The sequence below is a fragment of the Brevibacillus sp. NL20B1 genome (genome assembly GCF_018195675.1).
Classification (GTDB): domain Bacteria; phylum Bacillota; class Bacilli; order Brevibacillales; family Brevibacillaceae; genus Brevibacillus; species Brevibacillus aydinogluensis.
On sequence record NZ_JAGTPT010000026.1, the window covers coordinates 1 to 53,525 of the forward strand.

At 55.2% G+C, this 53,525-nt stretch carries 73 protein-coding genes (1 of these 73 running past the window's edge); 5 read left to right on the plus strand and 68 right to left on the minus strand.

What is annotated here, in order from left to right; genetic code table 11:
• Window positions 1–260: 260 nt before the first annotated feature.
• The 39 genes from KDN35_RS15880 to KDN35_RS16065 all read right to left on the minus strand — a co-directional run bounded on the left by KDN35_RS15880 (window position 261) and on the right by KDN35_RS16065 (window position 29,544).
• Window positions 261–893: a hypothetical protein gene (locus tag KDN35_RS15880; protein WP_171566694.1), complete on the minus strand. Its 633-nt coding sequence runs from the start codon at window positions 891–893 to the stop codon at window positions 261–263.
• Window positions 894–1,464: 571 nt separating this feature from the next.
• The gene (locus KDN35_RS15885) at window positions 1,465–3,597 is read right to left on the minus strand and encodes an ATP-binding protein (RefSeq protein ID WP_249179150.1); all 2,133 of its coding nucleotides are present in this window, start codon (window positions 3,595–3,597) and stop codon (window positions 1,465–1,467) included.
• 38 nt (window positions 3,598–3,635) lie between these two features.
• On the minus strand, window positions 3,636–4,094 hold the full coding sequence (locus tag KDN35_RS15890; protein ID WP_212133211.1) for a hypothetical protein: 459 nt from the start codon (window positions 4,092–4,094) through the stop codon (window positions 3,636–3,638).
• 226 nt (window positions 4,095–4,320) lie between these two features.
• Entirely contained in the window at window positions 4,321–4,548 is a 228-nt protein-coding gene (locus tag KDN35_RS15895) for a hypothetical protein (RefSeq protein ID WP_044899732.1), read from the minus strand.
• Between the two features lie 215 nt (window positions 4,549–4,763).
• On the minus strand, window positions 4,764–5,072 hold the full coding sequence (locus KDN35_RS15900) for a YolD-like family protein (protein ID WP_249179151.1): 309 nt from the start codon (window positions 5,070–5,072) through the stop codon (window positions 4,764–4,766).
• Window positions 5,073–5,225: 153 nt separating this feature from the next.
• Entirely contained in the window at window positions 5,226–5,426 is a 201-nt protein-coding gene (locus KDN35_RS15905; RefSeq protein ID WP_029100232.1) for a phage holin family protein, read from the minus strand.
• Window positions 5,423–6,208 carry an N-acetylmuramoyl-L-alanine amidase gene (locus KDN35_RS15910; protein WP_349290992.1) on the minus strand — a complete coding sequence of 262 codons (786 nt, stop codon included), beginning with the start codon at window positions 6,206–6,208 and terminating at the stop codon, window positions 5,423–5,425. Before KDN35_RS15910 ends, KDN35_RS15905 begins: the two co-directional genes overlap by 4 nt.
• A complete protein-coding gene (locus tag KDN35_RS15915) occupies window positions 6,186–6,479 on the minus strand; it encodes a hypothetical protein (RefSeq protein WP_212133213.1) in 294 nt (97 codons plus the stop codon). The genes KDN35_RS15910 and KDN35_RS15915 overlap by 23 nt, the downstream gene beginning before the upstream one ends.
• 4 nt (window positions 6,480–6,483) lie before the next feature.
• Window positions 6,484–6,750: a hemolysin XhlA family protein gene (locus KDN35_RS15920; RefSeq protein ID WP_238550995.1), complete on the minus strand. Its 267-nt coding sequence runs from the start codon at window positions 6,748–6,750 to the stop codon at window positions 6,484–6,486.
• Between the two features lie 5 nt (window positions 6,751–6,755).
• The gene (locus tag KDN35_RS15925; protein ID WP_212133214.1) at window positions 6,756–6,902 is read right to left on the minus strand and encodes a CD1375 family protein; all 147 of its coding nucleotides are present in this window, start codon (window positions 6,900–6,902) and stop codon (window positions 6,756–6,758) included.
• A 57-nt stretch (window positions 6,903–6,959) separates the two neighbouring features.
• On the minus strand, window positions 6,960–7,067 hold the full coding sequence (locus KDN35_RS20135; protein ID WP_349290993.1) for a CD1375 family protein: 108 nt from the start codon (window positions 7,065–7,067) through the stop codon (window positions 6,960–6,962).
• The gene (locus tag KDN35_RS15930; RefSeq protein WP_212133215.1) at window positions 7,067–7,255 is read right to left on the minus strand and encodes a hypothetical protein; all 189 of its coding nucleotides are present in this window, start codon (window positions 7,253–7,255) and stop codon (window positions 7,067–7,069) included. Before KDN35_RS15930 ends, KDN35_RS20135 begins: the two co-directional genes overlap by 1 nt.
• The gene (locus tag KDN35_RS15935) at window positions 7,255–8,919 is read right to left on the minus strand and encodes an Ig-like domain-containing protein (protein WP_212133216.1); all 1,665 of its coding nucleotides are present in this window, start codon (window positions 8,917–8,919) and stop codon (window positions 7,255–7,257) included. Before KDN35_RS15935 ends, KDN35_RS15930 begins: the two co-directional genes overlap by 1 nt.
• Window positions 8,920–8,987: 68 nt before the next feature.
• The gene (locus tag KDN35_RS15940) at window positions 8,988–9,548 is read right to left on the minus strand and encodes a hypothetical protein (protein ID WP_212133217.1); all 561 of its coding nucleotides are present in this window, start codon (window positions 9,546–9,548) and stop codon (window positions 8,988–8,990) included.
• On the minus strand, window positions 9,545–11,083 hold the full coding sequence (locus KDN35_RS15945) for a phage tail tape measure protein (RefSeq protein WP_212133218.1): 1,539 nt from the start codon (window positions 11,081–11,083) through the stop codon (window positions 9,545–9,547). The genes KDN35_RS15940 and KDN35_RS15945 overlap by 4 nt, the downstream gene beginning before the upstream one ends.
• A 173-nt stretch (window positions 11,084–11,256) precedes the next feature.
• Window positions 11,257–11,619: a phage tail assembly chaperone gene (locus KDN35_RS15950; RefSeq protein WP_212133219.1), complete on the minus strand. Its 363-nt coding sequence runs from the start codon at window positions 11,617–11,619 to the stop codon at window positions 11,257–11,259.
• 63 nt (window positions 11,620–11,682) lie between these two features.
• Window positions 11,683–12,123 carry a phage tail tube protein gene (locus KDN35_RS15955; protein ID WP_065068384.1) on the minus strand — a complete coding sequence of 147 codons (441 nt, stop codon included), beginning with the start codon at window positions 12,121–12,123 and terminating at the stop codon, window positions 11,683–11,685.
• A 17-nt stretch (window positions 12,124–12,140) separates the two neighbouring features.
• On the minus strand, window positions 12,141–13,187 hold the full coding sequence (locus tag KDN35_RS15960) for a phage tail sheath subtilisin-like domain-containing protein (RefSeq protein WP_212133220.1): 1,047 nt from the start codon (window positions 13,185–13,187) through the stop codon (window positions 12,141–12,143).
• Between the two features lie 35 nt (window positions 13,188–13,222).
• Complete coding sequence (locus KDN35_RS15965) at window positions 13,223–13,681, minus strand: hypothetical protein (RefSeq protein WP_212133221.1); 459 nt, start codon at window positions 13,679–13,681, stop codon at window positions 13,223–13,225.
• A 16-nt stretch (window positions 13,682–13,697) separates the two neighbouring features.
• Entirely contained in the window at window positions 13,698–14,117 is a 420-nt protein-coding gene (locus KDN35_RS15970) for an HK97 gp10 family phage protein (protein WP_212133222.1), read from the minus strand.
• Window positions 14,117–14,485, minus strand: a complete 369-nt coding sequence (locus KDN35_RS15975; protein ID WP_212133223.1) for a hypothetical protein — start codon at window positions 14,483–14,485, stop codon at window positions 14,117–14,119. Before KDN35_RS15975 ends, KDN35_RS15970 begins: the two co-directional genes overlap by 1 nt.
• Before the next feature lie 16 nt (window positions 14,486–14,501).
• Window positions 14,502–14,891 carry a hypothetical protein gene (locus tag KDN35_RS15980; RefSeq protein WP_212133224.1) on the minus strand — a complete coding sequence of 130 codons (390 nt, stop codon included), beginning with the start codon at window positions 14,889–14,891 and terminating at the stop codon, window positions 14,502–14,504.
• Between the two features lie 22 nt (window positions 14,892–14,913).
• Window positions 14,914–15,120, minus strand: coding sequence for a hypothetical protein (locus KDN35_RS15985; protein ID WP_212133225.1), 207 nt, complete (start codon window positions 15,118–15,120; stop codon window positions 14,914–14,916).
• The gene (locus KDN35_RS15990; protein ID WP_212133226.1) at window positions 15,120–16,211 is read right to left on the minus strand and encodes an SU10 major capsid protein; all 1,092 of its coding nucleotides are present in this window, start codon (window positions 16,209–16,211) and stop codon (window positions 15,120–15,122) included. Before KDN35_RS15990 ends, KDN35_RS15985 begins: the two co-directional genes overlap by 1 nt.
• Before the next feature lie 62 nt (window positions 16,212–16,273).
• Entirely contained in the window at window positions 16,274–16,978 is a 705-nt protein-coding gene (locus tag KDN35_RS15995; RefSeq protein WP_212133227.1) for a phage scaffolding protein, read from the minus strand.
• Window positions 16,979–17,061: 83 nt separating this feature from the next.
• Window positions 17,062–17,907 carry a phage minor capsid protein gene (locus tag KDN35_RS16000; RefSeq protein WP_212133228.1) on the minus strand — a complete coding sequence of 282 codons (846 nt, stop codon included), beginning with the start codon at window positions 17,905–17,907 and terminating at the stop codon, window positions 17,062–17,064.
• Window positions 17,907–18,881: a hypothetical protein gene (locus KDN35_RS16005; protein WP_212133229.1), complete on the minus strand. Its 975-nt coding sequence runs from the start codon at window positions 18,879–18,881 to the stop codon at window positions 17,907–17,909. Before KDN35_RS16005 ends, KDN35_RS16000 begins: the two co-directional genes overlap by 1 nt.
• Before the next feature lie 56 nt (window positions 18,882–18,937).
• A complete protein-coding gene (locus KDN35_RS16010) occupies window positions 18,938–20,233 on the minus strand; it encodes a phage portal protein (RefSeq protein WP_481752779.1) in 1,296 nt (431 codons plus the stop codon).
• Between the two features lie 241 nt (window positions 20,234–20,474).
• Entirely contained in the window at window positions 20,475–21,914 is a 1,440-nt protein-coding gene (gene terL / locus KDN35_RS16015; protein ID WP_212133283.1) for a phage terminase large subunit, read from the minus strand.
• Between the two features lie 280 nt (window positions 21,915–22,194).
• Window positions 22,195–22,899, minus strand: coding sequence for an HNH endonuclease (locus tag KDN35_RS16020; RefSeq protein ID WP_212133230.1), 705 nt, complete (start codon window positions 22,897–22,899; stop codon window positions 22,195–22,197).
• Between the two features lie 297 nt (window positions 22,900–23,196).
• Entirely contained in the window at window positions 23,197–23,748 is a 552-nt protein-coding gene (locus KDN35_RS16025) for a recombinase family protein (protein WP_212133231.1), read from the minus strand.
• Between the two features lie 222 nt (window positions 23,749–23,970).
• Window positions 23,971–24,348: a phBC6A51 family helix-turn-helix protein gene (locus KDN35_RS16030; RefSeq protein ID WP_212133232.1), complete on the minus strand. Its 378-nt coding sequence runs from the start codon at window positions 24,346–24,348 to the stop codon at window positions 23,971–23,973.
• 316 nt (window positions 24,349–24,664) lie between these two features.
• Window positions 24,665–25,114 (minus strand): hypothetical protein, encoded by a 450-nt coding sequence (locus KDN35_RS16035; protein WP_212133233.1) that lies wholly within the window; start codon window positions 25,112–25,114, stop codon window positions 24,665–24,667.
• 48 nt (window positions 25,115–25,162) lie between these two features.
• Window positions 25,163–25,384 carry a hypothetical protein gene (locus KDN35_RS16040; protein ID WP_212133234.1) on the minus strand — a complete coding sequence of 74 codons (222 nt, stop codon included), beginning with the start codon at window positions 25,382–25,384 and terminating at the stop codon, window positions 25,163–25,165.
• A gap of 524 nt (window positions 25,385–25,908) precedes the next feature.
• Window positions 25,909–26,718 carry a hypothetical protein gene (locus KDN35_RS16045; RefSeq protein WP_212133235.1) on the minus strand — a complete coding sequence of 270 codons (810 nt, stop codon included), beginning with the start codon at window positions 26,716–26,718 and terminating at the stop codon, window positions 25,909–25,911.
• Window positions 26,719–27,276: 558 nt separating this feature from the next.
• Window positions 27,277–27,906: a hypothetical protein gene (locus KDN35_RS16050; RefSeq protein WP_212133236.1), complete on the minus strand. Its 630-nt coding sequence runs from the start codon at window positions 27,904–27,906 to the stop codon at window positions 27,277–27,279.
• Window positions 27,903–28,694: a hypothetical protein gene (locus KDN35_RS16055; RefSeq protein WP_212133237.1), complete on the minus strand. Its 792-nt coding sequence runs from the start codon at window positions 28,692–28,694 to the stop codon at window positions 27,903–27,905. The genes KDN35_RS16050 and KDN35_RS16055 overlap by 4 nt, the downstream gene beginning before the upstream one ends.
• Window positions 28,691–29,122 carry a sigma factor-like helix-turn-helix DNA-binding protein gene (locus tag KDN35_RS16060; RefSeq protein WP_212133238.1) on the minus strand — a complete coding sequence of 144 codons (432 nt, stop codon included), beginning with the start codon at window positions 29,120–29,122 and terminating at the stop codon, window positions 28,691–28,693. Before KDN35_RS16060 ends, KDN35_RS16055 begins: the two co-directional genes overlap by 4 nt.
• Window positions 29,122–29,544 (minus strand): DNA N-6-adenine-methyltransferase, encoded by a 423-nt coding sequence (locus KDN35_RS16065; protein ID WP_212133284.1) that lies wholly within the window; start codon window positions 29,542–29,544, stop codon window positions 29,122–29,124. The genes KDN35_RS16060 and KDN35_RS16065 overlap by 1 nt, the downstream gene beginning before the upstream one ends.
• A 188-nt stretch (window positions 29,545–29,732) precedes the next feature.
• Here KDN35_RS16065 and KDN35_RS16070 point away from each other — a divergent pair, with 188 nt between their 5' ends.
• Window positions 29,733–30,086, plus strand: a complete 354-nt coding sequence (locus tag KDN35_RS16070; RefSeq protein WP_212133239.1) for a hypothetical protein — start codon at window positions 29,733–29,735, stop codon at window positions 30,084–30,086.
• Window positions 30,087–30,200: 114 nt separating this feature from the next.
• Here the strand turns inward: KDN35_RS16070 and KDN35_RS16075 are convergent, their stop codons facing one another.
• The 13 genes from KDN35_RS16075 to KDN35_RS16135 all read right to left on the minus strand — a co-directional run bounded on the left by KDN35_RS16075 (window position 30,201) and on the right by KDN35_RS16135 (window position 40,595).
• Window positions 30,201–30,425, minus strand: a complete 225-nt coding sequence (locus KDN35_RS16075; protein ID WP_044899767.1) for a hypothetical protein — start codon at window positions 30,423–30,425, stop codon at window positions 30,201–30,203.
• Window positions 30,425–30,991: an AAA family ATPase gene (locus KDN35_RS16080; RefSeq protein ID WP_212133240.1), complete on the minus strand. Its 567-nt coding sequence runs from the start codon at window positions 30,989–30,991 to the stop codon at window positions 30,425–30,427. Before KDN35_RS16080 ends, KDN35_RS16075 begins: the two co-directional genes overlap by 1 nt.
• Entirely contained in the window at window positions 30,991–32,301 is a 1,311-nt protein-coding gene (locus KDN35_RS16085; RefSeq protein ID WP_212133241.1) for a hypothetical protein, read from the minus strand. Before KDN35_RS16085 ends, KDN35_RS16080 begins: the two co-directional genes overlap by 1 nt.
• 40 nt (window positions 32,302–32,341) lie before the next feature.
• A complete protein-coding gene (locus KDN35_RS20255; RefSeq protein ID WP_212133242.1) occupies window positions 32,342–32,692 on the minus strand; it encodes a 3D domain-containing protein in 351 nt (116 codons plus the stop codon).
• 45 nt (window positions 32,693–32,737) lie between these two features.
• Window positions 32,738–33,478, minus strand: coding sequence for an FAD-dependent thymidylate synthase (gene thyX, locus KDN35_RS16095; protein ID WP_212133243.1), 741 nt, complete (start codon window positions 33,476–33,478; stop codon window positions 32,738–32,740).
• A gap of 517 nt (window positions 33,479–33,995) precedes the next feature.
• The gene (locus KDN35_RS16100) at window positions 33,996–34,565 is read right to left on the minus strand and encodes an HNH endonuclease signature motif containing protein (RefSeq protein WP_212133244.1); all 570 of its coding nucleotides are present in this window, start codon (window positions 34,563–34,565) and stop codon (window positions 33,996–33,998) included.
• Window positions 34,566–34,683: 118 nt separating this feature from the next.
• Complete coding sequence (locus tag KDN35_RS16105) at window positions 34,684–35,157, minus strand: dUTPase (protein WP_212133245.1); 474 nt, start codon at window positions 35,155–35,157, stop codon at window positions 34,684–34,686.
• 313 nt (window positions 35,158–35,470) lie between these two features.
• Entirely contained in the window at window positions 35,471–37,705 is a 2,235-nt protein-coding gene (gene nrdJ, locus KDN35_RS16110; protein WP_249179156.1) for a ribonucleoside-triphosphate reductase, adenosylcobalamin-dependent, read from the minus strand.
• A gap of 255 nt (window positions 37,706–37,960) precedes the next feature.
• Window positions 37,961–38,185, minus strand: a complete 225-nt coding sequence (locus tag KDN35_RS16115; RefSeq protein ID WP_212133247.1) for a hypothetical protein — start codon at window positions 38,183–38,185, stop codon at window positions 37,961–37,963.
• Window positions 38,186–38,322: 137 nt separating this feature from the next.
• Window positions 38,323–38,952: a beta clamp domain-containing protein gene (locus tag KDN35_RS16120; protein WP_212133248.1), complete on the minus strand. Its 630-nt coding sequence runs from the start codon at window positions 38,950–38,952 to the stop codon at window positions 38,323–38,325.
• Between the two features lies 1 nt (window position 38,953).
• Window positions 38,954–39,661, minus strand: a complete 708-nt coding sequence (locus tag KDN35_RS16125; RefSeq protein ID WP_212133249.1) for a crossover junction endodeoxyribonuclease RuvC — start codon at window positions 39,659–39,661, stop codon at window positions 38,954–38,956.
• Between the two features lie 12 nt (window positions 39,662–39,673).
• Window positions 39,674–39,892, minus strand: a complete 219-nt coding sequence (locus KDN35_RS16130) for a hypothetical protein (protein WP_212133250.1) — start codon at window positions 39,890–39,892, stop codon at window positions 39,674–39,676.
• A complete protein-coding gene (locus KDN35_RS16135; protein WP_249179152.1) occupies window positions 39,885–40,595 on the minus strand; it encodes a hypothetical protein in 711 nt (236 codons plus the stop codon). The genes KDN35_RS16130 and KDN35_RS16135 overlap by 8 nt, the downstream gene beginning before the upstream one ends.
• On the opposite strand from KDN35_RS16135, the gene KDN35_RS19980 reads away from it, so the two are divergent.
• Window positions 40,596–40,844 (plus strand): hypothetical protein, encoded by a 249-nt coding sequence (locus tag KDN35_RS19980; RefSeq protein ID WP_249179153.1) that lies wholly within the window; start codon window positions 40,596–40,598, stop codon window positions 40,842–40,844.
• A 68-nt stretch (window positions 40,845–40,912) separates the two neighbouring features.
• On the opposite strand, the gene KDN35_RS16140 is transcribed toward KDN35_RS19980, so the two are convergent.
• The 12 genes from KDN35_RS16140 to KDN35_RS16195 all read right to left on the minus strand — a co-directional run bounded on the left by KDN35_RS16140 (window position 40,913) and on the right by KDN35_RS16195 (window position 48,829).
• On the minus strand, window positions 40,913–41,131 hold the full coding sequence (locus tag KDN35_RS16140) for a hypothetical protein (RefSeq protein ID WP_212133251.1): 219 nt from the start codon (window positions 41,129–41,131) through the stop codon (window positions 40,913–40,915).
• The gene (locus tag KDN35_RS16145) at window positions 41,131–43,941 is read right to left on the minus strand and encodes a DNA polymerase (RefSeq protein WP_212133252.1); all 2,811 of its coding nucleotides are present in this window, start codon (window positions 43,939–43,941) and stop codon (window positions 41,131–41,133) included. Before KDN35_RS16145 ends, KDN35_RS16140 begins: the two co-directional genes overlap by 1 nt.
• Window positions 43,938–44,990, minus strand: a complete 1,053-nt coding sequence (locus KDN35_RS16150; protein WP_212133253.1) for a hypothetical protein — start codon at window positions 44,988–44,990, stop codon at window positions 43,938–43,940. The genes KDN35_RS16145 and KDN35_RS16150 overlap by 4 nt, the downstream gene beginning before the upstream one ends.
• Before the next feature lies 1 nt (window position 44,991).
• Entirely contained in the window at window positions 44,992–45,390 is a 399-nt protein-coding gene (locus tag KDN35_RS16155; protein WP_212133254.1) for a group I intron-associated PD-(D/E)XK endonuclease, read from the minus strand.
• Complete coding sequence (locus tag KDN35_RS16160; RefSeq protein ID WP_212133255.1) at window positions 45,374–45,640, minus strand: hypothetical protein; 267 nt, start codon at window positions 45,638–45,640, stop codon at window positions 45,374–45,376. Before KDN35_RS16160 ends, KDN35_RS16155 begins: the two co-directional genes overlap by 17 nt.
• A gap of 12 nt (window positions 45,641–45,652) precedes the next feature.
• Entirely contained in the window at window positions 45,653–45,808 is a 156-nt protein-coding gene (locus KDN35_RS16165; RefSeq protein ID WP_212133256.1) for a hypothetical protein, read from the minus strand.
• 18 nt (window positions 45,809–45,826) lie between these two features.
• Window positions 45,827–46,555, minus strand: coding sequence for a single-stranded DNA-binding protein (locus KDN35_RS16170; protein ID WP_212133257.1), 729 nt, complete (start codon window positions 46,553–46,555; stop codon window positions 45,827–45,829).
• Window positions 46,556–46,602: 47 nt separating this feature from the next.
• Complete coding sequence (locus KDN35_RS16175) at window positions 46,603–46,740, minus strand: hypothetical protein (protein WP_212133258.1); 138 nt, start codon at window positions 46,738–46,740, stop codon at window positions 46,603–46,605.
• 7 nt (window positions 46,741–46,747) lie between these two features.
• The gene (locus KDN35_RS16180) at window positions 46,748–47,149 is read right to left on the minus strand and encodes a hypothetical protein (protein WP_212133259.1); all 402 of its coding nucleotides are present in this window, start codon (window positions 47,147–47,149) and stop codon (window positions 46,748–46,750) included.
• 139 nt (window positions 47,150–47,288) lie between these two features.
• Complete coding sequence (locus KDN35_RS16185; protein ID WP_212133260.1) at window positions 47,289–47,843, minus strand: hypothetical protein; 555 nt, start codon at window positions 47,841–47,843, stop codon at window positions 47,289–47,291.
• The gene (locus tag KDN35_RS16190) at window positions 47,840–48,016 is read right to left on the minus strand and encodes a hypothetical protein (protein ID WP_212133261.1); all 177 of its coding nucleotides are present in this window, start codon (window positions 48,014–48,016) and stop codon (window positions 47,840–47,842) included. The genes KDN35_RS16185 and KDN35_RS16190 overlap by 4 nt, the downstream gene beginning before the upstream one ends.
• 210 nt (window positions 48,017–48,226) lie before the next feature.
• Window positions 48,227–48,829 carry a sigma-70 family RNA polymerase sigma factor gene (locus KDN35_RS16195; protein WP_212133262.1) on the minus strand — a complete coding sequence of 201 codons (603 nt, stop codon included), beginning with the start codon at window positions 48,827–48,829 and terminating at the stop codon, window positions 48,227–48,229.
• Window positions 48,830–48,962: 133 nt separating this feature from the next.
• On the opposite strand from KDN35_RS16195, the gene KDN35_RS20260 reads away from it, so the two are divergent.
• On the plus strand, window positions 48,963–49,229 hold the full coding sequence (locus KDN35_RS20260) for a helix-turn-helix domain-containing protein (protein WP_481752780.1): 267 nt from the start codon (window positions 48,963–48,965) through the stop codon (window positions 49,227–49,229).
• A gap of 18 nt (window positions 49,230–49,247) precedes the next feature.
• On the plus strand, window positions 49,248–49,493 hold the full coding sequence (locus KDN35_RS20265; protein ID WP_212133264.1) for a helix-turn-helix domain-containing protein: 246 nt from the start codon (window positions 49,248–49,250) through the stop codon (window positions 49,491–49,493).
• Window positions 49,494–49,552: 59 nt separating this feature from the next.
• Here the strand turns inward: KDN35_RS20265 and KDN35_RS16210 are convergent, their stop codons facing one another.
• Window positions 49,553–50,566 carry a toprim domain-containing protein gene (locus KDN35_RS16210; RefSeq protein WP_212133286.1) on the minus strand — a complete coding sequence of 338 codons (1,014 nt, stop codon included), beginning with the start codon at window positions 50,564–50,566 and terminating at the stop codon, window positions 49,553–49,555.
• Between the two features lie 323 nt (window positions 50,567–50,889).
• Here KDN35_RS16210 and KDN35_RS20270 point away from each other — a divergent pair, with 323 nt between their 5' ends.
• Window positions 50,890–51,102 (plus strand): helix-turn-helix domain-containing protein, encoded by a 213-nt coding sequence (locus KDN35_RS20270; RefSeq protein ID WP_212133265.1) that lies wholly within the window; start codon window positions 50,890–50,892, stop codon window positions 51,100–51,102.
• Here KDN35_RS20270 and KDN35_RS16220 read toward each other — a convergent pair.
• The 3 genes from KDN35_RS16220 to KDN35_RS16230 form a co-directional block, all read right to left on the minus strand.
• A complete protein-coding gene (locus tag KDN35_RS16220; protein WP_212133266.1) occupies window positions 51,086–52,438 on the minus strand; it encodes an AAA family ATPase in 1,353 nt (450 codons plus the stop codon). The two genes, KDN35_RS20270 and KDN35_RS16220, sit on opposite strands and share 17 nt — an antisense overlap.
• Window positions 52,439–52,650: 212 nt before the next feature.
• Window positions 52,651–52,866 (minus strand): hypothetical protein, encoded by a 216-nt coding sequence (locus KDN35_RS16225; RefSeq protein ID WP_212133267.1) that lies wholly within the window; start codon window positions 52,864–52,866, stop codon window positions 52,651–52,653.
• 196 nt (window positions 52,867–53,062) lie between these two features.
• Window positions 53,063–53,525 carry the 3' portion of an ATP-binding protein gene (locus KDN35_RS16230; RefSeq protein ID WP_481752781.1) on the minus strand. Its footprint extends 362 nt past the window's final position, so the window shows 463 of its 825 coding nt (coding positions 363–825); its start codon lies off the right edge, out of view — the gene reads right to left on this strand; it ends in the stop codon at window positions 53,063–53,065.

Consider the following 53,525-nt stretch of genomic DNA (forward strand, 5'->3'; position numbering starts at 1 on the left):
ACAACGTCTTGGAAACTTTCCGGAACTTTGTAAAAATAGCAGGGATTAAGAACCCTAATGGACAGAACGCAATAATATTCCCCAAAATATTTCTGTAGGCAAAGTGTTCCCTCCGGTGTCATTTTTGCTTTCCATGCTTGCGAGACTTGGAGCGACATTGATCTTTTTCCTGTTTCCTAATACCAAAAACAATAAGGAAAGGTAAACATGGTATCCACCTTTCCTTATTTATTAAATAATCAAATACATTTTGTAAATTATCAGCTAACCCCACCAGTCGCACTGCAATAAAATTCTACAGTTATATTGTGATTTGAAGTAATGCCATTCAGGGTTAATTTTCCCCCAACAGTAATCTCATAAGTACGACCGCCATCGATTAGTCTCGGCACATACCCTGTTTGTGTCCAAGTTCCTTTTGATGCTTTCGAGGTGATAGAATTAATTCCAGCAAACACTTGTCTATTCGCATAAGGATTATATTCTGTTTCAAACGAACCCGTAATGCTTATCGTTACAGCCGTACCGTTAGCATCAATCGTTGCTGATTTCGTTTTTGAAACAGCTTGAACACCAAGGGATGGTCCTTCAGCGGGCACAGATTCAGTTATCGTTACAGTTGGATTTGCCCTCGCAATTGCTAATTTTCGAAATTCATCGGGTTCAACCCAATCTTCCTCAGAAAACTTATGCAAAGGTACAACTTCCAAATTTGCATTAGGATACTCCGCATTTACCTCTTTGACGATTTCAACATATTGCTTGTGATACGCTTCTTTTTGTTTTTGTGTCAATTCTGAAGAATAAGCGGATACCCCTCCGCCTGCCCCAAATACGAGTATTAATGCAAGTAGAGATGATACGAAGTTTGACACCTTACCAAACGATTTCATATTATCCCTCCTTTGTTAACACACTTCCAAATCATAGCGGAAATTGTAATATATTTCAAGTGCTTACAGAAAATTATTTGCATATTTCTATTCATGCACGCTGAAAGGTGTCTGTTGATGCCAGAAAGATATTGCCATTCGACTAGGGATTGCAAAGAATTTTGAGCAAATATGCATTCAAAGGGGTGCTTCCTGGTCCATTGCAGCTTCGTAACTGCTTGACATTCCTTTGAGGACTGTCTGTTTCGCTTCTTTTGCTCGATCTAATACGAATTATTGACATCCTCAATCCCCCAACTCCCGCGGAAATAACAAAAACCCTTGATTTCTCAAGGGTTCTGGCGTTCGTTGTATGGTGGAGCATAGCGGGTTCGAACCGCTGACCTCTACACTGCCAGTTCCGCTAAGTCTCCGTTTTTAACCCGTATGTATTTCCGATAGTCCAACCGGTAGTCCAGTACGCATGTTTACGATAGTCCGGGCGGTAGTCCTTACGCGAGGTCAAACGTCTCGTTCCGGTCTACCACCGATTATAGCGTACAGGAGCGCTATATATCAACTTTTCCCCGTTCTACATTGTTTTGGGAACTCCCGCCATCTTCGCCATCACCACGGCATGCTGCGCCTCCCCTACGCGTAACACGTTAAGCGCGTGGAACCTCGGCATCTTCACGTAATCCTCCACGGTAAACGGCGCAAGTTCCTCCGCCAGCTCCCGGAACGTCTTCTTGCTCGCGCGATACACGGTATAATGCGGCCCAGCACTCCGTATGATCTCCGCCAGGTCGCCCGGTATCTGCTCCCACGAGTGAAACATCCAAACGTAGCCCACGCGCCATTTCCGCGATTCGACCGCCGCCGTCTTCCACGTACGCGCCGACCGGAGGAACTGGTGTGGCTCGTCGAACACGACAAAGAACGGGAATTGGTCCGCTTCCTCACGCAGAACCATCGCGAGGTCAATCTTGACCGACAGGAGGTTCACGATGAGGTCGACCGCCTCTGCGCCAAGTGTCGCTTTTGGTACGTCGATGACAACCGCGCGCCGCCCGCTCATTAGCGCTACCATATCGAGCGACCGGTCGGATTCGAAACACTCCGCCAGATACTCGTCGCCCAGAATCGTATCAAGCCGGTTGTATATCGGCGCGAGAATTTGGGCGCGTTTCCCCTCCGTCATTCGCCCGTAATCTTCGAGCGTCGACCGGTGCATCCCCGGCCTCATCCGTTCGATACATGCGGCCCGGTACGCGTCGTCCTCGAATATACGCATGATCTCCGCCAGCCGCGCCGTCTGCATCGCCATGATCGCCGCACGAAGGTAACGGGCGGTTTGCGCGCCTGCCTCGTCGGTCGCCGTGTTAAAGAACGAGATAATCGCATTAGCCAGCCGGTTTCTTGCGCGAGGCGACCGGTTGATTTCGCAAAAATCGAGCGCGAACGGGGCCGTGCCGTCAATCCGTATCCGGGTAACGCGGTCACTCGGTAACGCGGCCGCCACCATATCGCCAATCTGTCCTTTCGCGGGATCAATCGCAAGGCCACCGAAACCATTTCGGACGGCCTCGACGAGAAGGTTCGCGCCGAACGTGGTCTTACCGCTGCCCATTCCGCCAATCACAACGCGCGGCAAGCACAATTCATCGTAGTTATCGGTCGGCATGTAGACGGGAGTCTCCGCGCCCTTGTGTTTGACGGTCCCGAACCGCAGGCCGCCCGCTGAGATTTCCGGCGGTACTCCCGTCTCAAGTTGCGCGATGTTCGCGATCCCATAACGTTCCTGCAACGGTCGCGTCGGCAACAGGAACAGGCGCGAAACTTCCGGAATGCTCATGTAATCGCGCGAAAGCCGGAGTCCGACCGTTCGCTCCCGCATTCTCCGCCATGTGCGGTCCGGGTCGGTCCCGTGCGCGACGAGATGGTTGTCGCCGTCCAGTTCGCGGAATGCCATCGTTACCATCCGCATGATTGCGCGCGCTCGCGTTACGTTATCGCACACGACGCCCACGCGTATGATGACGTCGTATGCGTCCCCTCGCGTCTTGTTGAGCGTTTCCGACCGGAGTTTGCCGTCGCGGAGAATGGCCGCGCGCTCTCCACCGTCAATGTTGATCGGCTCCGGTTCCTCGCCCGTCAGGAGTTCGGTTACAATCGAGATCGCGCCGAGCACCGTTTTTGTCGCGAGTTTGAGCGCCGTCCGTCCGGCCGTCCGTTTGTTCAGCGTGATTTTTTGCGGCATCTCGCCCGCCTTGAACCGTTCGTACGCTTGCGCCGCGCCTTCGTACCAATCTTTTTCGGCAGGGACCGCGAGCGTCTGCACGTATACCGCGTCACCTTCGTCAAGCGCGTTGATCGTTTCGAGGAGCGACGCCAGGAACGATATTTCACGCCGGTCTACGCGGATCGCGAACATATAGTGATAGTTCAATTCCAGCGTCGACGTTACTTCCGGACGCGCGGTAAACGGATCGGCTACCTCCGTAATCGTAACGTTCGGCCACGTTGATTCTATGGCCTTGCGCGCGAGCGACTCGTATTCCCGCAGGACGGTAACGGTGAATGACGTTCCTTCACGTTGCAGGACCGTCTCAAACGACACGAAGGGTGCGCGTTCAATGCGGCGTTTGCCGGATTTCCACCGTTCGAGTGGAGATTGGTAAACGCAGAGTGTTTGCGCGAACTGTTCGACGGCTTCGTTATTCAAGCGTGAGTCTGGCGTTATCCGCAGGTGGACGAACGGGGTTACCGCGCTACCATCGCCTTGCCCACGCCCACGAGTATCTGCATGATTGCCGGTGCAAACTGCATCCCCACGTAGCCCACCGCCGCCCACTTGAGCATCGACAGGCCCTTCGACCGCTGCCCGACCATTATCAGGAGAAACCCGCCGCATATCATCAGAAACGCGATCGGGTACGATACGCCCTGCGCCAATTGGATGATCGGGTCGAACGCGCCGATGATCTTGTCGGCAATCCCCGCCGCCTCCGCGTGATCCAATCGCAATACGTATGCCGCCGTCGTTCCCGCCAGGAGAGCGCTTAGTTTCCGTTTCTGCCGCGCAGTTAATGCGCTCCCCATCTCGTCGAAAAAATCGCGCCACGGTATCACCTCGGTCTTTTGTCGCCGAAATCTCGGCAGAGCTACCGAATAAAACACGGTATAACACTCCTCTCGTTTGGCGATACTACGCGTATCCATAACGTTAGGAGGTCGCGAAATGCCGTTTCTCGTCTACGCTGGATACGCACTTGTTGCAAGTGGAACCGGACTTCTCGCGCTGAAACTTATCGTTGATTTTACGCGATAGGCTACCGTTCTTTGGCGCAGCGACTGCAAAGATTTCCTGTTCCTATTCCGATCTCAACTCCGCATCGGGCGCAGTATAGAACAAACAGAATGATCATGTGACGCTCCCCTTTCGTTTTTAATCGTAAACCAACGTGTCACCTTCGACCCGACACCGCACTTTGAATCGCTCCTCGACGTTATGCTGTCGTTGCACGAACTCGACGATATTGACGTTGTTGACGCACAGCTTAACGAGATAGTGCGCGAACGTAGTCGGGTGCTTCCGGCACGCGTGCGCAAGGCGTTCGAGCTTCGCGTTCGTATCGTCGTCGGGCGATAGGTTAATGCGTTTTCGTTTCGGCACGCTAACCACCTCCTCGCGGTAACCATACGCGGTAACCGCGTTACCTATGCGTGTCCCGGAAATAAAAAACGGGCCCTGGCATTCCAGGGCCGTTATCTTTGCGGAGGCCGTACGATGGGCCAACGCTCGCTTGCGCCTACGCGCTACGCTAGAGCGTATGCGGGCGATCGCGAAAATATGTATGTCCGCGCGAAAAATTTCGTGTGGTAACGTGGTTACTTCGTTACGCTCACGACATCCTCTACGCGAATCCACACGGAATCCCAATCATTCACGAGCTTGAACATCCGCCTATTCGCGTCAATCTCCTTGACTACGCCCCATGCCGTTTCGTACACGCCGAGGCCGCGTTTGACCTCGCGAAACCACTTAACATTGATCGCGTAGTCGTATTGCGTGCTATCGTAGATGCGAAAACACATCTCGCCGAAATCGTCCTCGTCAACGGCCGGGCGCGGTTCGAGGTCGCGTTCCGCGTTGTGTTCGAGGAGTGCCGCCCTGTGTTCCGGTAAGATCATGCGCATGCTCCCGAATAGGTCGTTCATTTTCGTTCTTTTCAACGTTATCCCTCCGTATACCGAACGTTTGTTCTTATATTATGCGCGATGAGAGACGGATTATCAAGACAAAAAAAATAACGCCCCGGCAACGGAAGTGATCCGCTACCAGGGCGTTCGTTATTCGTTTTTCGCGCGGGCGGCATCGACGCTTGCTTCCGCAAACATGTAGACCGCACACGAGCCAATCGCGCCGATCAACGCGACAACCTTTGTAATAGTATCTGCGTCTGTTCCGAACAGGACGAGAGCGCTCGTTGCAACACCGGCAATCAGCGCCCAAAACTTACGAGAGCCGAGTTTCGCTTTCCAGTCGATCATTTCCGCGTCAACTCCTTCATGACGTAATCGATCGCGCGGTCAATCAGGACGGCGGCCTCCGCACGCGTTAACGGATCGGCCGGTTTCAGATGGCCTTGCCCGTCGCCTTTCAGCACGCCTTTCTCGTACAGAGAGTCCGCGTGATCCTTGCACCACTCCAGCTCTTTGGGAATGTCCTTGAAGTATTTACTCATCAGATAAACGACCTCCGCTCTTTTGGCTTCCGGGGGCTTAACGCTACCACCCGCCATTTCCTCCGCAACTTCTCGTTTGAACCGCGCCCACTCGGTCGGATTGTTCACGAACCAACGGTGACAGTCCTTCCAGCCGACGACTTCCTTGTGCAGCCACAAGTCGTTCGCGGTCAGCCCGTACCGTTTCAGCAGTTGGGCCGCCAGCTTCACGGTCGCGCGCCAAGTCTCCGCCGTCATCCGCCCGTCCCAATCCGTATGACAACATTCGATACCGATGGTGCAATCGTTAGGGTAACGGGACAGCCGCGTAAGGGCCGCGCTCGTATACGTGGTGCTTCCGACGTGGTACGCCATTTCCGTTTCCGGCAGGCATTGAACGATGGACCCGTCGAGGCACACGATATAGTGCGCGGACCCGTAACCGGATTTGCCGTCCTTCCTGCGTTCGAAGAAATTGCGGTTGTTGAGCGCGGTACTGCCCGGGTTCGCGACCCAATGGATAACGACACCTTTTACGCGCTTCAAACGGGTGCCGGGGCGAGAGTACGGGTTTGGCGTCAGGAAGTTAGATTGGACTCGTAGTTCCACGGTTGTCTTCCTCCTCTCTGCGCGGCTCATCGCTAGTCTGCGCTTGCTTCCGGAACTCCTGGACCGCGCGGACACCGTATACGCCGCCCGTAATCGTCATGAGAACCGGCGCGACCATATCGAGGAGCGTAATGTACATCGCGTCGATCGGCCGCCCCATCAAAACGAGGATCAGCCCGATCACAACGAAAACGAAAAAGACGGTCGTGGCCGCGAGTAATAGGTAATCCTTTTCGCTCAGACCGTCTTGATCGTTGAGGAACGTTTTCATCCCGTCACCTCGTCAGAAAATAGATGAGGATGGACCCGATAAAACTCGTGCCCATCCCGATAATGACGCCCCACTTACGCCGGTCGTCCGCTTTGATCTCGGCGATGTCGCGCGCGTTCTCTTGCGCAAGTGCAAGCGCCTCTCTCGACCGCTCGTTCGCGGCGTCGGCCGTTTTCTTGACGTCGGCCATTCCGTCAAGTTTCGTATCCAGCCGCACGAGCCATTCGCGAACGTCCGCCAACTGCGTGCGAATCTCTTTCATGTCGTCCATACACGTTATACCTCGTCAGCGCACGTCGGATCGGCCAGGTGCCCGGCGTCCAACTGAATCAAGACTTGGCGTACGTCGTTACGAATCAATTTCGGTACGTCGCAGATGGTTTTGTACCCCTTTACGATAAGCGTCGCGTAGATTACCGCCATTTCGCTTCCCCCTCCGAGTAGGAATCGCAATAGAAAAAGCGCCACCGCTCGCATTGGCTACGCCTCCGCGTCAAGTAGCGCCTGTACTTCCGCTCTATGCTTATCCGGCACGTCGTCCAACGTTTTGAGTCCGGCTTTGATTAATCGGTAGTAAATCGTTGCCACTACGTTGTACCTCCCGATTGAAGTGCGAGTAGTTCTTCGTAAACTTGCGTGAGCGCGAGCATCAGGTCGATATTTTCGCGCTCAAGCTGTTGGATACGTTCACGATCGGTCGGCGGTCGCTCGCCCGGATTCACGTCGACCAGCGGCCCGAACCATCCGTCAGGTCTGCGCGGTCGTAGTTTCGGCATCAACCGATCCCTCCCATGATCTTTTTAACTGCGGCGGTCGACGAAGTGTTTTCGCGCGTGAACGTCAGCCTTAACGCTACCTTCGCGCCCGGTTGCTCCACGGCCCCTACAAACTCGTCCTCGATGATTGTCCCGTCACCCAGCGGAACCGACGCGTTTTTCGTGAGCGTCACGTAGGTCTCCGGGTCCGCGCTACCGACGATAGAGGCCGCCGCGTCAACGTTCAGGTCGCCGTCCTCCCGCTGCACCCACGCGGCAATCTCGGCCGTGTTCCCGAGTGGCGGCGTGATCAGGTATCGGACGACTGCCGTTTTGACCGGCGCTAGGCTGCCCGCTTTATTCACCGTCAACGTCTTCGTTGTGCTCGCGCCTTTCGCGTCGGTCGCCGTGAATACGATCGAGTTCGCGCCGAATGCGAGCGCCGAAACCGGGATGCTGTACGAAAACGCGGTGCCGGACGCGACGCCGGACTTTAACGTAACGGGCGCGCCGCCGTTGACCGCCACCGTCAGCGATACGTTGTCATTTTCGGGGTCCGTTACCGTGCCCGCGAACGTCAACGCCTCAAATTCGGACACGTCCGTTTGGTTCGCGTTGTACGGATCGAGGTTGATCGTCGGTGGCCGGTTGAGAATGACGGTGAACGAACGAGTGATTGCCGTGGACGTTCCGCCTTGGTCATCAACGGCGTATACTGAGACGGTGTACGTCGTGTTTTCCGCGAGTGGGCCGGACACGTCCGTTTCGCCATCGTAGAGGCGGCCGTTCGTGAACGTCAGCGTTTTGCTGAACGGGATCGGCGTGGAGCCGTCCGAGATGGCGGACGTGATGTTGCGGGCGGTGCCGCCGTTGATCGCGTACTTGACGGTGACCGCGTTGCCATTGTCGGGGTCGGACGCGGAACCGGCGAGTGTGTACGTGGAACCTTCGGATAATGTCTGATTGTTTGCAGGGCTGGTCAGAGTCACAGATGGGGCAGCGTTCAGAACCTCAAGGACGGGGCGCCACCCGATGTGGTTGTAGCGAGACGTGGCACCGTAGTGGTCCCAGTTGCGAGCCGAATAGTAGCCGCGAAGAGCGCGGCCGGCGCTGTTGCCTGTATAGACTTCCTGCGCCCACGAATACATGTAAAACCAGTTCCAGTATTGATTGTGGGCGCTGTTGAAGTCTGTTGAGTTTTGCGTACTATCGAGATCGGATGCAACCGGGGACGGCAGACCGCTAAAGCCACCCTCATTGACAATAATACGATCCCATTCGTTTGTTGTTGGACTCCCGCCAGAATATGCATCTGTACCGCTGCGATAGCTAGAACCTCCGGTGAGCAATCGCAATTTATACTGCTGCCCATCAATTGTGATTGTTTTCCCAGTGACTAAGCCTTGTGCGTTGAGATCATCCCACGATACATAGGCGAGTAAAACGCGATCGGATATCAGGAGTTTCTTTGATCCGTCGTTTACTTCTCTCCATTGGATTTTATATGCATCGTTAGCGTCCGTATCTCTGATCTCAATCGTTTGACCAGCAGAAAAACTCGGGATGTCGCCAGCGCTTGGTGCTCCCGGTGGTGTTGTGTCACTACGCCACGGCTTTGTTGGTCTGGCCTTTTTTGTGCCAGCTAAGTAAAACGTACCAAGTTTTATCAGATCACCGTTCGCCATTCTCTCACTCCTTTCCTATCGTAAATGGCCGTTATCCGAAGGTTTCCACGTTCTGGAATCGTGCATCCTCACGCCTCCGCAATCGCAATATCACTCGTACCCCACGTCGGAAACACCATCCGAGCGTTCGCGGCATCCGTCACGGCCGTCGTACGCGCAACGGTCGCCTTCGCCTTATACGCGTGCGTGAGCGTCGTCACCGTTAACTGTCCGGCCGCCACAGCCGTAATCCGTACGTTCTCCGCGTTCACATCGTCGTAAATCGTAACCTCCTCGCCAACCGCAAAAACGGCGCTATCCCCGACAGGAACCGTTGTTGCCCCGGCCGCCAGCGCCGCCGTCGTATAGGTCGCAGCGTCCGCAAGTACCGCTGTTACACGGCCGCCTTTGCCGTCGAGGATGTCGTAGAAAATCCCAGCGTTATCGGGATACCGGAAGTTGATTTCGTCCGCAATCGACCAGCCAACGTCAAGGCGCGCGATAAGTAGCCGCAGGTCCTCGATTTGTCCGTACAGGTCTTCGGCGGTCGCGTCGATAATATCGAAGTTCTCGACTATCTCGGCGCGTGAAACCCGGTCCGTCCCGACCCACCGGTGAAGGCCGAGCGTGTTCGTTTGTCCGCTACTCACGGCATATGCACCTCCAATTCGTCCCACGTAAATGCTTCCGCCTCGTCCCAGGTCATCGCGTCAAATTCGTCCCACACGAACCACGAGAATTCAAGCGCGATGTCCAGGTGAGCCGGTATGAGTTCGCGTAGTTCCTTCCGTACGTCCTCCGCGTTGATCGGCACACCCCGTTTGCCGACGAGTTTGACCACGACTCGCGCCCCGGTAAAGTCCTCGGTAACCTGCGTCGCCGCCCCGTACAGGGTATCCGCAAGCCCCCGCACGACCTCAACCGTGACCGTTCCGAACCCTTGCAGGCGGGACTTGACGATGGCGCGCCGGACGTCCAGCGGTTTAGATTCGTCCGTTTTGATCCCGCAAATGGCCTCCCATCGCGCGAGGCCCCACGTTGCGGTGTCGACGAAAAACTGCGCTAACGTATCGGCGACCGCCGCGTTGTTCATCTTTTCTTTCGCGACGTCCATCGCGGATACTTTCGTCATCTCCGCTTGGAAGTCCCGTACGCCTTCCGATCCCTCGTTAAACAAGATGGTAGCCGCGCGAATCGCGTCCGAACCGAACATGGTCTCGAGCGCCAGCATACGCTGTTGATCCGTGAGGCCCCCGAGCGACTTCCGCAGTAGGCCCGCGATTTCCTCGAGGCTTTTCAGCTTACCATTCGCGTCGAAAAACGCGTTCGCCCCTGACTCCGTCATCAGTCCGAGCTTTTTAAACAGGGCGATCTGCTCTTTCGTCGTTGGCTGCAAGTTCGACAGCATCGTTTTCAGCGACGTACCGGCGTCCGACCCTTTCAACCCGTTATTCGCGAACAGACCGAGCGCGGTGTTCGTGTCTTTGAACGACATGCCGACGCCAGCCGCGACCGCCGACACCATCGCGAGCGAGTAGCGAAGCTCCTGCACGCCCGTCGCGGAGGCGTTCGCTGTTCCCGCGAGAATGTTCGACGCCTGTTCCGCCGACAATGCATCGCGTTTGTACGCGTTTAGGGCCGTCGACATGATCTCGGCCGCGTCCGCAAGCCCGAGACCGCCCGCCGTCGCGAGGTTTAACGCGCTTTCGAGACCACCCGCCTGCACCTGTGCCGGAGTAAGACCGGACTTCAACAGCTCCTCGATACCTTGCGCGGCTTCGAGCGCGCTGTACTTCGTTTGTGCGCCCATGTCCAGCGCCAGCTTCGACATCTGCTCCATCTCCGCGCTGCTTGCGCCGGTTAGCGCCTTAATGCTGGACAGTTGCGCCTCGAAATCCATCGCCTTGCCGACCGAAGCGACCGCTGCCGTGGTAGCAGCAGCCCCAACCGCAATACCGCCGAGTGCCTTGCCGAGTAAACCAAACGAATTTGCTAAGCCCTTGTTTTCTGCCGCGAACCGCCCGTTTTCATCACGCAGCCGACCGTTAGCGTCACGGTACACGTTCGTAGATCTCGTAACCCGTTTAATAGCGCTGTTTGTCTGCTCGATGCTCGCGGTGGCTCTGCGGAGAGGAGACGACATGTTGTCGATCAAGCGTAATCTTGCGATAAGATCGTAGGCCATGCGCTACCTCCTCCCCATCTTTTGTCGCTCTTTTTCTTCGTTCTCAAGCTCTAACAACATGCTGGCATACATGAACGCCTTTGCTCCTGGGGGAGCGTTATATACTTCATGTGGCGGAAGACCGTGGCGCTGAAAGATCGCATGAAGCAGCAACGCCTCGCCCCCGCCCTTTATTAGTTTTTTGCCTTCGCGACAAGGTCGGCCAAGTCGAAGCCAGAGATGCCCAAGATTTCGTTAACCAGCTTGACTTTTTCACCGGGTAACAGCGCTTTCTTGATGACTGTTAGAGGATCGTCCGTCTGAAACTTAGCCAGCAGTTCGGGGTTAGACCAGTCGATATAAGGGGTGCCCTCCTTGATGAACAAGAGTGACTGCTTTTCCTCGTCGACTTTCTTTCCAAAAGTCGTTCGCTCCGAAATCCTCTTGATGTCATTGTCATCCAAGGCGCGAACCCTTACCGTACCGAGACCCTCGATCTCGATGTCCTTTTCGGGCTTTGTGTCCCGATCAAGCAGGACTTTCAACAAATCGTCCATCTATATCATCCTCCGGAAAGGTTGGTTTCGTATGAAAGTCAAAAGGCGGCCGAAGCCGCCATCTTACTGAGCCGTGATCGCGTCGAGCCATTCCACTCCGTCGTATACGAAGGGCCACTCTTCCTCGACAAGACTCCCGTGCTCAAACTTCATGATGTTCACTTTCGTAAACTGAACGCCTTTCAAACGTACGCGCTCATATCCGTAGGCTTCCGGATCATCGAGCTTCATGACCAGTTCGCAGACAAACGCGCCCTTGCGATCGTCAAAGACTTGCCCGACCTCCTGCGCGAGTTCGGAAGTGACCTTGTAACCGCTGATTGTCCCGGAGTACTCGACTCCCACGACCTTATTCCCGTCTGCGCGCTTACCGGATCGTTTGACCTTTTCATACTGGAGGTCGGCCGTTGCCTCACCCGAGTAGAAGTTGCTCAACCAACGCCCGTCCTTCCAGATTTCTCCGAACTTACCGTTAATCGAACGCGTCGAGTCCAAAGCAGGCATCTATTCACTCACCGTCCTTAAACGTTGATCGTCAAGAAAATGCGCTCAATGCTGTCAACGTGCGCGAACGAAATCAGCAGGAACACCGAATCGCCCACGGACTCGTTTTCGGGGTCAAGCATGACCGCCGGGTCCATCAGCACGTTGTTCGCCTCCAGCCGCTCGAGGTACGCCTTAATGGCGGAGATGAGCGCCGCCTGACCGTCCGGGTTGTTGTCGATTTTGCCGATGTAGGCGTCGGCCGCCGTCATCGTGATATCCGTTGCGATCGCTTGACGCGCGCGAATCACGCGGATTTTCTTGCCGGACGTTACGAGGCCCGTTACGACCTTGACCTTTTCGCCGTCGTGGATGAGCACGAGCGATCCGGCCTCCAACGCTTCCCTTACCTGCGTCGTCGTCAAGCGTTTGTTCACGTCTTCAAGCGCCACCTGTGCGTACGTGATCGACCGGTTGATCGCTGTACCTGCGATAAGTCCCGCCAGGTAAGGCGCGTACTCTGCGGACGTGTACGTTTTGCCGCTCAACGTGCCACCAACGATCAAGTTCACGATGTAGTCGTGTTTCAAGCGTGTAGAACGTGCGTTACCAAGCGCAGGGTCCGCGTCTTCTTCCGCCGTACCTCCGGCAACGAACATAAAGTGCTTGCCCTCCGTATGGTTCCGCTCGACCCACGCTTTTGTCAGGTCTTGTTCGGTCGCATCCGCCTCTTGGTCGAAGACAAACACGTTGAACTGGCGCGAATCGAAGGCATCGCGCATGTCTGCGTAATCCTCCGGTTGAGGATCGGTAGGCATCGTGTAGACAAGGATGTCTCTCGCGCCGCCCATAAGGGCAAGACGAATGGACGCGATGTTGTCCGCACCAAACAGGTCTTGCGCTTCCTTCTCCTTGCTTACCCTGTAAAATTGCTTTGCTGTCGCGTTTGCTCCGTACTTGAGCAACGGAATCGCAACAGTCCCTCGCGCACCGCCCCGGATGGCAGCAGCCGCCGCCTCTTGGAAGTTGATGTAGAGGCCCGGTTCGATCGGCAATGCGGTCGGGTCCCAGGTTCCAGCAGCCATCGTATCACTCCCCTCAAAAGTAAAAGGCCGGGCTTTCACCCGACCGGAATCCGCAGCTCATATCGCGGATAAACGTGCATGATCTTGTCGTATTGCTCTTGCGTCCGTGCCTCGCGAACCTCCGTCTGTAGCACGCCAACACACGCCCACAGACCGCTCTCCGTCCGGAACGTCGCGCCAAATGCGAACGGCCCGCAACGGATATACCGGAGCGAGCCGTTTATCGGTATTAGCGTTGTCCCATCGTTAACCTTGCGCGTGATTGCGTCCATCTTCGTCAGACACGCGGGCGAGTCCACACCATACGCGACGATCTGATACGTACGCTCAACACGGTAATGGTAGCCCGTCTCCGACGTCGTATCCGTGTTTTGGACGCGGACGACGAGCGTGTCTTTCGTTGGCTCCGTTGGGACTTCGTATTTGACGGATGCGCCCGGTACGGCGGACGCGACGAAGGAGGCGACGGAGGTCAATTCGTTTAGTAGCACCATAATCGGTCACCTCGCGCTAGAATCCGTGTTTCTTAACTTCGCGTTCGACCTCCGCCTCGATCTCGCGCATCCACTTGTCCGCGTGCTGTTTGGCGGGCTCGTCGAGGAACTTCGCGACGGTGCCGGGCGTGGTTGGATTCTTGATCTCGCCTTTGATCTCGTGTAGGTAGTACGCGTAGTTGAACCGCCCTTTGCCGGAATCCTCGATAGCGACCGCGCTGATTTCGCCGGTCAGGTCCAGACCTTCGCCGTCAATCCGCGTATCAATGCCGCGCCGGAGTGTGCCGTGTTCCATCGGCGCGACATCCGTAGCCTCCCGACGCCAATCGTCGAGCGCATCGTGGAGTCCCCGTTTGGCCCCACGCGCTATCGCCTCGGTCGCACCGTTTAGGTCGCGGATAAACTTCGATAGATCAAGTTCGAACTCGCGCGCCATTATACGTTCACCACCGTCAGGATCGGCTTACCGCTCAGCCCCCGTTTGATCTCGATTGATATGGGCGTATAGGTTCGCACCGTTCCCGTTTCGTCGGTGAACGTAATAGTGTCCGTCAGTCCGAGCACTTGGCCCGTTGCGGGATCGACCGGTATCTTATCGAAGTAGATTTGCGCGACCGATACGATCTCTTGCGCGGTGACGCCGTGGACGCCGCCTGCGCCGCTGGCCGACCGGACCAACTTCGTGCCCTCTTGAATGCGGCAACGCAATTGGTACGGCGTGCCCGGAATCGGACGATCCCATTCGTCGGTGCCGCCGGACGCTGGCGTGATCGTAACGGTGTTCTTTAACGGAATTAACGCCATGCCGCAACACCCCGCGTCATAGGACGGTCCACCCCACGCGCCGTTTCGCCGGTTTCGGTAGGTCTGGGTTCTCCTCCGCAATCAGGTCGAGTGCCGTCTGCGGGATCAAGTCGACGAGATCGCGCGCGGCCTCACGGAAGGTGAACGAGGCGACGCCGGACAGCGAGAACGACTGGACGCCACGCTGCGCCTGGACCATCGTGTCGTTGAACGCGGTCGCGAACGCCGCTGCGGTCTCGTAGACCGCTTCGTCCGGTATCACGTAGGTAGGGTACTTGACGGAGAGCGTACGAAAGGCGACGTTTAGTATCCGTTGTTTTTTCGCATCGTCCGCGTCCGTCCAATCCTCGTTATCTACGACCCACTCCGCGATATAAGCGTCCGCGTCCGTTACATTCACCGCCATTCGCGGTCACCTCCGTTTGGCGTTATTTGCCGGAGGATTTGCGCTTAGGGGCGGGTTCCTCCGTTTTCGGCTTCTCTTCGGTTGTGTCGATGCGCTCTACGTCTTTCAATTTTTCGAGTGCCGCGATAACCTGCTCGTCGTTGGTCGAGAAGCTGCCGCTTGAAAAAGCGTACAGCTTCCCGTCGACGTAAAAGGTCAATTCGCGGTATTTGGACTTAAATACCGCCATTACTTGCACCCCTTAATGCGAGCATGTGCAGCTTCTTGACGGAACTCGATCGTGTATTCCCCGACGATCATTCCTTGCAAGTAGTCGCCTTTCTTGCCGAGGTATTCATGACCAAATTCACGTCCCTGCAAAGGACGAATCGAGATGCGGTTTTTGTCCAGAATCAGGACCTCATCGGCAGCGAGGTTATCGTTGATGGACACCGGGAACTCACCAAAGTCAGTTACCAGGGTATTGACGACGGTACCCCGCTCGCGGACTTCTTGGGGGATTTGTACCAAGTTCTTGTCAAATTTACCAATCACGCGTTTTTGTTTTGCGGGAACAACGATTTCATACATACCGCCAGTCTGGAAACCGCCCACGGAGTAAATTTTTTGCAGAGAGTCGTTGAGGACGTCCATGGTCAGATCAGCCCCGCCCAGGTCGGTGACATTCGTTTTGATCATGTTGCGGATACCGTCCATTTGACGTGTGGTCCCGTTCTCGTAACGGATACCATTGATCAACGCCTTTTCGAGTTGCAGAACCAGTTCCAATTGTTTTTTGGCCTTCTCGTACTCGTACAGGTCGTCAATGCCGTAGTTTGCTACTGCGGCTGCCGTTCCGGAAATCTCAACGGTATCGTCAAAAATCTGCGTGATGTTAGACTTACGGACACGCGCTTTGTAACGGGCAGCGCGCGCGTCAGCACCCTCGTTGCCTTCGACGAATTGAACCTCAATTTTCGCATCTACGGCGATATCAGCGGCCGCCGTGCCTGCGTAACCACGCATAACGCTCAACGCTTTACCTACCGTGTCAACTCCGGTTACGAGCATCAGCTCATCGCCAGCTTTTACAACGTGACCCACGCGGAAAGGCTCAACGTCCGCGACTTTAACGGTCGTATCGCCTGCCGTCGCTGCTTCGGTTACCTTACTTTCGTCCGCGAACATAGAATCCTCGAACCAGATATGTTCGACAGCGTTAATGGGCTGACCGAAGCCCACCATGGAAATCATAGGAGTTTGATACGGGTTCAAGAGCATAATTTGGTCCACTACAGACTCGCGTTTACCAATCAGTTCGCCGGAAAGAATTTTGGACATCTTTTACATCCTCCTAGTTTTAAGAATTAAAATAGACGCCTCGATGAATTCGGGCGTCGTAATTAAAATCCAAGTTCTCGTTTTAGTTTCGAGTAGGCCGCCACGTCTTCGATCCTACCGGACTTCTTGGCCTTCTCCTCAGCTTCTTTCAATAACTGTTCTGCGGTCTTTTGTACTGTTTCGTTCGGGTTGGGATTCGAGGGATTACCAATGGTTTTCGGTTCCTTTTTCGCTTGCGCAAGCAGGAATGGTTTATGTTGAACCAACGCCTCGACCGCCTCTTTGACGCCTTTAACGCCACCTTCATCGACCGTTACCATGGATAGGTCTGCGAGTTTCAGAGCGTCGTCAATGTAGGCGATGTTGTGCGCGGTTGCAACCTTGATAAACTCGTTGACGATCTTCTCGCGTTTGATGGATTCGCGAAGCTCCGCCAACTGTTGTTCGAGCGTTTGCTTCTCGGACGCTGCCTTTTCGTAGTCCGCCTTGTACCGCTCAATCTCCGTCATTTCCGCGCGCTGCCGCTCTTCGCGCTCTTTTTCGTATTCCGCAAGTTTCGCTTTCAGTTCGTCGTAGTCCGCGAACTTCTCGTACTTTTTCCGTTCGCGTTCCAGTCGCTTCGCGACGATCTCATCAAGCTCCGCCTGAGTGAACGTCTTTTCCGGCTGCTTGTCGTCTGCGTCCGGCTTATCGCCGGTTTCCGGTTCTTCCGCGAAGAATTGCAGATTCATCGGAAACAGCGCCTTGATTGCGTTTGCCTTGAACATCGAATACCTCCACGTTTAAGGTCCGCGTAGACCATAGATTTCCGACCGTTTAACGTCAGCTCGTAGGACAAGAAAAAGACGCCTTAATCGGCGTCCGGCGGTTTTCTTGCGGGAATTACCAAATGTTTGCAATTGGGATGAAAGATGTCGCGTCGCCCACGTAAATCTTCGATGTACGGATAGTTGCCGGGAGCGTCAGGCGTTAACTTCACGGTTTTTCCTTCCCAGTTACGGCATGCGTCGGTCGCTCCGTGCCGCGAAATCACTCCGTAGTATGCCCCGCGCTGCACCGCCTCGTTCGTCGTCGCCTCCATGTGTGCATACATCATCTTCGTACGTGTCACCAGATCGACGTAAACATCCGGTCTCCACCGCCGTCCCGCCGCGTCGATGATTCCGGTGTTTACGGAGTCACCGAGCCTCTTTCGCAGGCCATCGAGAATATCGCGGCTAATCGTACGTCGACCGTTAACTCCACGCGCCATGTTCGCGCGCATGGAATCGGCGGTCACCTGGCGGACGGCGGCGCGGACCTTCCGCTCGACGTTTTGGGTTACCGCGAGCAAGTCCGCCTGCATATCCGCAATTACTGCGTCAACCATCGCCTTGTTCATGCGGTTGAACTTCGCGATCTTCCGCGCCTCCTCGATTGTATCCGCGACACCTAGCGCGAAGATGGCGGCCGCCACACCGTCCGTTGCCGCTTTTGGAACGTTCGCCGCAACCCAGGCCGCCGACTCTTCGTTCAACGACGCAAGGATGCGGGCGACCTCCGCGAGTGCCGCTTGCGCCTGGGCGCGCGATAAGTCCGTTAGGTCCAATCGTTCGAGTTCGCGGAGGATGTCCGAGATGGCGCGTTTATAGGCGGAGACAAGACGGGTGATTTCGTATTCGTAATTGGGCTCCGGTGGTTGGCGGAAGACTGCCATTACGCAGCCACCTCGGACTCTCTTTGGCGTAACTCATTAAGCAATTCCGTGAATTCATCAATGTAGTGTGAGAGCCCGTTGGACCGAAGCTCCTCGTAATAACTACTGATATGGCGCATCTCCATCTTAGCCACATCGTGACCGATGTCATCTCCCCGTAAGTAGACGACAACTAGATGTTCACAATACGGCGTATATTTTTCAATAGTGCCCGAAGTAAAGACAGTCCAAGAGGACAGCTTAATTTCGATAAAAGTGTTGGTCGCTTCATCGTAAAAGTCCGGCATGATTGTGCCGTTGGCTAACCTCTTCTGGTACAGGTAACCCCTTCCGAGGTCTGCGAACATCCTTGCTACGACACGCTCAAATTTTTTTCCCATGAAAGAGTCGTATTTTAACTCGCACACATGGTCTCTTATATCCTCACCGATCGCTCGCAGAGCATTTTCGTAGCTCCCGAAGCACCTAGCTGCTACTTGTGGAGCGCTTGGAAAAACAGTTAACACGTTTGTAATGTTCAACGGCATACCTTTATCCCGCATTTCTCTGAGAACTCGGAGGAGGTCTTCGCCTGACCACTCACGAACTTGTCGTTTGATCACCGATACGTCAATACCGATGTCAGCGCACAGATTTTCGTAAGTTCCGTAGTGTTTACGTATCGCGTGATCCAAACTTCTATAATACTTAGACAATGATTGAATGGAAGTTACGCGGTCGTCCTTTAAGGCGGCTAAGAATGATTCCTGTATTTTTTCTTTCGTCCAATACGTAAGGGGTTGAACGCTTTGCGGATCAATACCACAAGCTAACAGAGCGTTGCTGTGATTTCCAAAGTATTTTTCAATGGCACCTCTTAGCGGACCATCCTCACGTTTTATTTCGGAGCAAGTGATCCCTTTTCCGTTGTGAAGCCTCTCAAGGATCGCTTCGATTACTCGTTCTCTCGACCATTTCGAGGGTTTCCCTGCCATCCGGTCACCTCACAATGACAAAACAAAAACCGCAAGTATAATTACCTGCGGCTTGCTTAGTCTGTATTGAAAATCGAGCTGTCTACAAATCCGTTAGCCTTTTTCTCGTCATCTTCGATTCTACGCATGATCTCTAGCGCTTTTTCATCGTCGACTTCATCCATACGTTTGATTGCGCTCTGGACGTCCAAAGTAGGTTTTCCATTCAAGCGAATTGCCATAATTTCTGCTTCTTCTTTGAGGTCCTTAGGTATGCCATCGCGCCAAGCGATTGTCGGATAGACCGGTTCGTACGGCTCGAAGCCGTCCACGCCTTCGTTGGCGTAGTTTTCGAGCGCCATAGCCGTCCACAACGCGTCACGGAACGCGCGGTCGACGTGTACGCGAATCCGCTTGATCTTCGAGAGGATCGGCATGAACCGCGCCTTAATCGCGACGCCATCGGTGTGTGACGTGCCCGTTCCGCCCTTGTCTTCGGAAAGTGTCGTGCCAAACAACCATTGCGGCGTTTCGCTCATCTGGAACACGAGGCCGAGCAGGATGTCGAGTTCTTTGAACGCGCCGTCTAGCTGCGAGTCCCACGTCATATATCCGGGTGTAACGTCGTTTTTATCGACCGGGATGTAGCGCCCGCTGAACCTCGTTTCCGCCTCGCCCAAGTCCGGACCATACGCGGTCGGATCGCTATGCTTCCAGAGGATATAATCAATCTGCACTAACCGGTCGTTAATCGCGGCCAACACGCTTTCCAATTTCTCAATACCGCTGATGCCCTGCCAATCGTCGTCAACCGTCTTGTACGGCACGTGAAAAACGGGAATCCACGTCAGGCCCGTCTCGACCAAATCGGAATCTCGACCGGTCGGCACGCGCTCCAGAATCGTGAACGTCTGAATCGGCGCGTCGTACGTTGTGTCAACGCCCTTGGGCGCGAGCTTGAACCGGTCGTACATGATGAAGCCCGGCACGTGGCGCTCGACGTTCAAATACGGGATTTCTTCGCCGTCTTTGTCCACCACCCACTCGACCCACGCGATGTTTACGGCCTTAAACCGTTTACGGGAGCCGCGCGACAGTTCCGGGAACACGTACGCGGGGTCGACCGCCTCGATGATCGGTTCGGGTTGCGCGGTGATCAACGGGTTGCCGTCGTCGTCCGTCGGGACTTCGGATAAGTCCTGGCGAACGGCGTAGTACGTCTTGATCCACGCGTCGCCCCGGATGCCCGCGCCAATGACGAGTTCGTGACCGAGTTGGTTTAGGTCGTTCTCCTCGACGATCGAGTTCAGGCGCTGCTGTTGCGGGGAACTATCGGGTAGGCCGGACTCGTAGATCGGGGATTCACCGAACATTAGGTCAGCTACTTTGGTTACTAAGACATCAATGACGTTGACCGCGATGTACAGTTTCTCCAGTTGCGGAGCGTGCGGTGTGTCTTTTAGAATTTCCGAGGCGCGCTCGAGGACTTCCGCCTGCTTGCCGTCGAAAATCTTGCGGCCGCGGTAATACTTGGCGAGCCGCTCGATGGTGTTGGCTGGCGGGTATTGCGCGCCGGTATCGAATAGTTTACCGATGGTTTACGCCTCCCTTCCGTTAAAGCCACGAGGGCTTGTCGATTACTCGTCTTTTACCTTCCTTCGCAATACGCACGGCCATTTCGAGGGCGTCCGGAAGGTCATCGTGAGAGTTGCTCCCGTACCGCTCGAATTGTTCGAGGAGCAGCGCGTGTCTCCGTGAGAACTGAATGGTCCCGTTCTCGATGTCCGGGAGTAGTGCCTCAATACGCAGTTCCTTTCGTTGTCGTTGTTTAATCTCTTTTACCCGCGTATACGACGGATATCCCTTCGCGCGGAGGGCCTCTTTCAGCTTGTGAACAAAGAACTCTTGCGCCGCCTGCGATTCGGCCGCGATAGCAGTCGGTTGGAATCGCATAACCTTCTCAACAATCACTTTGAGGAACTCATCGGGATGAACCCGCTCTCCCCACGCGTCGATCACGTAAATGGTGCCGCTCTTCTTATGGCGTGCCACCACGACAATTGCCGAGTAGTCTCCGCGCGTTTTCCCCATCGCGAAGTCCACGCCCATGAAAACATCGTACTCATCCGAGGAGAACTCACGCCGAGGGTCCGTCGCGTCCCAGTACGTGAATCGCTCCGGAACGAACACTTGGTTTTCCTCGTCCAACGGAGTGTTTTGATACTCGGTGTTGAATGCTTTGGAACCGTTATCCCATTTCCACTTCATCAGCGTCCATAACGGTTGAACGGCGGGCCACAACACGACAGCACCGCGATCCATCTCGTCCTTGTTGGCGAGGTAGAATGCTTCCGCATCCTCAGCACGGTTCGGGTTTTCGCGATCCGTATAGATCAACCGACACTGTTCCCACAAGTCCCCTCGCTCTGGCGGCTCGATTAACGCCTTAAACAAACGGGATTTAAAGTCGGAGCGCTGTTCGATGATGTAGCGCAAAAGTGACTCTGAATGGATCATAGTACCCATCACGACAAACGCCGTCTTCTTGCCGGTCGGGTCGCCGAGGGGCATTACAACCTGCGTGAACCAGTCGCGCATTTCTTTCCGGAGTTCCGCTGTGTTGGTGTTCTTTTTACCCTCCAAGTCATCGCAGATGATGAGGTCCGGGCGTTGACCATTCCAGTTCCGACCCCGGAGTGCTTGGCCGGTAGATGCCGCCTCGACGCGCGTTAGTAGATGTTGCACGCCCCCTTCTCGCGGTTCCCACGTAATGAATTCGGAGGAGTTATCCTTCGGGTTCTCTTGTTGTTTCGGGGACAACAAAGGCCCGAAATCCGCCCTGAGCTTTGAATTGCTCTTTAACTGGATTCCGAGCCACTCCATGTTCGCGGTAGACACTTGCGGCGTCTCCGAAATGATGATGATGTATTTTCGCTTACGATACACGATCTCATGTAACGGAAAAGCCTTCGACAGATACGAAGACTTCGCGTGCGAACGAGGGGCCGCCCACGCAATTTTTGCGTTGAACTCTCGGGTGGACACCGTGTTCATGATCTCGCACAGTTCGTGGTGGAACGCCGGAGCCTCCGAGATCGGTACCGGTATCCAGTTACCGGAGTTTCCGGGGTTGTATACTTCACCAAAGTATTCGTGCGCGAAGTAAAGGAGATCGACCTCCGCGCGGTGAATACGTTCAAGCCGTTTAATCTCCGCTAACCAAGAGCGAAGCTGCACGGCTTCGTCCGCTGTTATCGTGTCCGCCTCGAGCTTCTTCCGGAGCTTGGCGGTGCCTTCACGCAGGACTTCGATTAGTTCCTGGCGCGCCGGACGGTCAAGCCAGCGCCCGTTTACCCACGCCACGCCTGCCGCCTCCCTCCGCCTTGTGACCGAATTTCAGCGATTTACAACGAAACACATACAACTTACCGTTAGGCAGCGTATGCTTCCGTTTGTACTCATCCTCAGCGTCAATGAGCGTTTTATCCAGAATCGGGTTTTCGAGGTAACCGATGAACTCGCCTTGCAAATAATACTCTCCGCGATACAACGGGTTATTGAAAATGCGATGCAAGGTCGCGTTGCTCCACTCGCCGTTCGTTTTCGTGGGAATCGCCATCTCGCGAAGAATCTCCGTGATCTGCGGCCACGTCAGATTGTCGACGTACCGCCATTTATACATCAGGCGGATAATCTGCGCCTCTTCTTCGTTAATGACCATCTCGCCAAAACGGTCGATGTCGTATCCGTACGGAACTTTTCCCGCGCCCCATTTACCGGGCCGTGCCGCTTTTAATCGCCCTTCTTTAACGGCCTTGCCGTGTGATTCGCGGATGTTTATTCCGTGTACCTTACCGTGACACTCGCCGCAGAGCGTAGCTAAATTCGTGAGTACGTTGCGACCTCCGAAGGCTAACGGCACGATATGGTGGACGTGCAAGTCGTCCTCTCTGCCGCAGTTCTGACAGCTTTTCGGCAGATGTTCGAGGAATTGTTCGCGTAGTCGCTCGAACTCTTCCCGTGTGTTCTCGATACTCAACCGCATCTCTCCCGTTCTCTGTTTATCCCGTCAGTAGGTAAATCAGGCGGCCCATAGCGCGACGGGAGAACGCTGTAACTTGCGGTCGCGAATCGCAAGCTGAGCCGCCTCTAGCGCACAGAAATCGAAAACACAAAAAGACCACCGTTAGGCGTTCGGTGGCCTTGCATCTGCTTTCGATTTACTTTATTGCGGTAAAGTCAAAGTTATTTTTCGATACGCGGATTTGTCCGGGGCCTGACGACGGGCCTTCGGTGGGGTGCCTTGGGGGTTTTCGGCTCAACGAAAAAGAGCGCCCTACCTGGACGCCCTCTTTGCGCGAAGTAACGTAGACTTCGAGATACCCGTCATCTCCTCGACTTCACGATACGAGTGACTACCGAGAAGCCCCAGCGCGTGCTCTACTTGCTTGCGCGTGTACTTCGGTGGCCGCCCTTCGCGAAAGTCCGGTCGCTGCTTCGCGATTTCCTTCCCTTCCTGCGTACGTTCAACGATCAAATCACGCTCGAACTCCGCGAACGCGCTCAATACGTTGAAAATCAGGCGGCCTGACGGTGTATTCTCGACAACTCCGATATTAAGGACGTGAACCTTTACGCCACGCTCGAATAGGTCGCGGATCGTCTGTATCGCCTCTAGCGTGGACCGCGCGAACCTGTCCAGTTTCGTGACGACTAGCGTATCGCCCGCCTTCAATTCCGCGAGCAACCGCTGGAACTCCGGCCGATCCGTTCTCGTTCCGGTGAATTTTTCCGAGTATATGACGTCGCAACCTTCCGCCTTTAGCGCGTCGATCTGCGCCTGCAAGTCCTGTCCGACCGTTGACACTCGCGCGTACCCGTACCGCATCCGTAAATCGCCTCCACTTTTGACGCTAAGTTTTGACACCGCGTTATACCTTGATCTTAGCGGACTCGTAGTACGGCGTCAATACTTAAAAGTTTTGGCGCTAATTCGGTGGTCGGCCGAAAATTTTCAGAGGGGTCGCGCGTCAGAGGCGTGCAGCGGACGAAATCGACCGCGCATGAAGCGGTGCGCAACCGTCCCCTCGCGTCCCTACATTATAGCGAGTTATTCCGCGTCCATTTCAGCGACCATTCGTTTCAACTCGTCAAGGTCCGGAACATCTGCGCTAGCCTTCGTTTCCACCTCGACCTTATCCGTAAGCAGCCCGACTTGCTGATACAGCAGTTTCGCTGCGGCCGCATTCCTCTCGTCAATAGCCGCGTCAAACATCGCCTTATTCACGGCCGGAATCATATCGCGGACATTCCGCCTCATTTGCGCGATCAGCTCGCGCTCGAACGTCTCGTCGTTCTTCCAGTTGTAAATCGTACGCTCTGATACGCCGCACTCTTTCGCGATCTCTGCGATTGTCTTTCCGCCATTGTGCGGTTGCGCGAGGTATCCGATTGCGATGTACTGTTCGGGTGATAAGCGTTTAGCCATCGTTAAGTGACGCCTCCTTTCGTGAAATAGAAAAGCGCGGAACCGGTGCGGCGCCGCGCGGTGGCTATCTGTATACTTCTTCGAATATGCTTTCAAAAGACTACGCGAGAGAATACATCAGTGTGCATGTACCCTTCTCCGCGCTAATCTTTACCCATATGCTAAATCTTTTAAATAAAGACTGACGGCGCGAAGGAGGATACGTAGTATCCGACTAAGCGCTATCTTTTTATTAGATATACGTTATTGCATATACGTTATTATAAGGCTATCCAAAAAGGAAGTCGGCCGACTGTCCGAAAGGGAAGTCCGCCAACTACCCGAAAAGGTAGTCGGACACAATTTCGCCATCATACGGGTAATAAAACGGCAGGTAGTAATCCTTGAGGTTCCCGTTATACGGACGTTTCCTCACGATCAACAACCGTTCGGCCACGAGCGCTTTTTTCAGCTCGATAAGCGTTCCCTCTTTCATTCCGAGGTCGGCCGTTATCGTCGCGTTACTCACCATCGCCCATCCCCGCAATTCGACCGGAATACTCAGCGGCGCTGTCTCCCCGACTTTGCTCGCGTGAAGATACGCCAGGAGCGTAATCATATTCCGTCCCTTCTGCGGCCCATACTTCGCGACCATCCGCGGGAGGATCGTTTTGTACAGCGTGTGGCTATGCGGTTCCCATCCGCCAGTCCCCGCGTTCAATACCCGTTCTTTCTGCGCCTTTGCTTGTTCCGCCAATTCGCGGAACCCTGCGTATTTTTCGTCCACTTAACGTCATCCCTTCGCTATGTGTTCGATTTAACGTGCGCTGTCGCATCACTGGCGCGCCTGGTTAGGATTGTTCCGCTCATACTCCGCGAGCAGCCCGTTCAGCCGCTCGTCGCGCCGGTATTGCCAGAACTTGCGGAGTGTCTTTTCGTGCAGGCCCGAGCAGATATACCGCTGGCCCCGCGCCTTCAAGAACTCGTGCAAATTCGGCGAGTAGCAATAGAAAAACTCACGGGAATTGGCCGCGTGAGCTTCGTTAATTGTGTTCATTTATCGTTGACCTCCGTATCGTTTCGCTGCTTTCTGCGCGGCTACCGTGTGGCTAAACGGAGCACCGACGCGCTGGCACTCCCGGACAAATTCCGGCGAATCGTCCCGAGCGATACTTCGGGCGTACTGTAGCCCGCCGCGTTTTAGCCCTTCGGTAAATAGCCGCCAGTGGACTAGCTCATGCAGTAACGTGCCAAGTACTTCTTCGCGCGTCCTTTCGGCGTTGCGCTTCTCACTCATGATGATTGCGACGTCCCACTCGACTCCACTCGGAGTAAGACATTTATTGTATCGGCATATTCCGTTATAACGCCGCCAGGGTCGTTTGACTAACTCGATTCTACCGGTAAACTCTACGCCCCAATGCTCGCGACATAACCGATTTGCCTCCGCGTACAGTTCATCTAACGTCAACTTATCGCTCCCCTTCACGGAAAATTAAAGAGCGCAGCAATTTGCCGCGCCTAAACGCAACCTAAATAAGGCCCCCAACCGTTAGGTCAGGAGCCCTCGTTTAGCCTGCGTTATCGTTTCGGAATCTTCTCGCCAACCTCCAGCATCAGCGAAACAACGCGGATGTGTTCTGGCAGTTCTCCGCTTACATTAACGGCATCATCGATAATAGCCGTATCAATGTCGCGGAATGCCCAACCGCGTACATCCTCGATCGTGTAGATGTGCGGGAGATCGAATTGTTCGCGGAATCGATTCCGAAGGTCCCTCGTCGGAACGATCATAATCGCGGAATCGAACGTCTTGGTCGCGGCGACCGCGCTCGTCGTTGCGCCCTCGCCCCGTCGATAGGTGACCGTTTGATTGCCGCAATCCTTCGCGTCCCATATCGCTTTGAACACGCGATAATTGATGTCCCGCGACCGATAGTGCTTTCCGGCAATCTCGCGGATATGGTCGATGTATACGTCCCATTCCGAGAAATTACCGTTAATTCCCCGTTTTGCCTCCGCTAACTGCTTTAACGCTCTGGTGGCCGCGTCAGCCTCGCGCCGGAGCGCCTTCAATCCCGTTAGCGCGTCCGATACGTCTACGTTGAGGCGGAGCGTGATGTCTCGTCCGGGGCCGACTCCGGTTGTTGGCGCATTGATTCCGCCATTATCCGGTACGAGTACCTCGGCAACTTTACGCGCCCATTCGCGGTCCTTTTCTTTGACGTCCTCGTCCAAATCGTTATACGGCACCCAATACGTTTCCCATCTCTTACGACGGTCTTCGGAAACTTCGTGCGCTACCGCTTTTGACCACGCTATCCACTGTTCGTGTTCAAGCGCGGCCAGGGATTCGATTAGTTCGTTCGACTCGCGCGGATTTTCCGCCATGTCACAACGCCTCCTTATGAAAATGAAAAAGCCGCCGAATTAACGGCGACTCTTGCGTATATCCCAGCGTTCGCGTCCCGAAAAGTGGCCCGGCACCCGTAGGTAATCCGCGCCGGATCGCTAAGATTTCGGAACGCCAACGCCGGGGCCCGCCGAAGCGAGCCGTTAGCTTACGCGATTACCAACCGGGACCGCCGTCAGCGAACGCGCTGGATGCTACGGACAGGGCGAAGAATGCGATACGTGAGTACTTCCGTTTGGGTTCGTATTGGTTGCGCGATTTTCCGCTAATCAGCGGCAGGGGACGACTTCAACCGCGCGAAAGCCCCGTCTGCGCGGGGCGCTACGGCCCGTGCGCTGACGGTCGCATACGTGTGGTGACCGGCGGAACCGGAGCCAGCCGCAGCAGACTCCGTTTTATGGCCGCTAAGGGCGCTGTATGATCTGCGCGCCTCATCCGGCTGCCTCGTGGACAAACGGAATCATCGGCGCAAGCCTTTACGGCGAAATTGGCGTGGAGCCTTTAAGGCGAAATAGCCCCTTGCGGAATTCTCACCTTTATAGCGCAAAAATATCGGAATTAGTCGTTAGTTCTCGTATGTTATACGTAACGACTTCGCCCGGCCGCGTATCCTTACGATACTGTTCGCGCCGTTGTTTGTTCCGCGATTTCACCGTCCGATCCATGAACGCATTCTCTTTCGGGCTCCGTTTTCTTCGCGTAGGCTTGCGGTAGCACTTGCCGTCCGTGGCTTCGAGACTGGCGGCCTCTTCGCGATCATCGCGGTTCGTCCGGCGTTCGAGCTGAATCTCGCTAAAGAACGGATACTCCGCGTGTTTCGCTTTCCAAACGGACGGGTCCGTCAACTCCTCGTGTAACACCGCGTTCGCCAACCGTTCCAACTCGGTCCCGTCCGGGCGCTCACCGGTCGACGCGATGTACTCGTCGATGAGCGCGTTGATTGCGCGGGACCGTTCGGTGCGGTGTCGCATGATCTCCGCGTTAACTCGCGCGAGGCCATCCGTATCGTCAGCACGCTCCGTTTCGCGTTTCTTTTCGTAGAGTTGGCGGAGTTCTGGCGAGATCATGTTCGCGATGAATTCGGTGACGGCCGCAGAGAAGGCAGATTTGTAGTCCGCTTGGCCGCGGAAGTGTTTCGTTGTTGTATCGTTAGACTTTCGTTTCATTCGGTGGCCTCCTCGGTATCGTAGTTGACGAAGCACCCGCATCCTCCAATATCGAACATATCGATCTGTTGGTCGCGCTCGATGTCTTCTCGTAACTGGCGTAGTGTGTAGGTTTGCTTTTCACCTTTTACTGTCCGCTTGAGGATCGACACGTCTTTACCGAGGAACTGGCGCATCTCCTCTTCCTTTGCCTCATGCTCCGCGAATCGCTCCGGCATCTTGTTGAGAAGGTTCGCGAAATGGCCCTGTCCGGCTCGTACGCAAAATCCGCCACAGTTGTTATGCGCAAAACCCATTTCGTACAAGCGCGGTCTACGAATGCCGATCGCCTCCAACTCCGCGAGCATCTCCTCTTTCGTTACGTAAGGCTCTTCGGCCATCGGAAACTCCACGCGATACGGGAGCCAGTTCTTCTTCGGTGCAGCGATTCGGTGTGCTTCCGTCCAGTCAATTCCGAGATAAATCACGCATTCATCGGGCTTGAAATGCTCCTCTATCCATTTCCGCGACACCTCTTGCTTCAACTTGTGGGAGCAAGGAGCGACCCGCGAATTTCCGATAAATCGTACGTCCCTAAAAACTTCCCAAGGCGTACGACCATCCGCTATTCGAACGAATTCGCATCCCATTTCCGCAGCCGTTTCGTCGAGGAACCGATACAAGTCCTCGTCCTCGATCAACGTGTCCGTAAACAGGAGGATTACGTTCTCCTTACCGTACCTCTGGACGACGCGTTTAGCCGCCGCCCAGCTTCCGATTCCTCCCGAATACATCACGATATGTTTCAAGCAATCTCCTCCTCGTTCACTTCCGCGCCAGCGGTCGCGCTTTCCCACTGTTGAATCCGCGTCAATTCGCCGTAATTCCACCGGCTGAATACCGCCGCAATCCGATTCAACCCGGTAATCACGAGCCGACTCGCGCGCTTCCGTCCGCTTGCGAGGCCCATCGCGGCCCCCACGTCCTCTAGCGTCATGTCCTCGATATAGTACAGGCGCAGGGCCTCCCGTTGGCGCGGCGTTAATCGCGCCGCCTCTATCGCGCGGTCCAGGTCGATCAGCACGTCGCTGGCCGCGTAGTCGCCGCGCTCGAACCTGCGCGCGCCCAACCGGTGGACGTCCGAGAGGAGCGCATCTACTCCGTCACGGTCGTTCAGTGCGTATCGTACCGCTAGTTCGCGGTGGCCTTTCGCTGTGTCTACTCGGCAGACGCCCATTACACTTCCTCCTTCTTGCCGCGGTAAATCACGATCATTGACGGGAACGGTGCGGAGTTTTGCGCGTTGCCGAATTTGAGGCGCCCGCGAACAAATCGGATCTCCGCTTTTCCGTAAACATAATCGTGAAACCACGCGGTATCTGTACGCGCAGGAACGAGGCAAACCACCGTTGCGCCTTTTAACGACTCCTCGTATGCTTTTTGCATCCACCGCTTTATCTCGCGTCCATACGGCGGATTCATGAAAACAGTATGAGGAGCCCATTCCTGTACCAGACCATCGTCTTCCTTCGTAAAGTACGTTGAACACTTGGCGTTGTCGTGTGTCGCGCACGGATCGAGCGTAAAGTGAAACTCGCGATTGAGTTCGTCGAAAAAGTCCTGTGGCGTCGGCCACAAATCCGTCGCGGACGAAAACATTACGTCTGTATTCACACGACCGCCTCCTTATGGCCGTTGGCGCTCGTTTCCTCGCGACCATCGGGAGTGCCCGTTCCCGGAATCAAGCGTTCGCCTATTACGCTCGATTCCGTTGCGTTGCGAAGTTGGTACGTTATACAAATCGCTCCTTCCGTGGTATACTCGTAGTAAAAACGGAGGTCATACGCATGCCTTTCGAGATTTATACGGGTTACCAACCGTTGTCTCAGCCGTTCATCTTCGTGGACAAGTTCGGTAGGATCAGTCTTAACAGGTCGCTCCTTCATACGTTGGGCATTACGCCGGGCCAGCCGTTTCACGCGCTGCTCGGATACGACCCCGATAATGGCAACATCGGGATCGCGGTTCCGGGCGAGATAAGCGGTGACGGCAAGCTCGTCGTATTCGATGGGAAACGCTATTGTGCGTCCGTTGCCGGGTTTGTTCGCAAGTACAATCTCAAGCCAGGCCGCTATCTGCGGATTCCTCAGACGTGGAACGGGTGGCACCAGTTCCGCCGTGAGGACCTGTTGAATCCGTGAGATCAGCGCGCTCGTGCGGTAGCCTGGCGTCATACGGACGGCCGTCGAGCGCGTCGTTGCGCCCGTAAAAGTAGCCCATTTCGTACCAGTAGCGGGGGTCGTCGGGTGTCAGCGTCATTCGGCGGCCTCCTTCGCGTTGGCCCTCCGCCATCCTACCGCTTCTCCTTTACGTGTTTTAACGATCGTCATGTTTCCGAGATCAAAACCGTTCAGAATTTTGAAGAATTCTGACGCGAACATCGAGTAGCGGTTACCGTTCTCATCCTCAATGATTGCCCGCGCTCCTCCGCGTGTTGGTCGGTACTCCACGACCTTAAATCGAGCCGTCACCTTTTCCATTACGTATCGCCTTCCTTTCGCAAAATGTCCGCCATAATCTCGTCCACCTGCGCGTACAACTCCGCCAGGCTACCGTTATTATCAATCTCGTAATCGACCGCGAACGTGTCGATATGGCGCTCCGTTTCGTGCTCGAGGTCGGCCGCCGTGAACGCGTCGCCTGCGTCAATCATGCGTTGGATTCGCGTTTCCAGCGATGCGTTCACGCGGATGATGACAAAGCCTTCCGCGCGGAGGCGTTCGTACTCGTTAGGAAAACGTAGGTCAGTGATTACGACGTTTATCGGGGAAACGAGGTAATCGCGCGTGTCTTGTATGTGGCGCATACACGCGTTGACCCACACGTCCGGATCGAACTCTCGCATCGCCACCCCGACACCTTGTAAGAGTGTACGAGGCTTGGAGCCATCCGCAAACCGATCCGGAAAGAGCTCACGGCAAATCCGCTTCAACTCGTCGGCGAACGCAAATCGGACGAATCCGTGTTTCTCGATCAAGTACGCCGCGACCGAGTCTTTCCCCGATCGCATACGGCCGCAGAGAGCGATTTTGACGGGCGCAGTCATTAGGCGAACACCTCCGTTTCTTCGCGGGAGTCGTCGATAATTCTTCCGATTTGATGACGGTAAATCCAATCAGACGGACGCTCTGCATACTTAAACGAATTGTCACCGCGATCCGCCGTGATCGTGAATGTTTTATCTGGCGTGTAAGCTCCGAAAAGCCCGCTACCGTTTACAACGTCCCCAACGCGAACCTCTGTCGGCTGCGGCGCGTTCAAGTATTCGTTAGGCACCGAGAGACCCAACGCTCGGCGCAACGCAATGGCCTTCCCGATGTGAACGTTGAAGCAGTCGTCAGGAGCGCATTTGGCGATGCCGCGACGCTCAACCGGGTGCCCATTGTTTCGCGAGTATTGTCGTAACAAGCAAACCACCGTCCTCTTATCCCGGTTCACAACGAACTCTGCTGTGTACAAAAACGGGTGAATCGCGTAAACGAGATCGCCAGACCCGTTCCAGTGCGGTTTCGCCAACCCCACTACATCCCGTTTCGCCCGTTCCACGATTTCGTCGCGGAGCTGTTGCGGTGACTTCGTGAGCCCCAAGAGTTCTTCCGCGTGAGAAACGAACTCTTGCGCGCTCATTTTCGTTAGCTCGCACTTCACCGCGTCCGCGACCGCCTGGGCCACGTCATCGACCGTCCCGTTGACGGTTACCTGCGGGATACTGACGCTGATCGTAGCCGGAGTTAATCGCGCCTCCAACTCGGCTACGCGGCGTTTGAGCGAAGCGATTTCCGATTGTAAATCGGCGAGAGCATTCGTATGGGTTTCGCTAATTGGCGTGATTACGACGCATTTGCTTTTTCCGTTGCGGTGCCCAACCCACCACTCCTTGCCATCGCTAAACTTTACTTTCGGACCGTATCCGTCGTCTTCGTCCTCGCCAGTCACCGTACCGATATCGCCTACTTTGTATAAATCGGGGCGCCTATCGTCTCCGTGCGTAATCAACACTCGTTCGCCCACGCGCGCCTTCCGCCGTTCTTCGCGATACCGTACGCCGTCGATGATCACGACGTCGGTCGGCTCAAGGACTACGTATCGGTCGTTGTAAATCCCGCGACCCTCGAACTTACTGCGGGCCTTCTGGAAGTGCTCAGACACGGATACGCCGCCATTCGGGTTGGAGTTAGGCCACCGATTGTCGTGGATGACATAAAGTATCTCCCCTAACTCGAAATCATGATCGCCTCTTTTTCGGTCATCTATGACTTTAATCCGTTCCCCCACGTTCGCCTTCCGCCTGACCTCGCGATACTCCCGCAGCACACCGTTTTCATCCGTCAGAACCGTTACATTTGCGTTGCTCATCCGATCAGCCTCCCGTTTTTTATGGCGCGTCATGCGCCTTCTACCGAATTAAACGTTCGATTTCCGATTTCGCACAGATTGTTACGCTCAACTTCCGCCGCCCGAACCGGAGTGCCTCCGAGCGGTCCGCGATATACACGTCCAGCCTGCGCCCTTTGATCGCGCCGCCACGGTCGAGGCAAACGCGCTCGCCAACGCCTTCGATATGGACGCGCGTGCCGAACGGTAGCTCTGGCGGGCAGGCGGCCGTTATACCTTCGCGGACCCGTGCGCCGGATGCGGTGATTCCGTGGCCTGGCGTGAAATCATCGCCAACCGAGTACGCGGTAACTTCGTATAACTCCGTTTCTGCGAGTGGTACGGACGTAACGACCGAGAATGCGGTGAGCAATGCGTGGATTAGCGTGATGGTTGCGATGGTTGCGCGCTCCTTTCGTTACACTGCGTCGAAGTACGGGGCCGTCCACGGGTCGACGCGCGTTACCTCTTCGCGCAAGCGCTCCGCGAGTTCCGCGATCTCCCATTGGGCACCGCGCCCCTTCCGGCGCTTGCCGTAGAAATCGAGGAGAGCCCGGAGATTGGCGGTCATCGTCAGGTTGGTCGCGGCGGCGTTCGGGAGGACCATGCGGGCGTCTTCGGCGGGAACTCCGAACTCGCGGAGCATATCGTACGTTTCCTGTAGCGTTTGCATCGCGGATTCATATCGTTCCCTTGTAAATCGACTCGTTTTTACCGTGTCAGGAACAACGTAATCAAACCCGCTTGTCTTGTCGCCGCTGCCGAACCGCACATACCGTTGGCTCTGCACGCTGAACGAGAAGCCTACACGGTGGCGCGTAAGTTGAGCCAGGCATGCGCGGCTGATGCCTTCGATTGCGAACGTATACGAGATGGATTCTAGCGTAGAGGTGTGCCCGCTGTTCACAATGTGACGGAAAAGCCTGTCGGACTCCTTGCCTTCTCCTCCGTCGGTTGCATCCTGGGTGAAGTATTTGCCCCACTCACTCGCCACTATTTCACTCGGTTTCGCTGCGCTATAGCAGGTTCTTATTGCAGTTAGAGCAATCACCTGCCGGGAGGTAATTGCGCCTGACTCCAACAGATCGCGCAGCTCTTGTGGAAGCTGTTGAAAAAAATCGCGCGTAATCTCGCTAGCTGACAGCAGGTTGACTTTCACTCTTTGATTTCCTCCCCATCCTCGAAAAGTCTCTGTTCTTCAATTGTTCTTCCATCGTTGCCCATTTGCAGTTATCGGGAGTGTAGTTTCCGTCATTATCTATTCGCTCAATTGTCAAGTCGTCACGGTATCCGTTTTGCATGGCCCAGTTATAGAAGTTCATAAAATCCCGAAGCCATTCTTCGCACACCGAAATCCCCCGACCGCCATATCTGTGATACCTGCGATTATTTGGATTCAAACAGCGCCCTTTCATGTCTTGGTAAATTTGATAAATTCGAGTATCGTGCAATCCGTGTTTAAAGTTCCAACCCTTTAGTCCGCTAGTTTTGCAACCACATGACTTTGTGCGTCCTTGCAGTACGTTGTGAGCAAGGACGTCTTTCTCGGTGCCGCAGTCGCATCTGACTCTCAACATCCCTCGCCGTCTTCCGTTGACCTCTTTACGATAAGAGTCTATAACCACAAGATAACCAAACCTCTCGCCGATCCTGTGTGAGAGAGGAGTCGCACTCAATTACTCGCCCACCTCCGCGTGCACTCCGCTACTCCCAAATCCGCCAGCCCCGCGCTCCGTATCGCTCAACTCGTCGACCACCTCGAAAGTTGCTTGTGGGAATTTTGGAATCACAGTGACAATCCTCCCATCTTTACTCCTAATGATTTCCTTTTCTTGATTGTGCAGTGCGGTGTGCGCACTCCTAGTCGTTATCTCTAGGTTCGAGATATCGTTGTTGAGTTTGTTACCGTCCTTGTGGTGGACAATCTCGTCATCTCGTAGCGGTCGACCGAGGTAGTTCGACATTACCAGTCTGTGTTCGAAGATGTAGCCGTCTGGCCTTGCGTTCGGGTGATCCGGTAGATATATCAACACATATCCGTAGTTAGATATTTTCCGACCGCCCTTCCATGCCGCACATTTCTCCAAACGGTTTCCATAGTTTGGGTTTCCTTCCCCCGCATAGAGTCGTCTTCTATATTCCGCGCTGCATTTGCGACTACAACACTTTCTCCTCTGGCGACTTGACGGTTTGACATAAAAAGTGGAGCCGCATATCTCGCAAGTGATTTCGACCTTGCAGGACAATGTCTTAGAAGATAACTCAGCCCGGCAAGTTATGGAGCAAGTTCGGTATCTTTTTGCTCGATAATGTGGAATAAACTCTTCTTTGCCACAAACCTCGCAGCTAACGAGAACATCAGGCTTACTTTTCGGTCTGGGTATAAGAGATCACCTCATAGCCTCTCTTCTCACTCGTCCCGTCCTGGCGCGCGTGGTTCTCCGCGTTCTTTTCGCAATACACGCGATACACATCATCCGCAGTCAGCCCGACCTTTTGTGATAGGCTGACGAGGAAGTGCCACAAGTCGATGACCTCGCCGCGCAGTTCCGTATAATCGATTTCCTTCGGGTTCTTCCACCATTTCCAGTTGATCAGCGAACGAACTTCGGCAATCTCGTCTTCCATCGCGATAGTGAGGCCGAGTACCCATTCTTCCGTTGTTTTTTCGATCCCGCGTTCATCGATAATCCGTTGGTCCAGCGCGTATTGCATATCGAAAATAGCGTCGAGCTTATCGTGCGTCACAGGCTCCCTCCGTTCGATCTTCGTCTTAATCCGCTCGCCATCGCGCAACCACTCGATAAGATCGCGTTGTTCTTGCGTTAGGCTGTACATGGGCGCGCCTCCTTATCGTGTGTCTAACGCTTGGGTTACGAAGAGGAATGCAGATTGAAGCAGCGCAATTCCGATAGTCCAATAGTCTGGGATATAGCCGAAAAGAAATGCCGCGAAAATGACGAACCAATATATCGCGAAAAGCCAAAGGATGACCTTCACATTACCACCTCCGTTAGGATTTCGGCCGGAGCCGGTAGGAGCGCGCGGGGCGCTCCCGGTTATTTACGTCTAACAAGCGAGAATACCGCGAGTATGAGAAGCAACGGGTAGAACCACAGTTTGTGATACCACGGTATGTTGCGATCCGAAATCATCGAATCGTACACGCCCCTCCTTCGCACGTCATCGCGGACACTTCCTCCTGCGCCTTCTCGTACGTTGCCAGGTCCGTCTCGTACCGCTGCAACACCGCAGGATCAAACGGCTTCATCCGCGCTTTCAACTCCTCGTACTGTTCGCGCGTAATCGCCTCGTACGGCGCGAGTTGATACGTTCCGCCATCAAGCGCGAGGAACGATACGCCGACGAAATCGTCCCAGTTCTCGTACACGATCCGTTCGACCTCCGGCCATTCGTGCGGGCGTACCGTAATCGTGTTCGACGAGTTGTGCTCGGTGTAATACCGCTGGAACCGGAAGTACGTCTCGAACTGTTCCGCAGCGCTCACGTCATCTTTCGTTCGCGTCGCGCCGGACGCTACCGGAAAGTCGATGACGAGCGTTCGCGCGTTCGCCATCCGTTCTTCGTGCGTTTCGCCTGGCGTGCCGACTTCGGGATGTACCGGCCATCCGAGATCGATGACGGCGCGAGCTAACGGGTCGGCCGCGTTAATGCGGATGCGGCGGATGTAATATGGCGAGTGCGACCAGTGGAGGCCGGACGATACGCCACCGGCGACTTGCGAAAGCGTGCCTTCGGGCTTTACGGTAGTTACGAGGAGTGGCGCGCTGACGCGGAGTTCTTTCGCGTACTTGTCCGCCTCTTGCCGTGCGACTGCGCCGAGCAACTCGATGAGATCGCGCTCCTGCATTTCGGAGTAACCGACGGCTGCCAGCGCGTCTTTAACGCCAGTTAGCGAAGTTCCGAGCAGACGGTCGCGCTGTTGAACCGCGTCCCAGTGAGGTAATTCAAGTGTTACGAGAGTCATGCGCAGTCCGGCGCGGGCGGAACGGCGTTGCGCGTCTAGGAGCGCGGGAATATCGAGGTATTTCGCGCCGTCCTCCCGTTCGCGGACGAATTGCATCAGATTGACCGTCGTTAAGTTGCAGACGCCGTACGAATCGAGCAAAATTTCCGCGCAGGGATTGAGGCCCTCCGCGTTGGGACGTCGGCGGCGCGCCTCTTCGAGGTTCACCACGCCTGGCTCCCCTTCAAGCTGCATGATCTCGAACACGAGGTTGAGGAACTCGCGGCTCGGCTTCGTCTCGAACGCGATAGAGTTGTTCGACATGCGACGGTGATCCAATCCGAAACGACCGTCTCCGATCTTGTCGATCTCGTACATCCATTGCGGACAGATACCGCGCGCCTCCAACATGGCGCGAACCTTCCGGTGTTGTGCGAGCTGCTCCTCCGTCCAAATCCCGTTGATTCCGTACTTAGCGAGCAGGCACTCGTAATCGTCCGCATCGAATAGGAAGATTTCGGCGGTTCGGCGTACGCCCCCGACCACTACGTTCGCACCGATGAGGTTACCGATGTCCAGAACGTGGATCGGACGGACCTGGCGATAGCCTTTTGATGTCGGCTCCATTCGCTCGTAATCGAACGTTTGCACTACTTCCAACGGTTCCAACGTCGGATCAATCTGATTCTTCAACACGCGGTCGATCCCCGCGAACATCTCCGCGAGGGGCTCGTGACCTGACGCGGTGCCCCCGAACGTTTTCAGCCGCTCGCCTTTCGGTCGCACGCTGTTGTACGAGATTTTCACGGTATGGACGTGTCCATAGCGCGGTTCCGTCAGGATGGCGAAGTAGTAGCGCAGCGCCTCGACCCATCCCTCTTTCGAATCGCCGACGTAAATCTTCGCGTACCCGTTGTCCAGTTCCGTAATGCGCGTCCGTTCCAGGCGTTGGTGGACCGGGACCGGCTCGTAAGGCGCGTTAATGAGCGTTACGTTCGTGCGGATCGGCGCGAGGTTGGCGGCCATTTCGCGAGTACATTTGAATCCGACGCCGGTGCCTACGAGCAGGAGATAGAACAGGTCGCCGAGGTCAGACCACGAACGGATGTTGATGAACGAGCAGTTGAAGTTAGCGAGTGGGTACTTATCTGCGACTCCGCCTTCTGCGCCGCCCACCCAAAGTGTCCGGCCACTCAGGAACTGCCGCAGGTTGAACATGTTATCGAACAGCGCCTCGGCCTCCGCGCGCAATTCGTCCCACGGCACGGCATACCCGATTTTCTCGTAATGCTTGGCGGCCAACCCGACGTTATACTCGACCGCTCGGCGACACGTTTCTTTCCACGTTTCCCGCCGCCCTTTATCCGGCAGCCAACGCGAGTACGTCCGGTAGAACACAAACGTCGCCAACTCGTTCATGTGCGCGGGTGCATCCGGGTATTTCGCGATAAATTCATCGGTCAGTAGTCGGGTATTCGTCAATTCCACCGCTCCTTTTCGCTATATCACGTTCTAGTTCGTAAATCGCACGCCTAATCTCGTCACGCTGCGCGGTTAATTGCGTAAGCCTGCGTTCGTACAGCGCGATTCTCCGGTTGAGGTCCGTGAGTTCCTGCCATAAGTAACGGAGATTGCGGACGGGGAATGGCGCGTTCCAGTCGTCGAAGTGGCGGGTCATTTCGTATTCGCGCGGCGCAGACCGCTGAATGCTACGTTACTGATAACGAGGAGTAGAACGATCGCCGCGAACGCCTTCCAGAATCCGAAATCGACCGCGAACAGGTATTCAACGAGCGTAGAAACGAGCCATGCTGTTATCGAGATGCCCGCGAACCATAGCGTGATGACGAGCACGCCAGCAACCAACCACGCGATAATCCATTCGAACGCCTGCTTCATCATTCACCCTCCTCGATTCCATAATCGTCCCATTCGCGAGAATATCCGCAACGCGGACAATCATGCTCGCCACGTTCGTCCTCCGGCTCGCGGAAGTATTTGTTGCATTTTGGACAAGTCGCCATTCATACCGCCTCCTAAACCGTTCTAATCGGAAGAATCAGCGCCAACACCCCGTTATCCGTCTCGAACACAAACGGGCTTACATTCCCCGCGAACTTAACGGACACTGAGCGCGGCTTAAAGTCTCGAATAGCGAGCAACGCGTCCAACACGTACTTGGCGTTGTAGTGTACCGTAAATTCATCAAGGCATCCGGTAGCCGCGACGTTCGGATCAAACCGGTACTTCCCGCCGCTATTCGCGGCCTCCAACGAAAGTCCAGCGCTAGTCAGCGAGAAAACTGCGACAGGCTGCTTCTTATCCCCAATCTTAACCGCAACTTCATGCGCGGTAATCCATTTCGCCAACTCCTCGTCAACATTTCCACTCAACGTATACTCCGCGCGAAAGTTCGTTGGAATCACGCGAGAAATATCCGGGTATACACCGTCAATCGGCGCGTTTGTTTTCGCGTTGAGGACGATCGGCTCCGCGCGGTCATGCGCGTTTTCCACTCGCAGCAAACGGTGCGAATCCGTCATTGCCAACGAGCCGTCAGGAGCGTGAAACACTCCCTGGAGAATTGGGCGTGACGCTAATGTGCTTACGAATTTTTTCGCGTGTTTCATCGCGATTGCATAACGTTCGTGTACCGTTAAAGTCATCCTATCGCTCCTTCACGTCAATCAAGTTTTGGCCGATGAGATACGCCAGCACCACGGCCGCCGCATCGCTTTCATCATCGGTCGCAAACCGGTAATCCTCCGCCAACCCGAGCAACCTCCGGACCGCCGCGGCCACTTCCGCCTTCTCCGCTTTGCCGTTGCCGGTCACCGTTTTCTTTACGGTCGTTGGTGTCAGATTCACGTTAACTTCGCAACCGTACCGCGAGAGCGCCCGGTCGACCGCCGACCACGCCCCGTGAATCTTATCGTTCTGCCGGTAGTCTCGCGCTGGCGGCCACGTTTCGCGGACGATCGCCTCAACCGGACCCGCCCGAAGTTGCTCGCGCAGGAACAGGAGCGCGAACGCCTCGATCAATTCGTAACGCAGCGCCTGAGGGTCGTCAGACCCTGTTTTTACGTGCGCCGTCGTGATGAGGCGCGGCTTGCGGTCGGCGACCTCGATTACCGCGAATCCTGGCGAGGATAACGAGAGGTCAAGACCGAGGTAACGCTTCGGCTTATCCTTTGTAACCTTCGAAATTATCCGGCACCTCCCGTCCCTTGCACGCGCCCGTACAATAACAAGGCCCTTTATTTTGGTACCCTGGTGGTGGAAAACACGCGCACGACCTGGTGACCTTAGGCGGCATAATTCCGTGCCAGACTTGTGGCCCGTAAATTGGCGCTCCGCACATCGGACAATACCCAACGACTGTATACGTCACTCCGCGTCCTCCTTCCGATATATCCCCGCGTCCCTTTCGAGTGCTCGCGCAATATCGACGAGCGCATCGTAAATCTCCTCGTGGTCAACCGTGTGCAGCGTCGCGGCCAATTGGCGGAGGTCGTCGGCGGCCACGCGGGCGGAGGCGCGGAGATTGCGGATTTCATCGTCCATTTCGTCGAACTGGTCGATAAACTCGTAGGAGACGTTAGGCATTGACGGGCACCTCCGCGAGATAATTCCGCAGGCTACGGTGATCCTGTTTGCCCGCGAGACTCGACCGAGCCATACGCGCCTCAACCGCTTGAAGCTCCGCCAGATTTTCCGCACTGAGTGACGCTTGACAATGGCCACCAAAGTACGGGCAGAATCCGCATTTCTTCGTCATGTCCGCGGTCACGTCCGGCTTTTCGCCTTCGTATACAATGCGGGCTTGGCGCGCGAGATCACGCAGTAGCGCCTCTTGCATTTCGTCCGTTACGTAGAAGTAGAACGGTCGAATGTCCGGGATCGGCGTTCCATCGCGCCATGTTTTCGCGCCTTTCGTCACATTCGCGTTATCTTCGTCCGAGAACCACGACGGTTTTTGCGTCGATTCGTACAGGAGGATTCCTTCGCGAATCCCGAACACGAGCGATTCGGCCGTCACCTGTCGCAAGTGGTCCGCCTGCGGCCCGCCATAGTCGAGCTTCGAGTTCATGGCGCGGATGCCGGTCGCCTTCGTCTTGTATTCGAACAGGAGGCGCGAATCATCGTCAGCGTACGTCAGGATTCCGTCCGGTTTCGCTGTGATTGCGAACCTAACGCCGTCGTACTCGATCACTACGCGTTGCTGCGCGGCATCCTCGAACATCCACTCGCCCTTAAACGCGTCTTCTAGTACCGTGAACTTCGCGCGATCACCGAGTCGTTTCCGCATGTGAACGAGGTCGAGCTGTACGTACTCGATTATCGCGCTGCCCTGGCGGCGTTGGCGGCCCCGAAACGGGAGATCATCGGACTTTTGCGGCTTCACCTTTTGATTGCGGAAGAACACTTCCAGGTCGCATTTATCCGTGCCGGACGCGCCGAACGTTACGAGCCCGTCGTCAGGGTACGGTTTAAACGTGAGATAGCGAAGTTTCTGCTCGTAGAATTTCCGCGTGATCGCGTTGTCGTGGAAGCCTGACGCGGGTGAGGCGTAATAGGCGTCGAGCTGCTCCGCGAACTCACGCTCGATCTTGCGTGCGCGTTCCGTTACTGTTGAGATAAGGCATCAGCCTCCTTTTGGATAAACTCTTTCACCTTTCGCAGAGCGTCCAACCTTCCGTGCATTTTGCCGTATTCAATTCCCATGTAGTAGGCGTCATCAAAGTTTCCGCCGCTGTCATCCATGGGATTCTCGCTCTCCGTCATTTCAGGATCGTCGTAGCGATCGATTAATTCATCGATATACGCGAGCACTTTTTCCGTCATCAATCATCGTCCTCCTCTTCGGTATTGAACCAGTCTTCCGGTTTTACTTCGCGCATCCAACACGGCTCAATTACGGTATCGCAAGCCAACGGCACAAGCAATTCAACCGTGTTCGTCATGATGTCGTCCAGGAGCGCGGTTGCTTCCGGCGTCATTTGCTCGTTGGGGACGCTAAACTTCAACTCGTCGTGTAGCGTCAAGTTGAACTCCCAACCACGCGCCAATACGCACTCGTAATACGCTCGGATCATGCAGAGTTGCAGAATGTTAGCGCCCGTGCCCTGGATCGTATGATTAAACGCCTGACGCTCGGCGCGCCCCGTTTCGCGGATAAGCTGCCAGAACTCCGTGCATTCTTCGCGACTGAGGCGGCGAGACTTTTTGCCGAGGTCTGGATCGTTTTTGCCGTTGATTCCCGCCTTTTTCATTAGCACGCAAAGGCGTTTCCATTGCGCTACATATTGCGGGAACCTCCGTTTTTGACCCCACAATGTCGCGACCCATCCATGCTTCCGCAAGTGCTCGAACGTCGTTTCAACCATGCGCTTGAACCCCGGAAGCACCTCGTCGAACTTCGTGTAAGCCCGTTTCGCGGCCTCTTCGGATACACCGCGCTTTACGGCCGTTTTCACGAACTGTTCAACGGCCTGACCGTACCCTTCCGCGAGAAACATATCCTTCATCAGCTTGCGGTAGGGAACCGAGGCAATCCCGGCCTTGTACGCTTTTTCTTCGCATAGTTCCCGCGCGACTTCGAAAAGAATCGCTGCAAACTCTACATAAGGGTCGAGCCCCTTACGGTACATCTCCGCGAATATCTCGTCACCGAACTCGGACGCCATACGGTGCGCTTGGATACGCGGCTCGATCGACGACAAGTCGCTGCCCAGGAACGTGTACCCGGGCGCGGGCTCGAACGTCATGCGGACGCGTGTTCCTTCTTCGGTGCGTGACGGGATGTTTTGAACGTTGGTCCCTTTGCTCACGCGCTCCTCGCATTCGACAAGCGTCTTCATTACGGATAGGTAGTTTTCGTCCGTTACTTGCGCGGGCTTAACGTGATTCGGCTTGCCCTTATAGCCGCTGGACCCGTAACGACCGGTCGAAACCGTCCTGAGTTGCGTATGCAGCCGCCCGTCAACGTCGAGTGCTTCCGGTATCTTGTCGATATACGTGCCGAGCAGCTTATCGTACTTGGCGTATTCGGCGAGAGGAGCGAGCGCGGGCTCCTCGTCAAAGTACCGTTGCAACACGTCGGCCGACACCGCACGCTCCTTCTTCTTGTCCTTGACGATCTCTTTCGTTCGGTCGCGGATACCCAGATGGTCGTAAATCAAGTATGCGACGTGATCGTTCGATGATAGGTTGAACTCGTGGATGAAGTCCGGCGCGTTCTGCGGGATCGCTGCGGGCAACTCCTCGGATTCGTACCTACGCAACCGTTCCTGTAACTCCGCGTACTTTTTCGTTGTCGGATTCGCGGTCGCGAGTTCTTGCTTACAACGCGCGATCATCTCCTGGCGGCTCTTGATTCGCTGCTCTTGTTCTTTACACCACTTCTCGATCTTTTCTCCGCGGAGTCTCATCGACATCGCGTAAAGGAAGTCGTCGTCAATCTTGTACGCTTCAAACAGGGCTTTCCGCGCCGCCTCGTGTTTCGGCCGGTATTCATCGCCCAACGCGGCCAGTTTCGTCAGGTTCACGTTGAAACCGGTACGCTCGATCGTCACGTTTACTTCCGGGAGGTATTGGCGTATCTCGAAATACGGCCGGTAGAGATTGTCGTGCGCGAGCATCATCTCGATTTGCCAGCGCGTCAGATACCAACCCTTGTGGACGTCTCGGATGGCGTAGATGCCGACCGGCTCTACCGGATACAGCATCGGACTGGTATCGCCGAACAAGTCCTCAAACGTCAGGTCGTCGAACTCGATTCCGAACATCTGCTTGATCGCGGCTTTATATTTGGTGACGAGCAGTTTCAATTTGTACGACTCTTCGTGATCGTAGAGGATGAACTGCGCGTCGGCGGAATCGTATCGGACGCCTCGCGGTTGCAACCCGTCGTTTAACAGGATCGATAAGTCGAACTCTGCGTTGTGGAACGTCTTGGCGTGCCGCGCATCCTCAACGAAAGGTCGCACCGCCTCTAACGCCGCCGACCGCGTACACTGACGCTCGCCCGTCAGGTGTCCGTACGCGACGTAATACCCTTCGTCAAGTAACGGAAGCCAGAACGAGTAGCCGCCGGACAGGTCAATCATCTTATCCACGCCGGACGTCTCCGTGTCCCATGCGGTAAACGAGCAGATTAACGGGATTTCGATGCCTCGCGAGAGCAGTTTGCGCCGGATGTGCGTGTCATTGAACAGCCCAAACACTTTGCGAAACCAGGGGTCGTCTTGTTGCAGCCGGACCTCCTCGTTCAACCGCTCGACCATCCGGGAAAGGTCGCGATCGTCCGTTATAATCCGGTAGTTCCCCGGCTTGCTCGCGATAAGGTCGCGTATCCGCTGTTCGCGGAGGGCCTCGTCACGTTGGCGCATGACGGCGGCCCCTTGCGCGAGCACCCACGCTTTCGTCAGCTTTCCGTCCGGTAGCCCGCCTATCGCTCCGGAGAAGAAAGCCTCGCGTGCGGCCTCGTATAGCTCGCGTTCCTTATCCGTTAGTTTCATCGCGCCGACCCGCTCCCACGCCTGCTCGACCGTTTCAGCCGCGCCCTTCTTCCGTTGAGCCTCTGCTGCTCGCGCCTTCTTTTCGCTGTCTTCTGCGGTCGGGGAACGGAGATTCAAACGGAGAGTTACGTTCACGCTACGTCACCACCGCGCAGGTTGACGACGGACTCGACGGGAGCGATGAGTTCAACGCAATCTATATCGGCGTCGAACGTGCAGAGTGTTCCTCTGTGAATTCCGCTCACCTTGACAAAACTACCGTACGCTTCCGTCACCTCAACGATTGAACCTTTCGCGTGACCGAATTGGTACTTCGCGATCTTCACGACATCCCCGACCTTAAACTCGCCAGGCTTCCGTCCGATCGCGGCCCATTTTTCGGACTCTTCTCGCTTACGGTCAGCTTCTTCCTCCTTCTTGCGTTCCTCTTCCGTTGCCAGGACGAGTTCGTGGATCAGCGCTTTCCATCCGGATTGTGCCGGAAAGTCCACGCGAACTTTATCTCCATCACGGCTCGCCACCTTTCCGATGTCTCCGTTCCTGGCGCCGCCCCAACCGTATCGCGGCCATGATCCGTCCGGAATTTGCAATTTAACGTAAACACCCGGCTGAATCAGTTTCCGCTTGGCCTCCGCGACTTCTTCGTCGGTGGCGCGGACAATCAGGCCACGCTCTTTATGCGCATATCCCGTACGTCTGCCGTCAATACGCTGTATTTTGTAATCACAATCGTCATCGCCGTAGGGACTCTCAATGACCTGTACAATTTCCCCCACCTTAAAGCCGTCCATTGTAAAGTATTTCGTGGAAACGACTTTCGCATAATCCCCGACCTTCAACCGATCTTCCGGCGTGCCCTTTTTGACCTCCGCCAACTGGCGCTCCATTTCGGCCACCTTCGCCTTCATCGCGGCCAGTTCGGATTCGATCGCGGACAGGTCGACGGCTACCGGTTCGAGGACGACGTATTCGCCTTCCGAAAGGCATGCGCGAGGGTCGCCAGCATCATCGACGAATTCTGGGTCGCCGCACGAATCAATGCCCGTAACCTTGTACGCTTTTCCTCTCGTGAGGTCCCAGCGACTTTCTAGTGGAACGATATATTGGTCACCATCACGTACCTTACGCACTACCTCCCGATAATGCACGCCGTCAATCGTATGAATCTTCGCCATGTCCGCCATACTAAACCGCCTCCGCTTCGTTCATATTTACTGTCAGCTTCCGCCACTTCCCGTCAATCGCGTCCGCCGCCGCCCAATACTCGGACTGCCCCGTACACTCAACGAGATAGCACACGTTACCAAGCACGCCGATCATATAGTCGACCGCGCCCGGTTCGTACGTCTCGCCGTTATTGCGCGTCCCGTTTAGCACGTAATAGCCGCCCGCCCCGCCCTTATCGTCGCGGTAACGCAGCGTTTTCACCTGGAACGTCCGCCACTCGCCCGTGCCCGGCTCCTTCGCGACAAGATCGTAGGTTTCCGCCGCGACCGGTTCGGCCACCTCGTAGCCCGCCGCCAGCAACGCGGTCATGGCGACGAGCTCGGCGTGCGTTCCACGCTTGTTAGTATCCGAGGCCATCCGGTTCCTCCTCGTCATCCAACTCGATTTCGACCGTCGGCCCTACCGCATGCGTCCCGAATCCGATCGGCTGCCTATCGTCCTCTTGCGGCGCGTTAACGCCGACGTGGAGGTCGACGTCATATTCGTTCGCGGCGTCGATCGCGTCGAGGAAATCGCGGATGTGGTCGGCAGTCTGCGGGAGTTCATCCGCTTTGTTAACGTTAATCGCGAGCGTGATTTTGCGTTCGCGTTGCGTTACTTGCGCCATGTGGACGCCTCCTTACGATAGAATTAGTTTCGCGGATACGAACGCGACCTGACTCGCCAGCGCCCAAAATCGCGCGTCCTCCTCCGTCATGTCCAAAATCTTCTCGGCCACCCACGCGATTCCGTAAATGGCCGCGAGGTAAACGATAGATACCAGGGTTACCGCCATTTACCCGCCTCCTTGCCGTTAGAAATTCAGCAGCACCGACTTGTCAACGTGACCGTCCGTTGCCTTTTCGAGAATCTCTCGAATATCGGCCTCGTCGCGGAAGTTCGCGAGTTCCTCGTAATTGATTTCGGGTGATCCGATGAATGCGCGGGCCGCTTCGAGTACGGCCTCGTCAAGTTCTCCGGACTCCATCGAATACGTTTTGCCGTCCGCTGTCTTGCGGATGACCACCGCGTCGCCTACGAGCGAATAGTCCTTGTTGAACTTCTTCGCGGCCTTTTCGAGTTTGTCGTAGTCGTCGATCAACTTGCCCGCGTGAAACTCCTTCAAATCGAGGACGCGCCACGTTTTGTACTCCGGATCGTACACCGGCAGCATGAAGTAGAGTTTCCGTTTGGCCTTCGCGCGGCACGACAGGCATACGGAGCCGTTTGGCTTCACGTATTGGTCGAACAGGTCCGGCGACTCCTCTTTCGATGCCGGTGCGGCGTGCGGACTATGCAGACACGTATGTTTTCGAACGTGCTGCGTACGTGTCGCGAAGTCTCCGTCCTCATGCACGTAGTAGAAGAACCACATGTCAGGTTCCGCGAGGGGCACGAACGTCTTCCCGTCTTTCAACTCCTGACCGAGTTTAACGTAGCGCGTAACCCCCTCCGGCAAGCCCGCATTGATCCCGCCGCCAGCACCTTGCGCCGCCTTGTCGCGTGCCTCTTCGCGCTCTTTCAATTTTTCGCGAATACTCATCGTACAAATCGCTCCTTTTCGTTAGTTTTCGTTACGACACGTTAGCCTTAGCTGTAATCGCGCAACATCCACGTCATCAGCCGGTCGCCCAACGGACCGTCCGGCACTTTGTTAACGCGGAACACCTGGTACATTTTGAACTGCGGAGGCTGACGGTCCTTGCGTTTTCGATTGCGTTTTGCCATCGTTCGCTCACGCTCCTTTACGGATTTCCTTGACAAGTTTGCGAATTTTGGTCGCTTCCTCATCGAAGGGACTGGCGAGTCCCAAAATGCGCTCAATGACGGCCAACGCGCTGTCCTTTACGGAAATCGTGTAGGTCTTCTCGGCCGGTGGAGTAACGGAGAGTAATACGATTGAGTCGTCACCGACCGGTTCAAGAACATGGTAATCGTCAGGGTCGCAAAGGTCGTACTCATCGCCATCGTCGTCAATGACTTGCGGATCACCGTGGACGTCAAAACGGCTGATTGCATACACCTTTCCGTTGGTAAGATGAGGGCTGTTTCCGATGTAGACGACGAACTGGTCGCCATCCTTCGCGTGTCGCGCCACCCTTTTGTACGCCTTGCCTTCGTGCATAACGAGTTCCATCCACATCGCTCCTTTACGGATTTTCTCGTTTCGGACGCCGGAATTTCCCGCGCCCGCGGCGTAGCACCAACCGTCACGGGTCAGTCCCGTTCCGTACGTTGATACTACGCTGCCGACGCGGAATGGTCGGCATTTTCCGTTATAAGTACGCAACCACCGTCTTCGCAACCGCTCGCTTCTCGTGTTTAACCGCGAGCAAATCCGCGTCAAGTTGCGTGAAGTATTCGTTAATCGCGTTAATGCGCGCTTGGCACGCGAGCTTCGTCGCCGTCGATCTGGCGCGGAGAAGCCGGAGTTGCAATTGCGCCTTCTCGATTTCGAGTTCCGCTTTGGTCAGCGCGATCTTACGCTCCAACACGCGCTCGCGCCGCTCGATCTTGCGTAGTTCCCGCGTAACCAGGGCGTTGACCTTTTCGCGCAGGAACGCCTTTGGATTCGCTGGGTAGACCGTGATAACGACGTTTTCTTCCGGTGCGAGAACGAAGGCGATCCGCTGGTAACCGAAGAGGCGCGACGGCTTACCTTCTTCCGAGATCGTGTTCGTGATAAACCGGGCCTTGCGCAGGTTCGACCGAATCCACTCTTCGGCGGTCTGACGCGGAACACGGAAGTCCTTAACGGCTTCGTCGATCGCGTGTTGGGTGACCGTGATTTTGCCGGTGAACTGCGGGCTGGCGGCGGCTGCGAGGGTCATGCGAGCCTCACCCCCGTAATCCGCAGCTTTCCGCGTCGAGGACGCTCGCGACCGCCCGTGACCAAATCGTAGTCGAGCGTGGTGCCTTCGCATTCTCCGTAGATGAACCGTTCGTAAACGTCAAATTGCGAAACTTTCACGTAGCGATTTCGTATATAAAACGCGTGAGACATCGTGATCCCTCCGTTGTTTTTCGATAATTGGGCGCGACAAATACGCTTGACAAAATTGTGCCAAACTAATATTATTGTTATTGTAGTTTACTGTATTGGAAAAATCCTACATTGGGTTGATTACGCTTATCAACGTTGGTTATACTGTAAGTGAGGGCGGAATAACGACGTAACGCCTAAACGCCGTTATTCCAGTTCCCTCGGAGCGTATTAAGCGCTTAGATAGTCGCTCAGTTCGCCTAACCTGGTGGCGTCATAACTTCGGCGGAGCCTATCTAACGCTCGAATGACTTTCGAGTGATTCACCCCGAGCTCTGTGGCGAGAGCAGTAGGCGAGTCATAACTCGGAAGCATTCGAACAACCTTTTTCGTGAAGTCGTCTGACTTGGCGACGAGAGAGGAGATCAGGTGGCGCTGGTCTCTTCTCTTTATTGCTACTTCTTCAGTGCTTTGTGGCCTTTGTCGATGGAAGTCTTCTCCCAACTCGATGGTGGCGGCATCGAGAGGAATTTGGAGATAGCTGCATTCATCTTCTCCAGTCAACGGCTTGTGGACCTTTCTGATTAGATCAATGATCCTACTTCGTATTCTTTGTCTTAGTAGACCTACGAAGTCACCTCCCTTGAATGATCTAGCAGCGGTCCATACTGAAACGTTGACCTCGGAGATTACATCGTGCTCATCCAAATTATAACGGCTGATGTAGTATCTTTTGCATTTTTCAATGATGGGCTTCAAATTGTCATATAGTTCCCTGAACACCTCCGAGTTTCCTGTCTCTTGGAATTTGAATACTAGCGCGTTTGTATCCATCGTCTCACCCCTTCACTATTAATACCGATGCAATTTCGTAGTTTCGTGCACTCTTGGCGAAATTTTTTTTGTTTTTATTACCTCGTAAGATTCGGGTATAATGTAATTATATACCTCATATCTATGTTTGTGAATGCGGTTTTGTGAATGCGTGGAGGTGAATTTGGTTTTGATTAGCTATGAGCCCCTCTTCCGCACCTTAGACTCTAAAAACGTAAAGCTCATTGATCTTGTCAGGGAATGCAAACTTTCGTCTGGTACAGTGGCTAAGTTTGCCAAGAACGAGACAGTTAGGTTAGACATTGTTGATCGGGTCTGCTGCTACCTTAAAGTACCTATAGAAAGGGTGGTGGAGATAAAGTTCGAAGGCGACGTCCCAAATACAACTAAGCCAGATTAATCAGCGGAGGTACTTCCGATGCCGTATGTAGCCCGGAAGTCCCTGTTGAAGCGCCGCCTCAAGGAAGCAAAGAGAACACAGATCGCTTTAGCTAAGTGGCTGCGGGTATCCAGGCAACGCGTCAATGATTGGGCAAACAATCGACGGCCTATCCCCTTTAACACCCAGAAGGATATCGCAGAATTTTGTGGCTGTAGCATTGACGTTCTGTGGGAATGGGAATGGGTTCCGCAGGCGGATGACAACAGGGACATGGACGAGTAGACCTCGTTCTACTCCGGGCAATTTGTACCCCAAATCTGGGGTACATGGTGAAGAATATTTTAACAGAGATATGTCGAAGCTGTCCCGCGAGACTTGTCGACTTGTTGCGACAAAAGAGGGATTTTGTACCATCTGACTGACCTCGCTGCTTCAACATACCCCCGCAACTCGTCCAAATCCGTAATCTCGTTGACATCTTTGTACGTCCCCGGAAACCCCACGTCATACAATTCGCAATAGCCCGCCATCTTCTCGATCACTTGCGCCTTCAACCGCTCGCCCGCCTCGTCATTGTCCGTCGCGATCCGCAGTTCCTTTATCGGACTCTTCCGCAACAACTCCGCCTTCTCGTCGCTAAAAGACGATCCTCCAACCGCAACCGCCGGAAAACCCGCCGTCATGACGTACATCGCGTCAATCTCCGCCTCGACCAGTACGGCCGTCTTCGCTCGTTTTCGGTAGATTGCGTCTATTCCGTAAACAAGCTCGCGAAGAGGCCAGCCGCCCTTGACGTACCAAAACGTTTTCTCCGATACCCGACGGAACTTCACGTTGGCTAGCGAACCGTCCGGAAGGAACCACGGAATTGTAATCGCTTTACTCTTTATATCGTACCCAACGCGCATTTCCTTCTGTATCTCCGGGCTTATTCCGCGTAGGCACAAGTATGGATGTTCACGATCCCATTCGTTTAGGATTCGTGGGTCCAACGGCTGCTTGCGCTCTGGCAAACGTAGAACTCCCGACAGGTCCAGCGTTAACGACTCGGCATCGGCCGCGACCGGACCGTCCCCGTACTTCCACCGCAGGTACTCGCGCGTCTCCTCTTCCGTTTCGTTACGGAGAAACGCGAGGAGTTTGACGAAGCCACCGCGTCGGTATTCCGGGTCGGCCGCGCCGTAATCGCCCCAATCGCCTGCGCGAGCGCCAGTTACCGGGTTGTCGCGCAACCATACGTAGAAGGACGGTGTGCTGTCGTACCGGAACGGGGAGGCTGCGATGATCTTGTCCAGCGTCCAGGCGGCGCGTTTCCACGGGAAAGCTTCGAGTTCGGCGCGAACGTCAATTCTCATCGATTTCACCGTTTCACCTCCTTTCAAAGACGGAAAAACCTCCGTCCGGTTTCGGCGGCCGCGGGCGCGGCCTGACGCGAGGGGATGCGCCAATCATTCGGGGAGGTTGTTTCGGGGGTCGGCCTATGGGGTGCCGACTATATAGTTGGGGGGAGTTGCGGCGAGGGTGCCGCTTTCGGAATCGCGCGAGGTAAGTGCGCGATTTAGTAGAATGTGGTATAATTTGCTAGGTAACTGATTAGCGAACTCACTGTTCGCTTTGCTATATTTATCCTATTACGAACCGATGGTTCGTGTCAACAATTTTTTTTGGAGGAATTTCCATGTCTAATTTTGGTAGCAGGTTGAAGTCTCTACGAGAGAGCCGTGGCTATTCTACTAAAGATGTAGCCGAAGCAATCGGCGTGACACAGCGTACCATTCAAATGTACGAGAAAGGGAGTCGCAAGCCTGACTATGACGGCCTTATCAAGCTCGCGGACTTCCTCGACGTGTCTATAGATTACTTGGCGGGTAGAACTAAAACGCCAAAGTAAATCGCTCCGCAGCTTCCACGCCCGTCTCCATCTCTTTCACAATCCCGTAATTCGGAAGATACATCAGTTCGATACGAGCGCCCTCGCCGCCATTCCGTCCCTTCCCGATGTCAATTACACCAAGTCCGTCTCTCGCGATGGTATCGATACCAAACACGTTCGTCGCATCTTCCAGGACCGCCTTCGTCTTCTTGATCTCGTTACGATTGGGCGGACGGAGCTCCCGCGTTCCATCCTCGTCCTTTTCGTCCTTCACCTCGTCAGCCTGCGTAATAACATGGAGCGTCACGCCGTACCGCCCCGCCAACCGGCGTAGTTTCTTTGACGTTTCCGCCGCGTCTCCTCCGGTTGTTTTTGACGTGTTCGCCTCGTAATCCATGTAGTAGAACGGATCGACGAGCACCACATCGGCATTAGTCGCGAGGATATCCGCCTCCAGGTCCCGGACCCTTCGCGATCCGAAATCCTCGTCATCGACCGAGCGAATTACGATATTCCCCGGCATTGCATCGCCAATTCGTCCGATAAACTCACGGAATGACGCCTCGAACTCTTCCGCCAACTGACCGCGAAGCAGCGCCATGTTATCGAATCCTGCACGCTGGATCACGCCGTCAATGGCCGCCTCACATACGCCGAGTCTTGCGGAGATTGACGTATAGGCGCGCGCCATCCATTCGTAACGACTCATCTCCATTACCCACGCGAGGGCGTTCGCGCCTTGGAAAGCGGCTTCAATCGCCTCTTCCATCGTTATGACCGATTTGCCCCTGCCGGGCCTTGCATACCACGTGTACATGTTACCGGACAAGTAACCGCCAATCTCGCGGTTGATCGTCGGGAACTTGCTGCGCCAGATTTTGAACGAGCGCCCCTCTTTGCGCTTCCGGTACTCTTCGAGAAACGCGTCCGTATCCCGTTTGAGGTCCGTTCCCACTTTCGTTCGAACACGGGTGCGGTCCGTAATCTTTGCGAGCTCCTCCGTCACCCACTCCGCGAATTTCTCCGGTGGGAGCGACGCGTACTTCTCGTTGAACTCGCGCCCGGTAAAGAACGCGTATTGCGACCGTTTACCCGCGTCTTCCTTCACCTTGCGCGCCAGCCACTCGAACGAGTCGCCGACCTCCGGCATGTACGTAAAGCCCGCGATCTCCGCCGCCACCGTCCGGTAATCCGGCGCGGCCCCTCCGTTGGCTGCCGCATAATCGCGGATGAACCGGTAGGCCTTCCGCTCGGCCTCCGTGCCAAAGTGTTCCTCGCGGATGTCATAACGGGTTAGGGCTGCCGGGTCGTTCGCATCGATCACCTTCGATAAAAGCTGTTCGCCGTATGCCACACGCAGTCACCTCGTTTCACGAACGTTTGTTCCCGTCGTGTACAAGTAGATTGTACACCTACCGGGTTATTTTGGCAATAGTACAAATTTGTTTTACTTATGCAACACGTACCACTCCGCGAAATGCCGATCCCACAACCGCCGGGCCTTCGCCTCCAACCGGATGGACCGCCGCAGTTGCCACGCATGGTATTTCGTTAGGAGCCATCGCATCATTCCGTCACACCTCCGCGAACCAGGAGCAGATCGTACCATTCCGTCAGCTTCCACTCCATGAAGTCCGATCGCTCTTTGCTAATCTTGCCGCGAAAATACCGCTCCACGATCATATCGCCGTACTCGTTGATCGCACGTTCGCACAGCGCAAACTCTTCCGCAGACAAGGCGGGCTTTGGCTTGCGGCGGCGGGTGCGTTTCGGTTGGGTCATCGCGATTCCTCCCCTTGGCCTTCGTCTTGGCATTCCGGACAAGGATCGTACACTCCGTCTCCGTAAATGGGCTCCCCGTCTTCGTCCTCTCCGATCTGACCAGTCCACTCAACACGTTTTTCGCCGTCACAAAGCCAGCACGCGCCCTCTTTTCGTTCTACGACGTTTGTTTTCTGTATACTTACGAAGAACGTTCTCACTTCCGCATCCCCCTTTTGCTTTCGCCCACAAACGGAACCACTGCGCATTGATCCCGTACTCGATCCGCCAGCCGCGCGTCAAATATCCGATCGAGCCCGTCAACTCGCACCCCGTTTTCCTCGTACGACATAATCGGAACGTTACTCGTATACACGGTTGGCATCCGGTTCGTCACCCGATGGTTGATGATCGCGTGCAAATCTCCACGAAACGCATCGCTCGCGTCACGTACGCCAATATCGTCCAGCACCGCGAACGGAGCGCTCATCGCCGCCTCCATCGCGCGATAGTACGCCGCCGACGCTGGCTCCGCGATATGGTCCGGCACACGCGGACGATTGAACCGGTTGAACAGCGTCTGCCACTCGTTCACATCGAGAAAATATACCGGTCGCTCCAGCGGTCGCCTATTCCGCTGAAGGCTGCCGATATAGTGCACGATCATGTACGCGTTCGCA

Bases quoted from the DNA above. Each gene is read 5' to 3' on its own strand.
- KDN35_RS15880 (WP_171566694.1), bottom strand. From the start codon at position 893: ATGAAATCGTTTGGTAAGGTGTCAAACTTCGTATCATCTCTACTTGCA.
- KDN35_RS15890 (WP_212133211.1), bottom strand. From the start codon at position 4,094: ATGGATACGCGTAGTATCGCCAAACGAGAGGAGTGTTATACCGTGTTT.
- KDN35_RS15900 (WP_249179151.1), bottom strand. From the start codon at position 5,072: ATGCGCATGATCTTACCGGAACACAGGGCGGCACTCCTCGAACACAAC.
- KDN35_RS15905 (WP_029100232.1), bottom strand. From the start codon at position 5,426: ATGATCGACTGGAAAGCGAAACTCGGCTCTCGTAAGTTTTGGGCGCTG.
- KDN35_RS15915 (WP_212133213.1), bottom strand. From the start codon at position 6,479: ATGAAAACGTTCCTCAACGATCAAGACGGTCTGAGCGAAAAGGATTAC.
- KDN35_RS15920 (WP_238550995.1), bottom strand. From the start codon at position 6,750: ATGGACGACATGAAAGAGATTCGCACGCAGTTGGCGGACGTTCGCGAA.
- KDN35_RS15925 (WP_212133214.1), bottom strand. From the start codon at position 6,902: ATGGCGGTAATCTACGCGACGCTTATCGTAAAGGGGTACAAAACCATC.
- KDN35_RS15930 (WP_212133215.1), bottom strand. From the start codon at position 7,255: ATGCCGAAACTACGACCGCGCAGACCTGACGGATGGTTCGGGCCGCTG.
- KDN35_RS15935 (WP_212133216.1), bottom strand. From the start codon at position 8,919: ATGGCGAACGGTGATCTGATAAAACTTGGTACGTTTTACTTAGCTGGC.
- KDN35_RS15945 (WP_212133218.1), bottom strand. From the start codon at position 11,083: ATGGCCTACGATCTTATCGCAAGATTACGCTTGATCGACAACATGTCG.
- KDN35_RS15950 (WP_212133219.1), bottom strand. From the start codon at position 11,619: ATGGACGATTTGTTGAAAGTCCTGCTTGATCGGGACACAAAGCCCGAA.
- KDN35_RS15955 (WP_065068384.1), bottom strand. From the start codon at position 12,123: ATGCCTGCTTTGGACTCGACGCGTTCGATTAACGGTAAGTTCGGAGAA.
- KDN35_RS15960 (WP_212133220.1), bottom strand. From the start codon at position 13,187: ATGGCTGCTGGAACCTGGGACCCGACCGCATTGCCGATCGAACCGGGC.
- KDN35_RS15965 (WP_212133221.1), bottom strand. From the start codon at position 13,681: ATGGTGCTACTAAACGAATTGACCTCCGTCGCCTCCTTCGTCGCGTCC.
- KDN35_RS15970 (WP_212133222.1), bottom strand. From the start codon at position 14,117: ATGGCGCGCGAGTTCGAACTTGATCTATCGAAGTTTATCCGCGACCTA.
- KDN35_RS15975 (WP_212133223.1), bottom strand. From the start codon at position 14,485: ATGGCGTTAATTCCGTTAAAGAACACCGTTACGATCACGCCAGCGTCC.
- KDN35_RS15980 (WP_212133224.1), bottom strand. From the start codon at position 14,891: ATGGCGGTGAATGTAACGGACGCGGACGCTTATATCGCGGAGTGGGTC.
- KDN35_RS15985 (WP_212133225.1), bottom strand. From the start codon at position 15,120: ATGGCGGTATTTAAGTCCAAATACCGCGAATTGACCTTTTACGTCGAC.
- KDN35_RS15990 (WP_212133226.1), bottom strand. From the start codon at position 16,211: ATGTCCAAAATTCTTTCCGGCGAACTGATTGGTAAACGCGAGTCTGTA.
- KDN35_RS15995 (WP_212133227.1), bottom strand. From the start codon at position 16,978: ATGTTCAAGGCAAACGCAATCAAGGCGCTGTTTCCGATGAATCTGCAA.
- KDN35_RS16000 (WP_212133228.1), bottom strand. From the start codon at position 17,907: ATGGCAGTCTTCCGCCAACCACCGGAGCCCAATTACGAATACGAAATC.
- KDN35_RS16005 (WP_212133229.1), bottom strand. From the start codon at position 18,881: ATGGCAGGGAAACCCTCGAAATGGTCGAGAGAACGAGTAATCGAAGCG.
- KDN35_RS16010 (WP_481752779.1), bottom strand. From the start codon at position 20,233: ATGTTCGGTGAATCCCCGATCTACGAGTCCGGCCTACCCGATAGTTCC.
- terL (WP_212133283.1), bottom strand. From the start codon at position 21,914: ATGAACACGGTGTCCACCCGAGAGTTCAACGCAAAAATTGCGTGGGCG.
- KDN35_RS16025 (WP_212133231.1), bottom strand. From the start codon at position 23,748: ATGCGGTACGGGTACGCGCGAGTGTCAACGGTCGGACAGGACTTGCAG.
- KDN35_RS16030 (WP_212133232.1), bottom strand. From the start codon at position 24,348: ATGGCTAAACGCTTATCACCCGAACAGTACATCGCAATCGGATACCTC.
- KDN35_RS16040 (WP_212133234.1), bottom strand. From the start codon at position 25,384: ATGAACACAATTAACGAAGCTCACGCGGCCAATTCCCGTGAGTTTTTC.
- KDN35_RS16045 (WP_212133235.1), bottom strand. From the start codon at position 26,718: ATGGCGGAAAATCCGCGCGAGTCGAACGAACTAATCGAATCCCTGGCC.
- KDN35_RS16050 (WP_212133236.1), bottom strand. From the start codon at position 27,906: ATGAAACGAAAGTCTAACGATACAACAACGAAACACTTCCGCGGCCAA.
- KDN35_RS16060 (WP_212133238.1), bottom strand. From the start codon at position 29,122: ATGGGCGTCTGCCGAGTAGACACAGCGAAAGGCCACCGCGAACTAGCG.
- KDN35_RS16065 (WP_212133284.1), bottom strand. From the start codon at position 29,544: ATGTTTTCGTCCGCGACGGATTTGTGGCCGACGCCACAGGACTTTTTC.
- KDN35_RS16070 (WP_212133239.1), top strand. From the start codon at position 29,733: ATGCCTTTCGAGATTTATACGGGTTACCAACCGTTGTCTCAGCCGTTC.
- KDN35_RS16075 (WP_044899767.1), bottom strand. From the start codon at position 30,425: ATGGAAAAGGTGACGGCTCGATTTAAGGTCGTGGAGTACCGACCAACA.
- KDN35_RS16080 (WP_212133240.1), bottom strand. From the start codon at position 30,991: ATGACTGCGCCCGTCAAAATCGCTCTCTGCGGCCGTATGCGATCGGGG.
- KDN35_RS16085 (WP_212133241.1), bottom strand. From the start codon at position 32,301: ATGAGCAACGCAAATGTAACGGTTCTGACGGATGAAAACGGTGTGCTG.
- KDN35_RS16105 (WP_212133245.1), bottom strand. From the start codon at position 35,157: ATGTACAGCCTAACGCAAGAACAACGCGATCTTATCGAGTGGTTGCGC.
- nrdJ (WP_249179156.1), bottom strand. From the start codon at position 37,705: ATGAACGAGTTGGCGACGTTTGTGTTCTACCGGACGTACTCGCGTTGG.
- KDN35_RS16115 (WP_212133247.1), bottom strand. From the start codon at position 38,185: ATGAAGCAGGCGTTCGAATGGATTATCGCGTGGTTGGTTGCTGGCGTG.
- KDN35_RS16120 (WP_212133248.1), bottom strand. From the start codon at position 38,952: ATGACTTTAACGGTACACGAACGTTATGCAATCGCGATGAAACACGCG.
- KDN35_RS16130 (WP_212133250.1), bottom strand. From the start codon at position 39,892: ATGCCTAACGTCTCCTACGAGTTTATCGACCAGTTCGACGAAATGGAC.
- KDN35_RS16135 (WP_249179152.1), bottom strand. From the start codon at position 40,595: ATGCGGAAACGACTCGGTGATCGCGCGAAGTTCACGGTACTAGAAGAC.
- KDN35_RS16140 (WP_212133251.1), bottom strand. From the start codon at position 41,131: ATGACGGAAAAAGTGCTCGCGTATATCGATGAATTAATCGATCGCTAC.
- KDN35_RS16150 (WP_212133253.1), bottom strand. From the start codon at position 44,990: ATGGCGGACATGGCGAAGATTCATACGATTGACGGCGTGCATTATCGG.
- KDN35_RS16155 (WP_212133254.1), bottom strand. From the start codon at position 45,390: ATGGCCTCGGATACTAACAAGCGTGGAACGCACGCCGAGCTCGTCGCC.
- KDN35_RS16160 (WP_212133255.1), bottom strand. From the start codon at position 45,640: ATGGCGCAAGTAACGCAACGCGAACGCAAAATCACGCTCGCGATTAAC.
- KDN35_RS16165 (WP_212133256.1), bottom strand. From the start codon at position 45,808: ATGGCGGTAACCCTGGTATCTATCGTTTACCTCGCGGCCATTTACGGA.
- KDN35_RS16170 (WP_212133257.1), bottom strand. From the start codon at position 46,555: ATGAGTATTCGCGAAAAATTGAAAGAGCGCGAAGAGGCACGCGACAAG.
- KDN35_RS16175 (WP_212133258.1), bottom strand. From the start codon at position 46,740: ATGGCAAAACGCAATCGAAAACGCAAGGACCGTCAGCCTCCGCAGTTC.
- KDN35_RS16180 (WP_212133259.1), bottom strand. From the start codon at position 47,149: ATGGAACTCGTTATGCACGAAGGCAAGGCGTACAAAAGGGTGGCGCGA.
- KDN35_RS16185 (WP_212133260.1), bottom strand. From the start codon at position 47,843: ATGACCCTCGCAGCCGCCGCCAGCCCGCAGTTCACCGGCAAAATCACG.
- KDN35_RS16190 (WP_212133261.1), bottom strand. From the start codon at position 48,016: ATGTCTCACGCGTTTTATATACGAAATCGCTACGTGAAAGTTTCGCAA.
- KDN35_RS16195 (WP_212133262.1), bottom strand. From the start codon at position 48,829: ATGGATACAAACGCGCTAGTATTCAAATTCCAAGAGACAGGAAACTCG.
- KDN35_RS20260 (WP_481752780.1), top strand. From the start codon at position 48,963: ATGCGGTTTTGTGAATGCGTGGAGGTGAATTTGGTTTTGATTAGCTAT.
- KDN35_RS20265 (WP_212133264.1), top strand. From the start codon at position 49,248: ATGCCGTATGTAGCCCGGAAGTCCCTGTTGAAGCGCCGCCTCAAGGAA.
- KDN35_RS16210 (WP_212133286.1), bottom strand. From the start codon at position 50,566: ATGAGAATTGACGTTCGCGCCGAACTCGAAGCTTTCCCGTGGAAACGC.
- KDN35_RS20270 (WP_212133265.1), top strand. From the start codon at position 50,890: ATGTCTAATTTTGGTAGCAGGTTGAAGTCTCTACGAGAGAGCCGTGGC.
- KDN35_RS16225 (WP_212133267.1), bottom strand. From the start codon at position 52,866: ATGACCCAACCGAAACGCACCCGCCGCCGCAAGCCAAAGCCCGCCTTG.